The 57,671-nt window shown below is 46.1% G+C and carries 56 protein-coding genes, 2 tRNA genes and 1 pseudogene (1 of these 59 running past the window's edge); 8 read left to right on the top strand and 51 right to left on the bottom strand.

Annotated features, from left to right (window positions below):
- The 4 genes from LX24_RS00300 to LX24_RS00285 all read right to left on the bottom strand — a co-directional run.
- Window positions 1-114, bottom strand: the 5' end (the start) of a protein-coding gene (locus LX24_RS00300) for a UPF0182 family membrane protein (RefSeq protein ID WP_166510146.1). The gene continues 2,646 nt to the left of window position 1, outside the view; the window shows 114 of its 2,760 coding nt (coding positions 1-114); it begins with the start codon at window positions 112-114; the stop codon falls past the left edge of the window.
- A 68-nt stretch (window positions 115-182) separates the two neighbouring features.
- Window positions 183-368 carry a hypothetical protein gene (locus LX24_RS00295; protein ID WP_166510406.1) on the bottom strand — a complete coding sequence of 62 codons (186 nt, stop codon included), beginning with the start codon at window positions 366-368 and terminating at the stop codon, window positions 183-185.
- A 129-nt stretch (window positions 369-497) separates the two neighbouring features.
- Entirely contained in the window at window positions 498-1,523 is a 1,026-nt protein-coding gene (locus tag LX24_RS00290) for a hypothetical protein (protein WP_166510145.1), read from the bottom strand.
- 194 nt (window positions 1,524-1,717) lie between these two features.
- A complete protein-coding gene (locus LX24_RS00285) occupies window positions 1,718-2,653 on the bottom strand; it encodes a D-alanine--D-alanine ligase (protein WP_166510144.1) in 936 nt (311 codons plus the stop codon).
- A 136-nt stretch (window positions 2,654-2,789) separates the two neighbouring features.
- On the opposite strand from LX24_RS00285, the gene LX24_RS00280 reads away from it, so the two are divergent.
- Window positions 2,790-2,865 (top strand) — tRNA-Trp (locus LX24_RS00280).
- 244 nt (window positions 2,866-3,109) lie between these two features.
- Here LX24_RS00280 and panB read toward each other — a convergent pair.
- Window positions 3,110-3,973, bottom strand: a complete 864-nt coding sequence (panB, locus tag LX24_RS00275) for a 3-methyl-2-oxobutanoate hydroxymethyltransferase (protein WP_166510143.1) — start codon at window positions 3,971-3,973, stop codon at window positions 3,110-3,112.
- A 447-nt stretch (window positions 3,974-4,420) separates the two neighbouring features.
- Complete coding sequence (gene fusA / locus LX24_RS00270) at window positions 4,421-6,442, bottom strand: elongation factor G (protein WP_166510142.1); 2,022 nt, start codon at window positions 6,440-6,442, stop codon at window positions 4,421-4,423.
- Between the two features lie 302 nt (window positions 6,443-6,744).
- Between fusA and spoVB the strand changes: the two genes are divergently transcribed.
- Complete coding sequence (gene spoVB / locus LX24_RS00265) at window positions 6,745-8,313, top strand: stage V sporulation protein B (protein WP_166510141.1); 1,569 nt, start codon at window positions 6,745-6,747, stop codon at window positions 8,311-8,313.
- Here the strand turns inward: spoVB and surE are convergent.
- From surE to LX24_RS00245, 4 genes are all read right to left on the bottom strand, one after another.
- Window positions 8,310-9,095, bottom strand: coding sequence for a 5'/3'-nucleotidase SurE (surE, locus tag LX24_RS00260; RefSeq protein WP_166510140.1), 786 nt, complete (start codon window positions 9,093-9,095; stop codon window positions 8,310-8,312). The two genes, spoVB and surE, sit on opposite strands and share 4 nt — an antisense overlap.
- Before the next feature lie 16 nt (window positions 9,096-9,111).
- Window positions 9,112-9,297, bottom strand: a complete 186-nt coding sequence (locus tag LX24_RS00255) for a YpmA family protein (RefSeq protein ID WP_166510139.1) — start codon at window positions 9,295-9,297, stop codon at window positions 9,112-9,114.
- A 15-nt stretch (window positions 9,298-9,312) separates the two neighbouring features.
- The gene (folE, locus tag LX24_RS00250) at window positions 9,313-9,873 is read right to left on the bottom strand and encodes a GTP cyclohydrolase I FolE (protein WP_166510138.1); all 561 of its coding nucleotides are present in this window, start codon (window positions 9,871-9,873) and stop codon (window positions 9,313-9,315) included.
- 164 nt (window positions 9,874-10,037) lie between these two features.
- A complete protein-coding gene (locus LX24_RS00245) occupies window positions 10,038-11,084 on the bottom strand; it encodes a tetratricopeptide repeat protein (RefSeq protein ID WP_166510137.1) in 1,047 nt (348 codons plus the stop codon).
- Between the two features lie 164 nt (window positions 11,085-11,248).
- Here LX24_RS00245 and LX24_RS00240 point away from each other — a divergent pair, with 164 nt between their 5' ends.
- Together LX24_RS00240 and LX24_RS00235 are read left to right on the top strand one after the other, a co-directional pair.
- Window positions 11,249-11,389 carry a hypothetical protein gene (locus tag LX24_RS00240; RefSeq protein ID WP_166510095.1) on the top strand — a complete coding sequence of 47 codons (141 nt, stop codon included), beginning with the start codon at window positions 11,249-11,251 and terminating at the stop codon, window positions 11,387-11,389.
- 78 nt (window positions 11,390-11,467) lie between these two features.
- A complete protein-coding gene (locus LX24_RS00235) occupies window positions 11,468-11,866 on the top strand; it encodes a TIGR04086 family membrane protein (RefSeq protein ID WP_341473544.1) in 399 nt (132 codons plus the stop codon).
- A 252-nt stretch (window positions 11,867-12,118) separates the two neighbouring features.
- Here the strand turns inward: LX24_RS00235 and LX24_RS00230 are convergent, their stop codons facing one another.
- Complete coding sequence (locus LX24_RS00230) at window positions 12,119-14,914, bottom strand: helicase C-terminal domain-containing protein (protein WP_166510135.1); 2,796 nt, start codon at window positions 14,912-14,914, stop codon at window positions 12,119-12,121.
- A 101-nt stretch (window positions 14,915-15,015) separates the two neighbouring features.
- On the opposite strand from LX24_RS00230, the gene LX24_RS00225 reads away from it, so the two are divergent.
- Complete coding sequence (locus LX24_RS00225) at window positions 15,016-15,870, top strand: hypothetical protein (protein ID WP_166510134.1); 855 nt, start codon at window positions 15,016-15,018, stop codon at window positions 15,868-15,870.
- A 67-nt stretch (window positions 15,871-15,937) separates the two neighbouring features.
- Here LX24_RS00225 and LX24_RS00220 read toward each other — a convergent pair whose 3' ends face one another.
- The 10 genes from LX24_RS00220 to LX24_RS00175 all read right to left on the bottom strand — a co-directional run bounded on the left by LX24_RS00220 (window position 15,938) and on the right by LX24_RS00175 (window position 24,904).
- The gene (locus tag LX24_RS00220) at window positions 15,938-16,219 is read right to left on the bottom strand and encodes a hypothetical protein (protein ID WP_166510094.1); all 282 of its coding nucleotides are present in this window, start codon (window positions 16,217-16,219) and stop codon (window positions 15,938-15,940) included.
- Window positions 16,220-16,274: 55 nt separating this feature from the next.
- A complete protein-coding gene (gene meaB / locus LX24_RS00215) occupies window positions 16,275-17,249 on the bottom strand; it encodes a methylmalonyl Co-A mutase-associated GTPase MeaB (protein WP_166510133.1) in 975 nt (324 codons plus the stop codon).
- A gap of 300 nt (window positions 17,250-17,549) precedes the next feature.
- Window positions 17,550-18,476, bottom strand: coding sequence for a thioredoxin-disulfide reductase (trxB, locus tag LX24_RS00210; protein WP_166510132.1), 927 nt, complete (start codon window positions 18,474-18,476; stop codon window positions 17,550-17,552).
- Between the two features lie 238 nt (window positions 18,477-18,714).
- A complete protein-coding gene (locus LX24_RS00205; RefSeq protein WP_166510131.1) occupies window positions 18,715-19,419 on the bottom strand; it encodes an ABC transporter ATP-binding protein in 705 nt (234 codons plus the stop codon).
- Between the two features lie 4 nt (window positions 19,420-19,423).
- Window positions 19,424-20,191 (bottom strand): ABC transporter ATP-binding protein, encoded by a 768-nt coding sequence (locus LX24_RS00200; protein WP_423244307.1) that lies wholly within the window; start codon window positions 20,189-20,191, stop codon window positions 19,424-19,426.
- A gap of 27 nt (window positions 20,192-20,218) precedes the next feature.
- Entirely contained in the window at window positions 20,219-21,106 is an 888-nt protein-coding gene (locus LX24_RS00195) for a branched-chain amino acid ABC transporter permease (protein WP_166510130.1), read from the bottom strand.
- Window positions 21,107-21,114: 8 nt separating this feature from the next.
- Complete coding sequence (locus LX24_RS00190) at window positions 21,115-21,987, bottom strand: branched-chain amino acid ABC transporter permease (RefSeq protein ID WP_166510129.1); 873 nt, start codon at window positions 21,985-21,987, stop codon at window positions 21,115-21,117.
- A gap of 69 nt (window positions 21,988-22,056) precedes the next feature.
- A complete protein-coding gene (locus LX24_RS00185; RefSeq protein ID WP_166510128.1) occupies window positions 22,057-23,256 on the bottom strand; it encodes an ABC transporter substrate-binding protein in 1,200 nt (399 codons plus the stop codon).
- A 186-nt stretch (window positions 23,257-23,442) separates the two neighbouring features.
- Window positions 23,443-24,189 (bottom strand): class I SAM-dependent DNA methyltransferase, encoded by a 747-nt coding sequence (locus LX24_RS00180; RefSeq protein WP_166510127.1) that lies wholly within the window; start codon window positions 24,187-24,189, stop codon window positions 23,443-23,445.
- 70 nt (window positions 24,190-24,259) lie between these two features.
- Window positions 24,260-24,904, bottom strand: coding sequence for an adenylate kinase (locus tag LX24_RS00175; protein ID WP_166510126.1), 645 nt, complete (start codon window positions 24,902-24,904; stop codon window positions 24,260-24,262).
- 223 nt (window positions 24,905-25,127) lie between these two features.
- Between LX24_RS00175 and LX24_RS00170 the strand changes: the two genes are divergently transcribed.
- Together LX24_RS00170 and LX24_RS00165 are read left to right on the top strand one after the other, a co-directional pair.
- Window positions 25,128-25,204: transfer RNA gene (locus LX24_RS00170), tRNA-Pro, on the top strand.
- Between the two features lie 199 nt (window positions 25,205-25,403).
- The gene (locus LX24_RS00165) at window positions 25,404-25,724 is read left to right on the top strand and encodes a carbohydrate-binding protein (RefSeq protein ID WP_166510125.1); all 321 of its coding nucleotides are present in this window, start codon (window positions 25,404-25,406) and stop codon (window positions 25,722-25,724) included.
- Between the two features lie 35 nt (window positions 25,725-25,759).
- Here LX24_RS00165 and LX24_RS00160 read toward each other — a convergent pair whose 3' ends face one another.
- Together LX24_RS00160 and LX24_RS00155 are read right to left on the bottom strand one after the other, a co-directional pair.
- Window positions 25,760-26,356: a DUF3786 domain-containing protein gene (locus LX24_RS00160; protein ID WP_166510124.1), complete on the bottom strand. Its 597-nt coding sequence runs from the start codon at window positions 26,354-26,356 to the stop codon at window positions 25,760-25,762.
- 31 nt (window positions 26,357-26,387) lie between these two features.
- Window positions 26,388-26,819, bottom strand: a complete 432-nt coding sequence (locus tag LX24_RS00155; RefSeq protein ID WP_166510123.1) for a hypothetical protein — start codon at window positions 26,817-26,819, stop codon at window positions 26,388-26,390.
- A gap of 170 nt (window positions 26,820-26,989) precedes the next feature.
- On the opposite strand from LX24_RS00155, the gene LX24_RS00150 reads away from it, so the two are divergent.
- Entirely contained in the window at window positions 26,990-27,817 is an 828-nt protein-coding gene (locus LX24_RS00150; protein WP_166510122.1) for an Asp23/Gls24 family envelope stress response protein, read from the top strand.
- Between the two features lie 156 nt (window positions 27,818-27,973).
- Here the strand turns inward: LX24_RS00150 and LX24_RS00145 are convergent, their stop codons facing one another.
- From LX24_RS00145 to LX24_RS00005, 28 genes and pseudogenes are all read right to left on the bottom strand, one after another.
- The gene (locus LX24_RS00145) at window positions 27,974-28,651 is read right to left on the bottom strand and encodes a cell wall hydrolase (protein ID WP_166510121.1); all 678 of its coding nucleotides are present in this window, start codon (window positions 28,649-28,651) and stop codon (window positions 27,974-27,976) included.
- 193 nt (window positions 28,652-28,844) lie between these two features.
- Window positions 28,845-29,462, bottom strand: a complete 618-nt coding sequence (locus LX24_RS00140; protein ID WP_166510120.1) for a precorrin-8X methylmutase — start codon at window positions 29,460-29,462, stop codon at window positions 28,845-28,847.
- Window positions 29,459-29,830 (bottom strand): sirohydrochlorin chelatase, encoded by a 372-nt coding sequence (locus LX24_RS00135; RefSeq protein ID WP_166510119.1) that lies wholly within the window; start codon window positions 29,828-29,830, stop codon window positions 29,459-29,461. Before LX24_RS00135 ends, LX24_RS00140 begins: the two co-directional genes overlap by 4 nt.
- Before the next feature lie 47 nt (window positions 29,831-29,877).
- Complete coding sequence (gene cobK / locus LX24_RS00130) at window positions 29,878-30,648, bottom strand: precorrin-6A reductase (RefSeq protein WP_166510118.1); 771 nt, start codon at window positions 30,646-30,648, stop codon at window positions 29,878-29,880.
- Window positions 30,645-31,370, bottom strand: a complete 726-nt coding sequence (cobJ, locus tag LX24_RS00125; RefSeq protein WP_166510404.1) for a precorrin-3B C(17)-methyltransferase — start codon at window positions 31,368-31,370, stop codon at window positions 30,645-30,647. Before cobJ ends, cobK begins: the two co-directional genes overlap by 4 nt.
- On the bottom strand, window positions 31,364-32,437 hold the full coding sequence (locus LX24_RS00120) for a cobalt-precorrin 5A hydrolase (RefSeq protein ID WP_166510117.1): 1,074 nt from the start codon (window positions 32,435-32,437) through the stop codon (window positions 31,364-31,366). Before LX24_RS00120 ends, cobJ begins: the two co-directional genes overlap by 7 nt.
- Window positions 32,434-33,189, bottom strand: coding sequence for a precorrin-4 C(11)-methyltransferase (gene cobM, locus LX24_RS00115; protein WP_166510116.1), 756 nt, complete (start codon window positions 33,187-33,189; stop codon window positions 32,434-32,436). The genes LX24_RS00120 and cobM overlap by 4 nt, the downstream gene beginning before the upstream one ends.
- Entirely contained in the window at window positions 33,186-33,899 is a 714-nt protein-coding gene (gene cobI, locus LX24_RS00110; protein WP_166510115.1) for a precorrin-2 C(20)-methyltransferase, read from the bottom strand. The genes cobM and cobI overlap by 4 nt, the downstream gene beginning before the upstream one ends.
- Window positions 33,900-33,905: 6 nt before the next feature.
- Window positions 33,906-34,502, bottom strand: coding sequence for a precorrin-6Y C5,15-methyltransferase (decarboxylating) subunit CbiT (gene cbiT, locus LX24_RS00105; protein WP_166510114.1), 597 nt, complete (start codon window positions 34,500-34,502; stop codon window positions 33,906-33,908).
- Complete coding sequence (gene cbiE / locus LX24_RS00100) at window positions 34,495-35,127, bottom strand: precorrin-6y C5,15-methyltransferase (decarboxylating) subunit CbiE (protein ID WP_166510113.1); 633 nt, start codon at window positions 35,125-35,127, stop codon at window positions 34,495-34,497. Before cbiE ends, cbiT begins: the two co-directional genes overlap by 8 nt.
- The gene (gene cbiD / locus LX24_RS00095) at window positions 35,115-36,218 is read right to left on the bottom strand and encodes a cobalt-precorrin-5B (C(1))-methyltransferase CbiD (RefSeq protein WP_166510112.1); all 1,104 of its coding nucleotides are present in this window, start codon (window positions 36,216-36,218) and stop codon (window positions 35,115-35,117) included. Before cbiD ends, cbiE begins: the two co-directional genes overlap by 13 nt.
- A gap of 19 nt (window positions 36,219-36,237) precedes the next feature.
- Window positions 36,238-36,969: an ATP-binding protein gene (locus tag LX24_RS00090; protein WP_166510111.1), complete on the bottom strand. Its 732-nt coding sequence runs from the start codon at window positions 36,967-36,969 to the stop codon at window positions 36,238-36,240.
- A 15-nt stretch (window positions 36,970-36,984) separates the two neighbouring features.
- Window positions 36,985-37,782, bottom strand: coding sequence for a DnaD domain-containing protein (locus LX24_RS00085; RefSeq protein ID WP_166510110.1), 798 nt, complete (start codon window positions 37,780-37,782; stop codon window positions 36,985-36,987).
- A 406-nt stretch (window positions 37,783-38,188) separates the two neighbouring features.
- On the bottom strand, window positions 38,189-39,115 hold the full coding sequence (locus tag LX24_RS00080) for a methylenetetrahydrofolate reductase (protein ID WP_166510109.1): 927 nt from the start codon (window positions 39,113-39,115) through the stop codon (window positions 38,189-38,191).
- Window positions 39,112-39,783 carry a methylenetetrahydrofolate reductase C-terminal domain-containing protein gene (locus LX24_RS00075; RefSeq protein WP_166510108.1) on the bottom strand — a complete coding sequence of 224 codons (672 nt, stop codon included), beginning with the start codon at window positions 39,781-39,783 and terminating at the stop codon, window positions 39,112-39,114. The genes LX24_RS00080 and LX24_RS00075 overlap by 4 nt, the downstream gene beginning before the upstream one ends.
- Window positions 39,780-40,232, bottom strand: coding sequence for a hydrogenase iron-sulfur subunit (locus LX24_RS00070; protein ID WP_166510107.1), 453 nt, complete (start codon window positions 40,230-40,232; stop codon window positions 39,780-39,782). Before LX24_RS00070 ends, LX24_RS00075 begins: the two co-directional genes overlap by 4 nt.
- Before the next feature lies 1 nt (window position 40,233).
- Complete coding sequence (locus tag LX24_RS00065) at window positions 40,234-44,655, bottom strand: NAD(P)-binding protein (RefSeq protein WP_166510106.1); 4,422 nt, start codon at window positions 44,653-44,655, stop codon at window positions 40,234-40,236.
- Between the two features lie 100 nt (window positions 44,656-44,755).
- Entirely contained in the window at window positions 44,756-45,979 is a 1,224-nt protein-coding gene (locus LX24_RS00060; RefSeq protein ID WP_166510105.1) for a (Fe-S)-binding protein, read from the bottom strand.
- A gap of 121 nt (window positions 45,980-46,100) precedes the next feature.
- Window positions 46,101-46,940, bottom strand: coding sequence for an FAD/NAD(P)-binding protein (locus LX24_RS00055; protein ID WP_166510104.1), 840 nt, complete (start codon window positions 46,938-46,940; stop codon window positions 46,101-46,103).
- On the bottom strand, window positions 46,940-47,959 hold the full coding sequence (locus LX24_RS00050) for a 4Fe-4S dicluster domain-containing protein (protein WP_166510103.1): 1,020 nt from the start codon (window positions 47,957-47,959) through the stop codon (window positions 46,940-46,942). The genes LX24_RS00055 and LX24_RS00050 overlap by 1 nt, the downstream gene beginning before the upstream one ends.
- 10 nt (window positions 47,960-47,969) lie before the next feature.
- Window positions 47,970-48,926 (bottom strand): 4Fe-4S dicluster domain-containing protein, encoded by a 957-nt coding sequence (locus LX24_RS00045; protein WP_166510102.1) that lies wholly within the window; start codon window positions 48,924-48,926, stop codon window positions 47,970-47,972.
- The gene (locus tag LX24_RS14880) at window positions 48,914-49,354 is read right to left on the bottom strand and encodes a hydrogenase iron-sulfur subunit (protein ID WP_243131567.1); all 441 of its coding nucleotides are present in this window, start codon (window positions 49,352-49,354) and stop codon (window positions 48,914-48,916) included. The genes LX24_RS00045 and LX24_RS14880 overlap by 13 nt, the downstream gene beginning before the upstream one ends.
- Window positions 49,355-49,376: 22 nt before the next feature.
- Complete coding sequence (locus LX24_RS00030) at window positions 49,377-52,403, bottom strand: CoB--CoM heterodisulfide reductase iron-sulfur subunit A family protein (RefSeq protein ID WP_166510100.1); 3,027 nt, start codon at window positions 52,401-52,403, stop codon at window positions 49,377-49,379.
- A 438-nt stretch (window positions 52,404-52,841) separates the two neighbouring features.
- Window positions 52,842-53,636, bottom strand: a complete 795-nt coding sequence (locus LX24_RS00025) for a methyltetrahydrofolate cobalamin methyltransferase (RefSeq protein ID WP_166510099.1) — start codon at window positions 53,634-53,636, stop codon at window positions 52,842-52,844.
- Window positions 53,637-53,658: 22 nt separating this feature from the next.
- Window positions 53,659-54,606, bottom strand: coding sequence for an acetyl-CoA decarbonylase/synthase complex subunit delta (locus LX24_RS00020; protein ID WP_166510098.1), 948 nt, complete (start codon window positions 54,604-54,606; stop codon window positions 53,659-53,661).
- A 43-nt stretch (window positions 54,607-54,649) separates the two neighbouring features.
- Window positions 54,650-55,408: an ATP-binding protein gene (locus tag LX24_RS00015; RefSeq protein WP_166510097.1), complete on the bottom strand. Its 759-nt coding sequence runs from the start codon at window positions 55,406-55,408 to the stop codon at window positions 54,650-54,652.
- A 99-nt stretch (window positions 55,409-55,507) separates the two neighbouring features.
- Window positions 55,508-56,830: an acetyl-CoA decarbonylase/synthase complex subunit gamma gene (gene acsC, locus LX24_RS00010; protein ID WP_166510096.1), complete on the bottom strand. Its 1,323-nt coding sequence runs from the start codon at window positions 56,828-56,830 to the stop codon at window positions 55,508-55,510.
- Between the two features lie 155 nt (window positions 56,831-56,985).
- Window positions 56,986-57,671 (bottom strand): annotated as a pseudogene (locus LX24_RS00005) (acetyl-CoA decarbonylase/synthase complex subunit alpha/beta); the annotation flags it as partial.

Genomic DNA, 57,671 nt, shown 5'->3' with positions numbered 1-57,671 from the left:
GGATTGGTACCATAGCCAGTCAATATAAAGATGTGCGCCCCACCTGGCCACAAGCAAGAAAATTAATAAAGCTGCCACAACTATTGTTGTTAGCCACTTAAAGCCTTTTTGCAACTGATCTCCTCCTTATAAAATTTGGAACCTGACCGGGTGCAGGCCGTTAAGGCTAAGTTAATTGCATTTTACATTGGTTTTGCTGGTTTTTTTGTCTCATCTGCTTCGTGACGTATCTTTGCTTCGCATAGCTGGCAAAATGAAGGCACTTTTTTGGGCATATCTTCGTCATCGTCATCAAGAAAAGGATTTTTATTCTCTTCCACAATCTGATCCGGGTCAAACATTTTGCCACACATAATGCATCTTTTCATAGCCAATTGGACTCACCTCCGGTGATGTTTGTAATTATGATAATATTCTCCGTCGGAGGTGCGATTCCTGCAAACTTGAAAAGGCTATGTAAACAATACGAACAGCCGGTAGTTGGGCATCATTTTATATTAAAAGGCTTTCTTTAGCTCCTGGGCGATGGTTTCAGGTAGCAATACCGTCCAGGGGTCATCGTGCATTATTTGCATATGGGTAATATCACTGCCTACCAGGGGGAATATGGTGAACCTGCCCACGATCCTGACATGGATGGCAAAACCTTTATTCTCGTTGCTGGTAAAAAACAAGGCGGCGTTAAATGAAACGATGTTATTTTGGTTATAGTAACGTATTACTTTACATAGACCGGCGGCCAAGTCATTTAGGTCATCATCGGTGATATCAACGATGGTTTGTTTACCTGGCAGTATGCCCATTACATCGCCAATATGGCGTGGTGCAAAGGCGCATAGCCAGTGTACCTGCCCGGTTTGGCCAACATACCTGTCACCATTATTAATTTCACTGTTAATCAAATCTGTCCAATAATTGCTTTTGTGTTTAGTTAAGTAATTTTCCGATGCCCTGATTAACTGTTTGTCATAATTGCTGGGTTCCTTACCTGCCAACACTTGCAGGTGAGGGTGTATTAAGGATCCCCCGGCATAAGGCATATAATTCCATCCGATGGATAGGTAACGGGCTTCTTCCGGGTCGGTGGCAATGACTCTTTGTAAATAATTCAGACCGGCTCGGAAACTGTTTGCAATCAAATTCACATCAATTTCTTCCATGGGAATGTAATGTTGGGATGACATCACCACCAGTGAAGCATATTTTTCATAGGGGTTTAAATTAGGGATTACCGTAGCGTTACCCATTCTGATACGCCCCTCGGGGGCGATGTTCACGGGAAATTTGGGTGTTGCCTTATCCAATATTCCCGGACAAAACGGGCAAAATTTTTGTTTAGATTCTTCGACAAAGGGTGTCCAATCGTGCCTGTGTAATATAAATTTGCGAAAGGGAAAAATACGAGAGATTTGTCCCGTTAATGGGTCATATCGAATTTCACTTACTACTGTTTTAGGCGCAAAATTATTCATTGGATCCAAAAAGGTGGATTCATTCAAAGTTTTAATAAATTGTATTGACATTATTGGGCCCCCCGTTATTTGTTATCGGTATTGGTGAACTGTAGCATACTCCAATAGTGTTAAAGTTATTCTGGAATACCTGTGGAATATCTTATGTAAACTAAATAATGCTGTTTGTAAATACTTGTCCATTATATATATAACTATCCGCGTTGGATTGACTGTCTTAACAGCCAATCCAACGTTACATACGGTTATTTTTCCAAAGCTAACTGAACTAACTTGTTCACCAGTGTTTCAAATGATATGCCCGCTGCCCTGGCGGCATCGGGAAAAAGGCTGGTTTCCGTCATCCCCGGTATGGTATTGACTTCTAGAATATATGGTTGATCGTTGTTATCGACTATAAAATCAACCCTGGACAGTCCCCTGCAGCCAATAGCCAAATAAGTCTTAAGCGCAAGATCTTTAATTTTTTGCTGCACATTATCAGGCAATCGTGGTGGAATAATATGGTCACTTAGTCCAACAGTGTATTTCGCTGCATAATCATATACTCCTGTGGTCGAGAAAATCTCAATCAAAGGTAATACTTCCGGTTTCTCATTACCTAGAACCGAGGCGGTTACTTCCGTTCCATTCACCATTTTTTCCACCAGTATTTCATGGTCATACTGGAAAGCCTGGTCAATGGCGCTGCTAATACTGTCCTGGTGGTGCACGAATGAAATACCGATAGTGGAACCCTGGGTAGCAGCTTTAACCACAACAGGTAATCCCATGGCCAGTATTTTTTCTTTGAGTTTAACCTGTGCTTCCTGGTTGTACTCACTGCGTGTAATTGTGAAAAATTCCGGGGTTGGCAAACCCTCATACAATAAAATCTTCTTTGTGGCAATTTTATTTATGGCAGTGGCACTTGCTAATACACCAGGACCGGTATAAGGTATTTCCAATATTTCTAAAAGACCTTGAATGGTACCGTCTTCGCCATATTTGCCATGTAGGGCAATAAAAGCCAGCTCGATTTTTTTACTTTTTAAATTTTCCACAATGTTTTTATCCACATCAATTTTCACCGCATCATAACCATTGGATAGCAACGCCCGGTAGATTGCTTCTCCGGTGCGTAATGATACTTCCCTTTCCGCCGAGCGTCCGCCCAGTAAAACACCGATTTTGGGGCCCATTAAGCCACCTCCGAGATAAGTAGTTGTTTATATATATTCGGTTGGGTTTGTAAAAATCCTTTGTACACCACATATTTCCCTTGACTGTTCGGAAATATTATTTTATAATTACATTTGTCACAGTAATAAACGACATAGGGGAGTAGCTCAATTGGTAGAGCAACGGTCTCCAAAACCGTGGGCTGCGGGTTCGAGTCCTGTCTCCCCTGCCAGTAATAAAGTCCTTGAATTTCAAGGGCTTTTTTGTATGTTCGCCTGAAATGTCTGCCGAGCCGGTGGGTTGAAGGAAACCCTGTCAACTAACTAGCGGAAGACAACCCATAGGCAAGGGCTCGATTCGATATAAAAAACGCAGGAACATGCTGAAAAGCTTCCTGCGTTTTATGTTAATAGATTGAGTTGCATACCGTGTTTCGATCCGAGTCATATGTGTGGGACATAGTTTTGGGTTTCTGTTTATAGAATACCTTCGGTTTTTAATTCGTCCGTTAACTGCTCCACCAACTCCCGGGGCATACTGAAAGAGTGCTCATTGTCCGGGAACACACCTTCACGTACTTCGTTGGCATAGGTGTTTAATGCCTTTTGCATTTCTTCACCCAAATTGGCATAGCGTTTTACAAACTTGGGTGTATATCTATCAAACAGTCCCAACAAATCATGGATAACCAGTACCTGACCATCGCAGTAATTTCCGGCCCCAATGCCGATGGTGGGCACCTGAACACTTTCCGTGATTATTTTAGCCACCGGGCTGGGTATGGCCTCCAGAACGATAGCAAATACACCCGCTTTTTCCAGAGCCAGCGCATCTTTGACTATTTGTTTAGCATCCTTAAGGTTTTTACCCTGTACTTTAAAACCACCCAGTTGAGCAGCGCTCTGGGGTGTTAAACCAATATGACCCATTACCGGTATGCCGGCTCTGACCAAGGCGGCCACGGTATTTGCTATTCGTTCCCCACCTTCCAATTTAACGGCATCCATACGTCCTTCCCTAATAATCCGGCCTGCATTGGCCATAGCTTGCTCTGCATTTATTTCATAAGTCATGAAGGGCATGTCACCCACCAAGAAAGTGTGTTTACCTGCGTTGGCCACCGCCTTGCAAAACACAAGCATGGTATCCAGATCAATTTGTACTGTTTTTTCATAGCCCATCATGGTATTGGCTGCAGAATCGCCCACAAGTATCATATCTATATCGGATTTGTCCACCTGGGACATCATGGCAAAATCATAGGTTGTTACCATGGTGATTTTTTTACCCTGCTTTTTCATTTCCTTAAACTTTAGTATACTGGCTTTTTGTTTCTCCACTTCATTCACTCCTTATAGCAATTTGCACTATTGTTCCTATTGGGCCATATAATTATTAGCAGAGTCATTTTCAAAAATTTTTATAAGAGTTATTTTTAATCTGGTGACATATGTTCAATAAATGATTATGCTTGGACGACAAAAAAACCTCCGGACAAGTCCGAAGGATGTAACACTCCTTTTACAAACCCGTCTCGGTCCAACCGGCTCCAAGCGGAGATATATTAGATTAACCCATAAAAGCATCACCTACCCAACCAGCTGAGAAATTGGTACGGTTCCAGAACGGATACCGTCCAATATAAAATAAATTTTAACATATCATGCAATGTTGTGGCAATATTTTTATAATTTTTACTACAGCTGAAATTTTTAATCAGTGTATTCAACATGGTATAAAAAATAAGGCTGGCTTGTTACAACCAGCCTATTTTTATACTGCAATATCTATTTTTCCGCTTCGGCTTCCGCTTTAGCCTTTTGTATGATTTCCTCGGCCAACTTGGCGGGAACCTCTTCATAGCTATAAAACTCCATTTTGAATTGCCCGCGACCCTGGGTCATGGACTTGAGATCATTGGCATACTTGAACATTTCCGACATCGGCACATGGGCTTTTACTACGGTGCCATCTTCAACCTGGTCAGTACCCAGCACGCGACCGCGTTTGGTATTAAAGTCGCCGATAATGTCCCCCATAAATTCGTCCGGTACGGTTACCTCAACATACATTATGGGTTCTAAAAGGGCTGGCTTGGCCAAGGGAATCGCCTTTTTAAAAGCTAAAGAGGCGGCAATTTTAAAGGCCATTTCAGATGAGTCAACACTATGGTAAGAACCATCATACAATGTGGCTTTTAAGCCCACTGTGGGATAACCGGCCAGGGCACCTTCCAGCATAGCTTCCCTTAAGCCCTTTTCCACTGCGGGGAAGTAATTGCGAGGTACTGCACCGCCAAAGACTTCTTCATGGAATTCAAAGTCACCTTCAGCCAGAGGCTCGAACCTTATCCATACATGGCCGTACTGCCCGCGACCACCGGATTGTTTTTTGTGTTTACCTTCCACTTCCACTTTGGAACGGATGGTCTCCCTGTAGGGAACCTTGGGTTCTTCTGTAATCACGTCAACACCATAACGACGTTTTAGATTATGAATCATAATATTTACATGAGCCTCACCCATGCCGGTGAGAAGGGTCTGCTTGGTTTCAGCATTTTTTTCCACCCTGAGTGATGGATCTTCTTCCAAAAGTTTGTGCACTGCATCGCCCAATTTATCCTCGTCGTTCTTGCTTTTGGGAGCAATAGCCAGGGTGTAGTTGGGTACCGGGAAGTCAATTCCCTCCAATGCCTCTTTGTTATCTTTATCACACAAAGTATCGCCGGAACTGGTGTCGGTTAACTTGACCACCACCGCCAAATCCCCACAGGCTACCTGAGAAGTTTGTTCCGAATGTTTGCCGCGCACGAATAATACCTGGCCTATTTTTTCGTTTTTCTCTTTGGTAGCGTTATAAACTTGGGTGTCTGCTTTTAATGTGCCACGGAAAACCCGAATAAAATTCATACGACCTACGTAGGGGTCGGCCAGAGTTTTAAATACCAGTGCGGCCATCGGTCCTTCCTCGCATTTGGGGGCCGGCAGATATTGAGATAAAAAGTCGCTTAATTGTGTAATGGCCATATTTCTGGTTGCAGACCCGCAGAGCACCGGGACGGCCTTGGCTGTGGCGATACTATTATGCAGTCCCGATTTAATCTCTTCGGAGGTTAATTCCTCCCCTTCCAAATACTTCATGGTTAGGTCATCATCGCCCTCGGCCGCGGCTTCCACCAATTTTTCACGATACTCCGCCAGTTGATTCTGCAGTTCAGCAGGGATGTCAATTTCTTTAGGTTTGCCACCTTTATCGAACTCATATGCCCTTTGGTTAAGTACGTCCACGACGCCTTTGTAATCCAGTCCCTCCCCTATGGGAAAGTTTATGGGGACAAAATTTGCCTTGAATTTAGTGTTTAATTCATCCATTAACTTGGAAAAACTGGCGTTTTCCCGGTCCATTTTATTAATGAAGGCCACCCGGGGCAGTTCACTCTTTTGGGTTGACTTCCAGATAATCTCATGCTGGACCTGGACACCGTCCACGGCCGAGAATACAAACATTGCTGTATCGGCTACCCGCAAAGCACCTTTCACTTCGCCTATAAAATCGGAAAACCCTGGGGTATCCAGAAGGTTTAATTTAACATTGTTAACTTCAGCGGGCACCAAGCTGGTGTGTACCGTGGATTGGCGTTGTGCCTCTTCGGGATGATAATCCGACACGGTGGTGCCGTCTTCTACCCTGCCAATTCGATTTATCACTCCGGTGTTGAATAGCATTGCTTCCACCAGAGATGTTTTTCCCGCACCACCGTGACCTACAATGGCGATGTTGCGGAGTTGTTCGGTAGTATAGTTCTTCAAAACATGTGCCTCCTTTTGTAAATAATGGTTTCCTTTTAAGTGCTTTTCTATACTTACAGGCATCCAAAACCGGCCAAAATTGGTTACAAGCAAAAAATAGCCCGCCAGGGCTCCTTTGGATGCCAAGAAGTGAGAAACGAGATACGAACCTATTTTGCTCTTCATTATTTCTACAAGCTCGTCATAAATTCCTTGTTCAAAGTGATACACATAAAAATTTTTTTGCTTGTTTTTGCTGTGTTTTCATAGTCTTTCGATTAGTGACATAAATATATGTTAGCCTTTTGAAAGGATGGTAATATATGGCGGGTTATTCGTTTTTGCAAGGGGCTTTTATATTATTGTTGGCCGGTATAATTAACCGCTTTTTAGGTTTCGGGTATCAAATAGCCATGATGCGTTTAATCGGTCCAGAAGGTGTGGGACTGTTTAACATGGTATTCCCGGTATATATTATGATGCTTGTATTAGCCAGCGCCGGAATACCCCTGGCTATAGCCAAACTTGTGGCTGAAGAGGTAGCAAATAACAATATGCCCGGTGCCTACAGGGTTTTTAACATTTCTTTGTGCATATTAATAATCACCAGTGTTTTTTTTACTCTGGTTTTGATCCTGGGTGCTCCCATGCTAACAAAATACTATTTTCCCAATCCAAGTGTGTATTACTGTTTGATCAGCCTCGTGCCCGGGATTGTCGTGGTTACTTTGTGCTCAGCTTTTCGAGGGTTTTTTCAAGGTTTACAAAAAATGTCTCCCACGGCAATTACCCAGACAATTGAACAATTGGTAAGGGTATTGTCAGGTCTAGTATTCGCCTATTTTATGCTTCCTCTGGGTATTGAGTACGCTGCAGTCGGTCTTTCGGTGGGAGTTATACTGGGCGAATTAACGGGTTTCATCCTTATGTTGAGAATTTATATCCACCATAGACCCGTGACCTTACATTATGCACCGGGAGCATGGCGCAGGGTATTTCATTTGGGTGATAGTATAAAAAAAATCTTTACACTGGCTATACCGGTAACTCTTACCAGAATTGTTGCCACAGCACTGATGTCGATTCAGGCTGTATTAATACCTCAGCGATTGCAGGTGGCCGGCCTATCAATTCACCATGCCACCAGTGCATACGGGCAGTTTGTGGGGATAGCCGAGGCGCTTTTATTCATGCCCGGTGTTTTAACCATGGCCCTGGCTACGTCACTGGTACCGGCCATGTCCGATGCCGTAGCTGCTAGAAATATGACTTTAGCCAGGTCACGTATATGGGACGCTGTAAGATTAACATTACAGGTGGGTGTGCCTGCTGCATTTATTTTTCTTTTGTTGGCGGACGAGCTTTGTGGTGTCCTTTTTGGTTACGCCCAAGCAGGTAGTATTTTAAAAGTCTTAGCGTTAGCCGGCCCGTTTTTATACCTACAACAAACCACTACCGGTATTTTGCAAGGTGTTGGCAGAGCTGATGTACCATTTAAAAATCTTTTGATATCATCCCTGGTATGTATCATGGGAATTTACTACTTAACGGCAATGCCCCAGTTTGGCATAGGAGGTGCTGCTGCCGCGGTGGCCATTGGTTATATGATTATGCCTGTATTAAACATGCTTCAGCTTCATAGGATGAATTTGTTTTTCTTTTCTATTAAGGAAAATGTGTTTCTACCTTTACTGGCTTCACTGGGTATGTCCCTTGCAATTTTTTATCTGAAAAAGATTCTCTATGGCTATAATGTGAATGACGGTTTGGTATTATCTATTTCCCTGGCGACTGGTGGGTTCGTGTATTTAAGTTTGATGTTGTTAATTGGCGGCATTAATGACCAGGACAGGGAAAAATTTAGTTTACTGTTTAAATTAAAAAAGCGTTAAATATCTTTAGTGGGAGTTTGTCGTTGTAACATTTTATGAATATAGTCAATGGCTTTAAAATTTGTTAGGTTATAATGTAGCGGTGTTATTGATATATAATTATTTTTTACTGCTTCCACATCAACATCAACTTTAACTCCAGGGTCTTCGGGAACCGTATCTTCGGGCTCACCGGCCAGCCAGTAATAATCATTGCCCCTGGGGTCCGTTCTTTTATGGAAAACGTTAACATATTTACGTATAGCCAACCTGGTTACCTTTATACCCACGGGTTTACCAGGTGGCACGTTTATGTTAACTAAAATATCTTGGCTATCCCGGCCGGCGTTAACCAATAAAGGTACTACCTGTGCTGCAAATGCGGCGGTGGGGTTAAAATCATTGCTTTTGAAACTAGCCAGGGATATAGCTACTGAGGGAATGCCATTGATGATTCCTTCAATGGCGGCCGACACTGTTCCTGAATAAAGCACATCTGTGCCTAAATTGGCACCTAAATTTATACCTGAAACTACAATATCGGGTTTCTGAGGCAGTAATGCTTCAATGGCCAGTTTAACACAATCAGCCGGTGTGCCGTTTAATGACCAACCATGGCTACCATCCGGAAAGGTAACCTTTTTGGGCCGTAAAGGTTTGTGCGCCGTTATACCATGTCCGGCGCCGCTTCTTTCTCGATCCGGTGCCACCACCGTAACTTCCCCCAAAGTGGCCAGTGATTCCCTTAGTGCTTGTAATCCGGGGGCGTTGATGCCGTCATCATTGCTAATCAAAATGCGCATGGTATCCTCCGTAACCTTAAAACTCGTATATGGTAATGGTTAAGCTGTTTTCTTCATTATTTTTGGTAAGGCCGAACATGATTTTTTTATCCTTCAGGTTTTTGTTTAAAAAGTCTATTACTTTATACATATCTTCATACATGGAAAACGATTTAAAAGCAATCAGTTCCAACTTACCCTGCTCTATATCTGCATGATCCAATATGCTCTCCCCCTATTATTTCCTGATTAATGAAAAGGCTTCTGCTCTGGTGGCTTCATTGCGTTGGAATGACCCTCGCACTGCCGATGTAAGGGTTTTTGAACCGGGTTTGCGTACGCCGCGCAATGTCATACACATGTGTTCTGCTTCAATTACCACCAGTACCCCATGTGGATTTAATTTTTTCATGATGGAGTCCGCGATTTGAGAGGTTAACCTCTCCTGCAACTGAGGCCGTTTGGAATAACCCTCTACCACCCGAGCCAGTTTTGATAGACCGGTAATATTGCCCTTACGGGGTATATAAGCTACATGAGCTTTGCCGTAAAAGGGCAGTAAATGATGCTCACACATGGAGTAAATGGGAATGTCCTTGACCAGTACCATTTCCTCGTGCTCTTCAGAGAACATTTTCTGCAAATGCCTTTCCGGGTCATCCCAGAGCCCGCAAAAAATTTCATTATACATACGGGCTACCCGGGCCGGGGTTTCCTTTAAACCTTCCCTGTCCGGATCCTCGCCGATGGCTTCCAGCATCATGCGTACAGCTACTTCTATTTTTTCCATATCTATCATTATAATATCCCCTTTCCTGCGACATTTGTTGTAGATATTAGTGTTTCCCAGCAACTTTAGTATTTCGCCATTTTGCGAATTCGTCCTTCTTGTAAATAAAAAAAGACCCGGTGTAATAAACCGAAGTCTTTCCCAGTTAATCCTGTAATTATTATTTTAATAATTTATAATCCAAAAGCTTTACGGTAGCACTCCGCCGCTTCACTTATTTTGCCCAATTCATTTAACAACTCCCCTTTTATGCCCCACAATTCATAATCATCTTCCTCAGCCGGTAAGCTCTCACAAAGTGTTAACGCTTCTTGATATCTTTCCAGAGTGACCAAACATCTAATTTTATTTAGCGCTATAACCTTTTTATTTTTTTCATTTGTTTCCCATTGTAGTGCTTTATCATAGTATACTACAGCTTCATGGGTTTGGCCGGTGGCTTCCAAACACATAGCCAAATTATTCTGCAATGTAGCGTCCCCAGGATGATTTGTGGCCATCCTTTTTAAATATTCTACCGCTTTTCTTTGCTGGTTTGTTTTTATATAACAGGCTGCCAGGTTGTTTAGAATGTCATAATCATTGGGGTCCAGTCCACGGGCCAATTCATAACAGGTTTGCGCTTCTTCAAATCTATTCAGCATAAACAAGCTGTATCCCTTATTATTTAACAGCCCGGGGTTGTTAAGTCCCATACTCTGCGCTTTTTCGTAATACTCCACCGCTTCACTATGCCTGTCCAATTTACTAAGAACGCATCCTATATTAAAGTATAAAACAGCATCAGCTTTTTCTTGTCCCAGTAGCTGCATAAAAATTGTTAATGCATCATTGGCATAACCTTTATCCAGCAAGTCCAACCCAATTCTCTCTAAATTCCTTTCATCTGCTTGATCGAAACTTTGGACGGGTTTAATATGATATTTTTTTGCTGCTTGCTTTACTCCGCAGGTATTTAGCCAGTATAGAAAGCTGCCTATATTTTCCTGTCCAGCAGCTCTTTTCCAGTAATAAACTGCTTTATCTACCTGTCCCTTTTTTAAATATAACCGGCTGGCATGTAAATACAGTTTTTGGTCGCCTGGGTCCTCGTTAAAAGCTCGTTTTAAGATATTAAGTGCATTGGTTTGGGAGCCCAGTTTTTCCATCACCACGGCAAGACAACAGAGTATGAATACGCCAATGTTATTGCTTTTAAGATTCCTGATGATACCTCCCATTTTTACACCTCCATTTATGGTTTAGTGATACGTTCGATAATAAAACAACCATATCCTTCCATATAATCGTAAAAATATTGTAACTTATTGGAATCTATTAGGATGCATTATGTCCGCTTATCTATTGCATAATAAGATGAATGGAAAAATTGGGGGTTGATATCTTGGAAAAGAAAAAGGACAAGAGCAGTAAAAAAACGGGCCTGACCTTTGTGGAAGAGCCTACTGGATCAGCATCTTTAATTAACCTGGACGGGCAATGGGATCACGACTTCACCGACCATGATGAAAACGCCGGTAAATAAAACCGGCTATTTTTTTCTTTAAGCATATTAGTTTAATCTGTACATAGAATTTAAAATAAACAGGGAGGTACGGTTAAAATGGTATCCTTGAATAGTGAAAGAAATTACCCGCTGTTAAATTTACAGGCTATTATGAAGGGGGTACTGGCGGCGTTGATTATCACCGTGCTGGGCAGTGCCGTACTGGGTATTGCTTATCATGTTACAGGTCTTGCTGAAAAAACACTCCCCCAGGCTTCAAATGTACTTTATTATTTAAGTGTTTTCGTAGGTAGCCTATTAAGTGCCCGCTGGGCGGGCTGTAAGGGTTTAGTGCATGGTATTGGCGTTGCCGTTATATTTGTGTTATTTGGTTGGTTAATTGCTCATTTCCTTTTATATACTCAAAATGTATCAAGTGCTTTATGGCAAAAAGCTTTGTTTTCCTGCCTGATCGGTTCTGTTGGTGGAATATTGGGTGTTGGCGTGGCACGCTGATAGTGCCGGGGATTTAATGAAAGAAATTCTTTTATGACGTTTTGAGCCCAGGAAAGGCGTGAATATAAGGTTGAAAGGAGCAGGTTTAAGTACCTGCTCCTGTTTCATCATTTGATAATTTTCATTAGCCAGTTGCGCAAAAAAGAAGGAAGCCGCATATAATAAACCCGCAATACATTCACTCTCCTTCACCGGTTATTATTATCTATATTAATAATATTTGAAAGGTATCCCTGATGTGCAGTGCAATAATTAACAGTTTAATCCAAGCCAGTTGATTAATTTATGCTTGATTTCATCGATATCACCGCTCATATAAGATTTAACGGGTAAAGAATTTAAAAAAATTTGCCCGTATCTTTTTTTTATAATGCGCTTATCCAGGACGATTACCACTCCCCGGTCCTGTTCACTTCTAATTAACCTTCCGAATCCCTGTTTAAAACGAATAACAGCGTTGGGCAGACTTATGCTATAGAAACTATTGTGTCCTTGTGCAGCCACTTTTTCGTTTCGTGCTTCCAGTACCGGGTCATCAGGTGGGGCAAAGGGCAGTTTGACAATTATCACATTAACCAGAGCATCACCCGGTATGTCTATACCCTCCCAAAAACTGAGGGCTCCAAATAGAACGCTACGTTTGTTTTGATAGAATTCATTAACTAATTTGGAACGACTACCATCTAACCCCTGTCCCAAAACACATATATCCGCTTCGTCTAAAAGTGATTTAATTCTATGGTATGTTTCCCGTAATAGTTTATGTGAAGTAAACAGCACCAGCGTTCTGCCTTCCGTGGCAATGGTCAGTTTATAAATGGTATCTGTTAAAATTTTCATATAGTCCCGGGTATTGTTTTCGGGTAAATTGTCAGCTATGCAAAGCAAACATTGTTGTTCATAGTTAAACGGTGATTGGACAATGATCCGTTGCAGTGCATTATCGGGCATACGGTTTAATCCACATTGTTGTATAAAATGGTCAAAGCTATTATTAACTGCAAGAGTTGCGGAAGTAAGTACAACAGTTTTAGGTTTATTAAAAAAATGTTCATGAAGTATTGCACTGATATCTATGGGTGTAGCGTGTAATGTACAATGGTAGTTATTTTTATCTAGCGGTGCGCCGGAGTTGGGTGCTTCGACCCAACAAACATAATTTTCCTCCGGCGATTTTAAGATGAATTCAAGATCGGCCAAATACCCGTTGCCCGCCGTATAACTGATATTAATATCCTGCAGTTTCTCTTCCCAAGCATTGTTGGTCACTGCCCATATCTCCAACCAGTTGGCCAGTAATTTTAAACAGGACAAATAATTACGCATATGGAAAATCATGTTCTGATATTCGGCCTCGGTATCTGCAAGTATGCTATTTTCCTGGTGTAACCTTACCCTTATCTGGTAATAACCCTGGTTTGGATTATGCTTATGGATAGTTTTAATAAAAAGGTAAAAAAAAGTATTAATGCTGTGCTGTAATTGATATTTTGCCTCTTCTGCCTTTTTAACGGCTTCAAGCCAGCGGTGGCCATCCTGGGGCGGTGCCAGCTCATTAAACTTTTTAATGCTTTTACTTGTTATGGCCAGCCACTGCAATAAATCCGCCAGGGAAATATTTTTACCCATATGTTTGGCTGCGGTTTCCTCGATATTGTGTGCTTCGTCCATTATTACCGCTCCGTGCTCCGGTAATATGCTAATTTCGGAAACAATGTCGGCGAAAAGCAGTGAATGGTTTATAATAACCAGGTGGGCGTTTTCCGCGTTTCGCCGGGCTCTGGTAACAAAACAATAACGGGTAAACCAGCGACAGGAACCGCCCAGGCAGGTATCGCGCTCCGAGCATAGCTGCTGCCAGGTATCATTATCCTGACCGAACAGGTTTAATTCAGATTTATCGCCAGTATCAGTATACTGCAACCAGGTAAAAATACGGGCCAATAGTGTAGCCTCATTGGCGGTCACATTTGCCGGGTGGGTTATTAAATTTATAAAACGGCGCAAACAGATATAATTAGATCGTCCTTTCAGTAGTGCTGCTTGAAAGGGTAGTTTAAGCATATTTTTTAACAACGGAATATCTTTATGCCAAATTTGTTCTTGCAGGGTAATGGTGTTGGTGGCAATCACTGCCCGCTGGTCATGCTTTATCGCCCAGAGTAATGTTGGCAGGAGGTAAGCAATGGATTTACCGGTACCAGTACCTGCCTCCACCAATAAAATCTTCTGCTCCTCCAGGGACCGGGCGACGGCTCGAGCCATTTTAACTTGTTCATTGCGATGTTGATAGTTGGGTAAGAGCTGTACCAGTGGGCTTTGGGGACCTAGCAAGTGCTCGATCTGAAAATGGTTTTGATTATGTATTTCTGGAGTAATGTGCCCGGTGTTCTGTTCAATAATAACCGGTTCTTTAAAGGGTATACCTTTAGTGATTTTCCCATCTGGGATTATTTTTATTTTATCCTTTATAATAGATTCAAAGATGTGTGCCAATGTGGAGTGGCCGTACTGTAACAGTGGTAACAATTGCAGCAATACGTCACGTGGCAAGGCCTCGGTTTTCTTCTTGAGTGCAAAGAACAGGTCAGTGGCCGCCAGCGCATCATCAAGTGCCCGGTGTAGGGGTTTTTGCTGCAGTTGAAGGAATTGTACCAGATTAGCCAGACTGTAACTGGGTAAACCGGGCAGTATTAGCCGGGCAAATTCCAAAGTGTCCACGTTTTGGGTAAATGGTAGTTGGCCCAGGTTGGCCGTTAAAAAGGAACGGTCAAAATCGATATTATGTCCCACCAGCGGGCATTGTTCCATAAAATTGTACACACTGGGAGCCACTTGTTCCATGGTTGGACTGGTTGCTAAATGTTTATCCTCTATACCGGTTAATCTCTTTATTTTTAGCGGTATTTTACACTGGGGATTCACCAGCGTGTTAAAGGTGTCTACAATTTTTCCGTTAACCACTTTTACCATGGCTATTTCAATTATCTTATCATTTGCAGGGTCGAGCCCTGTGGTTTCCAGGTCACAGGCTATAAAATTCAACAATGTTTCACATCCCACAACAACGAGTATCTTGCATTACAAGTATTCTTGCCGCACTTGTTTTATCCTGCACAATAACTTATAAAAACCGGGGAGATGATTATGTGTCAAGTCAAAAAATAAATCTATTAGAAGCCCTTGATTTATTGGAATTAGTACTGGGGAAAGATTGGCTTGAGGAGAATTTAAAAATAATAAAAGATGGCAGTTATAGCCACGGGGGGTTCGGGAGAAATATCGATTTTAAAGCACTTGGGATTGCCCATGTTGGAAAAACGTGGTATAAAGCCAGAGAGGAAACCATTGGCATGGAGATAGCAGGGGGGGGCTTGCCCGGGCCGTACTCGTTATCAGCAGCAGCCATGGCAGCTGATATTAAGGTATTAAAAGATAATATTGGCTTTGATGGCATAATCGATGCCTTAAAGGACCCCAAGCTCTCGCTGATAGCCATGCAACAAATGGCTATAGCATCCGGTTATGCTCTAAAAGGGTATAACATTGATTTTACCGGGCTAAATGGGTTGGACGGTCTGCCTTTTCATGGTAGTGCAGCTCCAGTGAACGCCTTTATAGCCCGGGGCGGGGATAACGAAGTAATGATTATGTGCATCGATGTAAATATGCAAGGTGTATCCAGCGAGGCGGTTTCATCTATCGCGAATTATTTATATAAACAAGAGGGGCAAGTGGAAGGAACGATAAAGCAAAGGGTGTTATATTTACATGTGGGGGATACATTAAAAGAGGCCGTAAACCTGCTGCAGCATTGGACAGACCATGCCAAAATTACGCGGTTGACCGGGGATTACGGTGTTCCGGTGCTGGTATATACTACCGGCCTGAAAATAATAACCAACCTCCCCGTTTACGTTCGGTGGGGCAGGTTGGTTAAAGGAAGTAACGAAACATTTATACAGTATGTTTATATCCCCGATGAGGTAATTCTCCCGGTTTAGCTATAAAAAATAAAATCCTCCGCTGTAATGTGTAGATGTGTATTTTCACAGGTTTGGCTGCCTGCTTTTACTGGCAATCGCAACGATGTTCGGTAAGTACCGGTCTGATAAGCAGGGCAGCCTTTTCTCCCCAGTTGCCCGGCCCCGGGTATAGTAAACGAAGGGTTAAGGCAATACCATAAATCTGGCCGTGCAAATAGGCCGCATAATTATTACCGGTGGAATTTAGTTCCATATTTTTTTGTAGTTGAACTACCAGTTGCTGTAAATGGGCGTATACGGTTTCCGCTTGCGAATATTTATCTCCGGTAGACTTAATTTCTACCGTGTGTATTTTATTATCATTCATAGTTTTCTCCATGTTATATATAAAAAAATTATCCAGATGATGTTTGGCGCAAAATTTATTTATCGGTATTAGTTACAACTTGGTTTGCGGCCATGTATTCTAAAATAGCATAGGCTGCGGTATAATGGTCCATTTCTTTATGGGCCACTTTATCCAGCAGTTCATTGACTCGACCCGGCAAATGCAGTTGTTGCAAAACCCTTTGCTGCCATTTGTAATTGACAATATCAAGGGTTTCCGACCGCCTGCGCTCCTGACGTTTTAACTCCAGTGAATTATTCGTACCATGCAATTGGTTCTGGCGGTGCTTTTCTATTGCTTGCACCAATTCAGCAATACCTGTACCGGTAAGGCTTGAGCATAATTTAACAGGTGGCCGCCAAGTGATACCGGCACGCTGTTGGTCAAGCATAATTTCAACCTCGGTGGCAATTTTGTCAGCGCCGGGCAGGTCACTTTTGTTTATGGCGAACACATCAGCAATTTCCATAATACCGGCTTTGATGGTTTGGATGGCATCCCCCGCTCCTGGGGTTAATACCACAACTGTGCTATCTGCCACATGCATGATATCCAGTTCCGCCTGCCCTACTCCCACTGTTTCAATAATGATCCAGTCAAAACCGAAGGCGTCCATGGCTTTAACCACATCTTTGGTTGTTTTGGATAACCCGCCGAGGCTGCCCCTAGTGCCCATACTCCGGATAAAAACACCTTTATCCAGCGCGTGCTGTTGCATTCTAATCCGATCACCCAGCAAGGCGCCACCGGTAAAGGGACTGGTGGGGTCGACGGCGATAATACCCACAGTGTTTCCTTTCTTGCGCAGTTCTTTGACCACCTGGTCCACCAATGAACTTTTACCTGCCCCCGGCGAACCGGTGAAGCCTATAACGTAAGCCTGTCCGGTGCGCGGGAAAAGCTCCTTTAAAATCAATTCATGTTCGTCAGACTCGTTTTCCAGTAATGAGATGAGACGGGCCAGTGCACGGGTTTCTCCAGCGTTAAATCTATCTATCAACTCTTGCATAGATTAGTACCTCCTTGATTTGCGTAACATGTTTTTATATATATCTTATTGCAATTTTCTCCGGCAAATGGTCAAAATCCTGTTTGAATTATCTAAATTTTTAATTGAAAAGCCCCCCTGAAACCCGGGAGGGCTTAATCACCTGATTTATATTGTATTTTTCCGTTTGCGCCTTAATTTTAACCATTAAAGAAATAATCATTTTCCTTTCTGGTATTTATAAATAAAATATTTTTAATCAAATTAATATCGTTAATAACCTAATCTCCTCTCCCTTTCTCCGCTGTATCATGGATACAGCTATCTTTTTTTAGAACCTTCAATATATTTTTCCGCTGCTACCGCTGCTATGGCCCCATCGGCCACAGCGGTGACCACCTGGCGAAGCAGTTTTTGTCTAACATCCCCGGCAGCAAAAATACCCGGGTGGGAGGTGTGCATATTTTCATCCGTGATAATATAGCCACGTTCATCAACTTTAATCAACCCGGATACCAAATCAGATACAGGACGGTTACCTACATACATAAAAATACCGTCCACCGCCAATGGCCTGGTCTCTCCATTGCGAACATCTTTGATGATGATCTCCTGGACAGTTGCCTCACCTGAAATTTTCTCCACTACACTATGCCAGTGAAATATAATTTTTTCATTTTCCATAGCCCGTTTTTGGAGGATTTTTGTAGCTCTCAGTTCGCCCCGGCGATGTATAATGTGTACTTTGTTGACAAATTTAGTTAGATAGATGGCTTCTTCCACCGCAGCGTCACCGCCGCCAACCACGGCTACCTGCTTGTCCCTGAAGAAAGCGCCATCGCAGGTGGCGCAATAGGAAACACCGCGGCCATGAAACTCTTCTTCTCCTGGAATATTTAACTTTTGCGGCTGGGCACCTGTAGCCAGGATAATAGTTTTTGTATTAATAACTTCTTCGTCCGTTTTAACTGAAAAATAATCTTCAACGGTTTTTATGGCTTCGGCTGTGGCTGATTTTACCTCAAGACCGACGCGGCGTGCTTGGGCATCCATTTGCATCATTAGTTCCGGGCCACTTATGCCTTCGGCAAATCCCGGGTAATTTTCAATAAACTCGGTGCTGGCGGCCAAGCCACCGGGCATACCTTTCTCCAGTAACACTGTTTTTAAAGCCGCTCTCGCAGCATATATCCCTGCAGCCAATCCGGCCGGACCGCCGCCGATGATGGTTACATCATATAAATTCATTTTATTGCCTCCGTAATGGTAAATTACCTAAGTATAATATCTTAATTTTACAATAATGTCAAACCGTTGTGGCAATATTGTAAAATTAAGACCGGTTATACAAGTTTATACTAAGATAATTTTTGTTCTAGTCAAAAAAAGCTGCGTATGACAGCAGCTGCTTAATTTCATTAGCTATATTGATTTGATATAAACTTGACGGCAATTGCATTTACATTAAATTAATCTCTGGATTGGTTTATTCGCCAAGGTAGGCCTTTTTTACGGCAGGGTTATTAGCCATTTCTTCGGCTGTCCCACTTAGAGCAATGGCCCCGGTTTCCAAAACATAAGCATGCTGGGCTACGGACAAAGCCATATAAGCATTTTGCTCAACCAGTAAAATTGTAGTTCCGGAATCATTTATTTCTTTTATAATGGAAAAAATTTCCTGGACAAGCATGGGAGCTAGCCCCATGGAAGGTTCGTCCATAAGCAGCAATTTAGGCTTAGACATCAAAGCCCGACCAATGGCCAGCATTTGCTGCTCTCCACCGCTCAGCGTGCCGGCCAGTTGGTTTCTTCTTTCTTTTAACCTTTCGAATCGAGTAAAAACGTTCTCTATTGATTCATTAACTTCCGCCTTGCTTTTTCTAATATAAGCACCCATTTCCAGGTTTTCTAAAACAGTCATGCGGGAAAAAACCCGCCTTCCTTCGGGCACTAATGAAATTCCCGCTTCCACCACCTTGTGCGGGGGTAGTTTACTAATATCGGTGCCCCGGTATTTGATAGATCCTTGTTGGGGGTGTAAAATACCGGAAATATTGCTCAATGTTGTACTTTTTCCCGCTCCGTTGGCACCAATTAAAGCGACGATCTCTCCTTCATCTACCTTAAAGGAAATACCATTTAATGCCTTGATGGCACCATAAGAATAATGTAAATTTTCTACGCTGAGCATGTCTTTATCCGACTTCCTTTCCCAGGTAGGCTTTAATTACTGCCGGGTCACGCTGTACCTCCGCCGGTGTGCCGCTGGTGATTTTTTTACCGTAATCCAGCACAGTGACCCTTTCCGCCAAGTTCATGACAAATTTCATGTCATGTTCCACCAAGAAAATGGTGATACCCATTTTTTTTATTTTTTTTATCATTTTGGCCAGTGTTTCTTTCTCTATTGGGTTCATACCGGCTGCCGGTTCGTCAAGGCACAGTAAAGATGGATTTGATGCCAGTGCCCGGGCAATTTCTAGCCTGCGCTGTTCACCGTAAGAAAGATTGCCGGCCATTTCATCAGCCTTGTCTGCCAATTCCATTAAAGTTATACAATCCATGGCCTGCCTTTGAATATCTGCCTCTTCTTTTTTAGTGGAGGGGCTGCGCAACAGGGCGTCGATGAAACTCGCTTTGGAGCGGCAATGATGGCCAATTTTGACGTTGTCAATAACTGATAAATTAGTAAAAAGGCGTATATTTTGAAATGTTCTGGCAATGCCCAGCCCGGTGATTTTATGGGGCGGAAGTTTGTTGATTAAGCGTCCCCGAAAAAAAATCTGCCCTTTGGATGGAGTGTATATACCCGTGATTAAATTAAAAACGGTACTTTTACCGGCACCGTTGGGACCAATTAAAGCCCTTATACTACCTTCCGCAAGTGTCATGTTAAGACTGTCCACTGCGGTAAGGCCGCCAAAACTAATGGTTACGTTATCAATTTTCAACAACCCAGACAATATTAACACTCCCTGTTTTTCAATACATTACCCGGCATGCTTTTGGGAAGTTTTCTTGCTAAAGGCACGGAACTTTTTGCCCAAATCTACCCCGCCCAGTAATCCCCTTGGTCTAAAAATCATCATTATCACCATCAGGGCACCGTAGATCATCATGCGATATTCCGCCACAAAACGCAAAAATTCCGGTGCCAGCGTCAGTATGGTGGTACCCAGTATGGTGCCCGGGATGCTGCCCAATCCACCCAGCACCACAAAGGTAAGATATTCAAATGAACGGGAAAACCCAAAATCGGTGGGATTTAAGTACTGGATCATGTGTGCGTATAAACCGCCGCCAATACCGGCAAAAAAGGTGCCGATACCAAAGGCCTGGATTTTATATGACGTAGTATTAATACCCATGACATGGGCGGCTATCTCATCTTCCCGGATAGCCATCAACGCCCTGCCAAAACGGGAGTTTTGCAACCTGTACATAGCCCAAATTGTAAAAATAACAAGTGCAAAAACCAGGGTCATGTTGGTTTCTTTGGCTATGCCCGATAGTCCGATGGTGCCGCCTGTGATTTCAAGGTTTTGAAAGACAACAATGACTATTTCACCAAAGCCCAGGGTGGCAATGCCCAGGTAGTCTCCGGTGAGACGTAAAATGGGAAAGCCCAATAATATTCCCACCATAGCGGCTAATAAACCACCCACCAGTAGCGAGGGTAAAAAAGGTAGCTGCAACCGTGCGGTTAGTATGGCTGCCGTATAGGCGCCGATGCTGACAAATGCTGCGTGGCCGAAGGAGAGTTGTCCGGTAACGCCCGTGATAAAGTTTAGACCTAGTGCGATGATGATATAAATGCCGACCAGTGTAAAAATCTTTATATAATACGGGCTTATAAAGTTGGTTAATAAACTGTCCACTTTTGGTGTTACACCTTCCTTTGAATGGGCCGCCCGAGTATCCCGGTGGGTTTAAACAGTAATACCAGTATTAGTAAAGTGAATGCTATGGCATCGCGGTACCCACCGTATCCGATAGCTACCCCGGTTACCTCTGCTATGCCTAGAAACAGGCCGCCCAGCATGGCACCAGGGATACTTCCGATGCCGCCCAACACCGCCGCGCAAAATGCTTTTAGTCCTGCCATGACTCCCATGAGTGGATGTATACTGTTGAAATACATACCTACCATTACGCCACCGGCTGCCGCCAGAGCGGATCCAATGGCAAAAGTAAATGATATAACCCTGTTTACGTTAATTCCCATCAGGCTGGCTGTGTCGTAATCCTCCGAGGCAGCTCGCATGGCTTTTCCAATCTTGACGTATTTGACGATAAGCTGTAATCCTATCATCATAGTGCTGGCTAGAACTAAAATAATGAGCTGTACTTTGGAAATCGTAACTGAACCTAGATGATAAAGCTGATCATCAATCACCTGGGGAAATCCTATAGCCTGGGGTCCAGCCATTACAGTCATTAGAGTTTGCAAAAAAATTGATACACCGATGGCTGAAATAAGCGGCGCCAGCCGGGTAGAACGGCGCAAAGGCCTGTATGCGATGCGCTCTACTGTGACACCGATAAAAATACATACAGCCATGGCCATGAAAAGAGCAATAAAAATGTTTAACTTGAAAACGGCCACCGCAATTACGCCCACAAAAGCTCCGATCATATAAATTTCACCGTGGGCAAAATTAATCAATTGAATAATACCATAAACCATGGTATAGCCCAGGGCAATCAGTGCATAGGTGGAACCAAGGGTGATCCCGTTAATCAGTTGCTGCCAAAACATAGCATTTCCTCCTGTAACAATGGGACAGCCATCGCGTAGCGATGGCCGTCGCCAGTTATGGGATCATTATTATTCCGCGGTAACAGGTATAGCCGCTTTAATCTTCCATTCCCTTCCGCTACCGTCAGCGGTGGGCGCTACTTCCAGCAGGTAAACTGGGCTCTTGATGGGTTCACGGTTTTCTCTGATGGTTATGGTACCGGTAACACCATGCCAGTCCTTGGTTTGGGCCAAGCTATCCCTGAAAACTTTGGGATCTGCGCTTTCAGAATTTTTAATGGCGTCTGCAATCAGCATGACGGCGTCATAACCCTGAGCCGAGAACATATCAGGCAATTTGTTGTCATTGTTGGCTTTATACTTTTCAATGAAATCCTTGGTTTTGGGGTTGTCAGTGTTGGGGTCGGGGGCAAATCCGGTATAAACCATACTGCCTTCCACAGCCGATTCACCCATTTCCCATAATACCGGGGACAGCAGTCCATCGCCGCCAACTAGTACCTGATCCATGCCCTGTTTGCGCACCTCTTTCATAAAGAGGCCGCCCTCGGTATAGTAACCGGTGAATACAATGCCATCAAATTCCTTGCTGGCTAAGTTGGTTACCTGAGCGCTGAAGTTGGTATCGCCGTCCTTGATTTGCTGCTCGGTAACAATTTCCACACCGTATTTATCCAACGCGTTTTTAAAAATTTTGCTCAGGCCAACACTATAATCATTATTTATTGATGTAACCAGGGCAACCTTTTTCCAGCCCAATTCTTCAGCACAGTACTTGGTAACGGCGGGGGCTGCCAGGGCGTCCAGCAGGGTATCCCGGAAAATATAGTCACCTATCTCTACTACGCCCGTGCCTACTGCACCGGCCGAAAGAAGAACAACCTGGTTTTGTTGGGCAATGGGCGCAGCAATCTTGGTTAATCCGGTTGTAGGATCACCAACGATGGCCACAACTTTATTGTTATTGATTAATTTATCGGTAACAGTGGAAGCTTCCGAGTTTTTACTACCGTGGTCATCTTCAATAATAACCACTTCTTTACCCAACAGGCCGCCGGCGGCGTTAATGTCTTCCACGGCCATCTGCATGCCCTTAAGGGTTTCAATGCCGTAGCTGGCATGGCTACCAGTTTTAGCACCTAAAAAACCGATTTTTATGGTGTCCTCGGATGCACCCTGCTGGCCTTTGGTGTCTGAAGAGCCACATCCGGTCAGAACAACCAGCGAAAAAATTAAAATAGTTATTAAGCTGATTAATTTTTTGTTCATTTTTTATGTATCCTCCTCATCGACTAATTGTAACCAATTTCTTTGAAAAGCTCACCTCCGTGCCATAACATAAAATAAAATTCTTTCTTCGTCAAAAATAATTGATATTCCTGCATATAAGTAAAAATAATTAGAGAAAATGTTGCAATCGTTTGGCAATTTAATACCTGTAACTATATTCCTTAATTAATCGCAATTTTTTTGCGCCACATAAAAATGCCGGATACTGTTGGAATGGATTGGTTCAAAGGAGAAGGCGTTAAAACTGCCCAGCAAAGTAAACCCTGTTTGCTTCAGGTAAGAAATAATATCCTCAGGATGATAAGCCTTTTCCCGGTGACACTCTGTGAATTTGTGATATATATCGTCTTCCCGTATAAAGCCGGTCAAGTTGATTTGCCAGGTATTTTGTGCGCTGTCATAATTAGTTTCCCAGATTAAAGTCATGTCCGGTTCGTCCACCATGGTAACGCTGTTATCCGTATCTGATAACCAGTGCACTGCGTTGAGGTCAAAGATAAAGGCCCCTTTATCCACTAAGTGCCGGTGTACCTGTTGGAAGGTTTGTTTAATGTCCTCGATATCCAGTAAATAATTTAAGCCGTCGTGAAAACAGGTCACCAACTGGACCTTTTCAGGTAGCTTAAAGCTGCGCATGTCTTGCTCAAGAAAATTGATAGCGAGATTTAAAGAAGCTGCTTTGGTACGGGCCAAATCCAGCATTTCTCCCGACAGGTCTATGCCGGTAGCTTTATAACCGCGGCGGGCAAAGGGAATCACGGTGTTGCCCGTGCCGCAGGCCAGGTCGACAACGCTTTTGGCTTGTAATTTAAAGCGTTTGAGTAAAGCTTCTACGTAATCAACCCAGCCTTCAAAATCCACCCCGGAGACCAGGTAATCATATATGTAAGATAAACCCTTGTATTGGTGCATTTTATAATCACGTCCAGTATTGTTAAATTGGCAACCCCCGGTTTGTACACCGGGGGTTAGTAGTTATTTATTATTTCTTTAAACTGGCCAGGATATCATCAAGAACCTTTTTGATTTCCTGGTCTCCGTTGATATTCAAAAGTAATCCCTGGGCAGCGTAGTAATCAATCAGCGGCTGGGTCTGGGCTTCATAAACATCCAGGCGGTTGCCCACCGCTTCCTCGTTGTCGTCACTGCGCTGGTACAACTCACCGCCGCAACTGTTGCACTTGCCCTCCACCTCGGGCTTGTTAAACAGTACGTGATAACTGGCACCGCAACTGCGACATACCCGGCGACCGGTTAAACGGGCCATCAATTTTTCCCTGGGCACCGCGATATTAATTACGCCGTCAAGTTTTATGCCCATCTCCTGCAGTGTGGCATCCAGTGCCTTGGCCTGTTCAAGGGTACGGGGGAAACCGTCCAGCAAGAAACCATCGGCACAATCCGGCTTGGATAGGCGATCCTTGACCATGCCCACCACTACTTCGTCAGGTACTAGGGCTCCTTTATCCATGTATTCCTGGGCCTTTTTACCCATTTCGGTGCCTTCTTTGATGGCGGCCCGGAACATGTCACCGGTGGAAATATGAGTGATATTCAATTCCTTGACCAGCACTTCGGCCTGAGTACCTTTACCGGCTCCCGGAGGCCCCATGATTAAAAGTTTCAAAACTATTCCCCTCCTCCATATAATACAAAAGTGATCAACTTGTACACATTATAGCATTAATATTAAATACAGAAAATATTAAAATAGAAACGCATTAAGAGAAACCTGATTTACATAGCCAAAGTGGCTGGTGTATTATCCTGTTTTTTACTATATACAAATCATCATTGACAATCGGGTCAAGTTAAGTTAATATAATGTTTGTTGGAAAAATAATCGCCTTCGGGGCGTAGCGCAGTTTGGTAGCGCGTACGGTTCGGGACCGTAAGGCCGCAGGTTCAAGTCCTGTCGCCCCGACCACCAAGCGAACTCCTTTTTCTTATATAGGGGTTCGCTTTTTTGCATCAACAAGTATTACTGCTTTTCCGAAGATTGATTAATATAGTTTTTATTAAAGCACTTATTAAAAATATCAACCTTCAGTGACAATAAATATAAGTTAATAAATAGATTTTTTCTGTGCAAACTATACCATGAAATGAAAATAGGAGGTGTTATAATGAGTACCTTAAGCCCTTTTACCTTTTCCTCACCTATCCAGGGGGTTCAGGTTAAACCACTTACCCAGGATGGAAAGGAAATTCGCATTAGGTATAGCGGCATATTAAATCAAAAAGGGGCCCGTCAGGTTTGGATGCATGCTGGTAATGGCGAAGGCGGGGATTGGGAGGAGCCCAAAGATTATCTTATGGAAAAAACAAATGATGGTTGGGAGCAAACCGTTGACATTAAAGGTAAACAGTTTAATTTTTGCTTCAGGGATGATGCCCATAATTGGGATAATAATAATGGTGCCAATTGGATCTACAGAATCACATAAAAGCCGGGCTAAGCACCGGCTTTTTTTGTAAAATGTTAGAAATCGGTCATTTTACGGGCCATCTCACAACCCAGTACCCACAGGGCTGCTGTGGTTAAATGATGGGGGGCGATACTGTCGAATAAAATATTAGCCTTGGCCGGGAATTCATCGTCCCCCTGCCATATGGCAACGGCCAGTGGCAATTTAGGGAATGCGGGTATAAGCGCTGCGGCATCGCCCATTTTTATAGGTCGGCCGCCCAGTGAAGCAGCACGCTGCATGAACAGGTTCGGGTCATCGCTTAGGATGTTACTGATTGGTTGACAAGCGTCCTTTAGAAAAGGTACATAATGGTGAATGCCCTGGGGTAGTTCTAAAAAAGAAATCCATGTACCCCTGGGTGGCAGCCCATTACATTGTGTTAAATACTGCAGTATTAGAGTGGCATCTTTGGGGGATACCGGTTGTTGGTTTTCGGCAGTTACTTCACCGTTACTCAGTGATACGGTAAAGTTTCGGGCAAAGTATTTAACAATAATACTTTCTTGATTCTTGGAAAAAATAGCTCCGCTTTTTAAAATCATTTCCTCCGGATTTGAGGCCAGGAAATCCTTAATTGCTGCAGTGTGTGCAGTTAGTTCGTGGCACAAAATAAACACTCCTGTCTTTTGATTGTTAAATTTAACGGCTAAATAAGTACATTACCAGTGCGGTAATGGCACCGAAAAGGATAATTACAGTGCCTAATCCGCCGAAATTGACCAGTATATTTAACTTTATGCCATCCGTTTCTGACTTAATGCGTAATTGGTTATATACTGTTAACGGGCCGATTATTTTCATTACCAGTGCATCGCTTATATCCGGATCGCCGCCCCGGTCCAGCATGCTTTGCACCACTGTGTCCAGCCATTGTTTTTGCCCCTCGGGCTCGAGGGATTGGTAAATTTCCTGGAGATAGTGTATAAAATCTTTTTCTTTAGTTTTTAAATTTTGGTAATAGTAACGGCGTTCGGTACGACTTTGCTTTCGCATGGTTTTTTGTAATAAATTAATATCCTCTTCTGTCAGGTTAAATTCATATTGTAACAATTCAATAAAAAATTTGGCCATGCCTATCCCCCTGAAAAATATTCGGGTATGTAATTATTGTATATTGATAATATATAATATAGATAGCATTACCTTTACGCTATTACAAAGAATTTTATAAAAGCCGGTATAAAAAGTATATAATTTTTGCCCATTATTAGCAAATTAAAACTGAGGAATGAGGGATTTAGTTGGAAGTCTATGCACTGGTAGGGCCCAGCGGGACGGGTAAAAGTCACCGGGCAGTTATGCTGGCCGGTCAACTGGGTTGTGAAATCATAATAGATGATGGATTAATTATTAAAGGAAACAGAATTGTAGCTGGAGAATCGGCTAAAAAACAACCTACCCGGATCGGAGCTATAAAGACGGCCCTTTTCATTAATACAGAGCACAGAAGAGCCGCCGTTGAAGCCATTTCATTACTGTCACCCGAAAAGGTTCTAATTTTGGGCACATCCAGGGGTATGGCGGAAAGGATCGCCAGCGGATTGAGTTTGCCTGATATAAAAAAATATATCTCCATCGAGCAGATTGCCTCGGCCAAGGAAATGAGGAAAGCACGGATAATGCGTACTCAGCACAGTAAACATGTCATCCCGGCGCCAATTATGGAAGTTAAAAAAAGCTTTCCCGAAAGTATGATCGATCCTTTGCAAGTTTTTTTACGACGAAAAGGACCAAGGGGGCGGACCAGTTGGACCGAGCAATCGGTGGTTAGACCCACCTTTACTTTATATGGAAGGTTTTCTATATCCCGGGGCGCAATAGGTTCCATTGCCTCGTATGCTGCTGCGGGCATTGACGGGGTGATGTCGGTAAGGCACACTAATATTATCAGGGAGGGGCAGGATGTTACCATTGAGCTTTCCGTGGTAGCGAATATAAACTATAAACTGGATAACATTAGCCGGGAAGTACAGAAAATGGTCAAGAGGCAGGTGGAGTACATGACTGGATTGACCGTGAAGTATATAAATGTGACTATAGTTGATATCAAAGTGAGTGAAATCAGCTGACTTAAGAAAGGCAGTTATTGAGCCAATTAAAATTTGGCTCTGAACTGCCTTCTTACCCATAGTCTTCATTTACCAGGTTATATTATTTTTATAATAAAAGCTGGATTTTTAAAAGCTTGATTTGTTTTTTAAAGCAGCACTTTGCCTTGTTTTTTGTTACGTTTTGGTGGCAAAAACATGGCTGCCTATTTTCGTTAACACTGGCAGGGTCTTGATCCACTGGTCAGAAGCAATTCGGGGATTATAGAAAAACAATGCCCCGTTGGTTGGATCTTCACCCTCCAGTGCTCTTGTGGCGGCTTTAATGGCTTTTTCGTCAGGGCTTAAGTTAATAGTGCCGTCGGATACAGGGGTAAACTGGTACAGGTTACGGTTTCTTTGATATATAACTTCTCTAATGCTATTGGGAAAGTGTGGGCTGCGCGTACGGTTTAATATAACGGCTCCCACGGCCACCTGACCTTCAAAACTCTCCCCCCTGGCCTCGGCGTAAATGGCCCTGGCTAAAAGCAGCAAATCCTCCCGGTCAATATCTCCCCGGCTGATATTGTTCGAATCTGCCTTATTCGCCGGAGGGATTGTTAATTCCTGGTAAGGTCTTATGACCGAGGTCTCCAGGTTGTTGGCACGCATTAACTGGCTTACATCAATACCAAAAGACTTGGCTATTTTAGACAGAGTGTCCCCCGGCTGAACGGTGTATTTAACCGTTATGCCGTTTGACCTTTGGGCCACTTCTTTTTCCGCACCGGCCATTGCACCATGCACATTAAACAGGGAAAGACATAGCGCAAATAATATAATACCGGTGAGCTTGGAAAAATTAGTGTTCATTTTTTCCTCCTTTCACAATTATTTTGTACAATATATATATATTCCATACTGGAAAATATATCCATAAAAATAAAGACAGGCTATCAAAGCCTATCCTTTTAAAATATGAATGAAGTTAACCCGTGTGTTTGTATTTAAGATAATTGATGGTTTGGTGGCAATAGCCAGCTATATTATTTATGAGCTGATTATTTTACATGTATAATAATGCATTTACTATAGAGGCGGCGATGGTACTGCCTCCCCTGGTACCTTGCAATGTTATATATGGCACTTTACCCAGATTTACCAGCATTTCCTTGGACTCACTGGCACCTACAAATCCCACCGGGGTGCCGATAACCAGGGCCGGGTCGGCCTCTCCCTGTTTAATCATATCGCAGAGAGTGAACAGGGCGGTGGGTGCGTTGCCGATTACCACTATATCACCCTGAAGTGAACCGGCCCGGCGCATGGCCACCATGGCCCGGGTTTGACCTGTACGCCGGGCCTGCTCGGCCACGGCCGGATCGGCGATGTGGCACAAAGCTTGGATACCGTATGCCGCAAGCCTTTTACTATTCAGACCGGCCAGTACCATATTCACATCGGTGTATATGTTGCAACCGCGGCGGATGGCGTCTAAGCCGCGGTCTATAGCCTGGGGGTGTATTTTTACCAGGGGGGCTATGTTAAAATCACCGGTGGTATGGATAATTCTTTTAACGATGGATTGTTCTTTCTTGGGCAGTGAGGCTAATAAAGGAACGTTTTTTTCAATAATGGCCATGCTCTCCTGCTCAATGGCCCCTGGATCAATAATGAAATTCAAATCACTGCCCCCCTGACCCGGTCCATAATAATTTCCTGCAAGCGGGGATCCGCGCCAATATGTTCGGACATGGATATACTAATGTTTGGGTAAAGATTTCTTTGGGCTGCCAGAATTTCCGGGATATCCCGCTGCATGTGCAGGCCCAGGTAAAGAAAGAGAGGTACCACAACCACTCGCTCTGCACCCCGGTCTATAATGCGGGCAATGGCTGTGGGTAAATCGGGCTGATTAAACTGCAGGGCTGCGCCTTCGATTAAAAAATCTTCGTTTGCTGATGATTCAACCATGGCAGTGATTTTCTGCAAAGTAGCCTGGGCTTCAGGCAACCGGCTGCCGTGACTTAGTATGATAACCCCAGTTTTCAATTGGCTTCCGTCCTTTCATAATTATCAATTTTTAAAAATATTTTTTTCTACCCCGTGTGCTTGATAATCATATCAATCAGTTCATCTGGATTTGACGTAGCCCCGGCCGGAGGAGGGGGTCTTTTTATTACTATCGCCGGTATGGAAAGCTCCAGGGCGGCATTTATTTTGGTATCGGAGCCGCCGGTTGTACCGCTTTCCTTGGTAACCAGAACATCGGCGTTATAATGATTCAGTAGTGCTTTGTTCATATCCACTGAAAAGGGACCCTGCATAGCTATGATGTCACCCGGTGTAATCCCCAGGTTCAGGCAATGGCTTAGCCCGGATGGGTCGGGTAGAATGCGGGCTACTACCCTCAGCCCGGCAGCCCTGGCGGCGCCGGTAAACAAAGACAGCGTTTTGGTACCCGTGGTGATGAAAATAGTTTTCTTTGCCAGCGCCACCGCCCGGCCGGCCGCTTCCCGGTAACTTTCCACCGGTATCACCAGCGGGTGACGGGGTAGTGGTAATGATGCTCTCTCAAAACGCAGGTATAAGATTCCTGTACGGTTACAGGCTTTTTGGGCTGTATCCGTGGCCAGTTCTGCAAAGGGGTGCGTTGCGTCAACCAGAACCGACACTTTATGGGTGGTTATTAAACCGGCCAGGTCATCTTCATTTAAACGGCCCGTAACTATTTTTGCTGTACCGCCGGAGGTTTCGAGCAGTTGTCCACCATAGGCGGTGGCAGTACAGACAATCATTGGCTTGCCAAGTTCAGCCAGTATAGTGACCAGTTCCCGGCTTTCCGAAGTACCCCCCAGCACCAAAATCATAGGACATATCCCCGGGGGGTAATGATGAATCCTTCCACCCGCCTGGTGGACCGGTTACCCACAATAACGGTGGTGAGCATGTCTATGGGGTAATCCAGCATACCCGACAAATCGGTGATATATATTTCTTCGTCTTCCCTGGCGGCGTTTTTAACTATACCCACCGGGGTGGTTGGGGCTTTATAATAAAGACATATTTCCCTGGCTTTTTTAATTTGCCAGTCTCTTTTTTTACTGGCCGGGTTGTACAATACAATAACAAAGTCGGCTCTGGCTGCTGCCACCAGTCTTTTTTCAATGGTTTCCCAGGGTGTTAACAAATCGCTGAGGCTGATCACTGCGAAATCATGCATCAGCGGTGCGCCCAACCGGGCCGCAGATGCGGTGGCCGAGGTAATACCGGGAATAATTTTTACCGGTGTGGTTTTTAATTGGTCTCTTGCCTCCAGCATCTCCAGTATTAACCCTGCCATGCCATACACACCCGGGTCGCCGCTGCTGACCACTGCTACCCGGTGCCCGGCTGCGGCTTGTTCTATAGCCGCTGCACAGCGCTCTTTTTCCCTGGTCATACCGGTGCTGATCACTTTTCTGTCCTGAATTAAATCTTTTATTAAATCTATATACGTTTTATAACCAACTATAACATCGGCGGATTGCAGGGCCTCCAGTGCCCGGGCGCTCAAGTCGGCCGTTGCTCCTGGTCCGGTACCGATTACCAGTATCGATCCTCCGCCAGTGCCACCGTTATGCCCTGAAATTTCTGCTTGGCTAATATTAATTCACCCTTTCTTGTTGCAAGGAGTGCCGCCGGTTCACATACTCCCGGCACTCCCATATTCTTTAGAACAAATTCAGAACGCTTAAGCGTTGGGTTTGCATTTGATATAAATGAGTTAATTTGCTCCCGGGAAAAGCTGACCAGCGGGAGTTTTAGCGTGGCAGCCGCCTGTTGCAGTCCCTTTTCACCTGCCTTTTGGTCTATGGTGGCAATGGCCCGCAGGCTTAATAGAGATAGCCGGCAAATATCCAAAGCTTGTTGAAGAGCGGCCAGTATTTTTTCCCCCGTTGTTCCGGACCGGCAGCCCACACCAGCCACCAGATTGCGGGGCCGTAAAAACATGGTGTTGGCCAAAGGCTGGGCGGGGCGCCCGTTTGTGATAACTACATGATAAGCCGTTTGATTGCCTGGAACCGGGTAGTCACCGACGGAATATATTTTAATTTGATCAGTAGGCTCAATGGGTATATTGATATCGGTATAAATATACACCCTTTCCCCGTTTACGATGGCGCTGTTAACCCGGCGTACCGCCGCCAGGGGATCAATAGCCATGTTGTATTCCCGTGCCAAATCATCCAGAGCGGGCAAACCGTGTACATCGGTGGCTGTAGTGATTACAGGCCGGGCACCGGTGTCCCTGGCTATCTGGCGTGCCAGTTGGTTGGCACCACCCAAATGTCCCGAGAGAACACTGATGGCGTGCTGGCCTGCCTCATCCAGCACCACCACCGCGGGATCCGTTGTTTTACTGCGGATATGCGGGGCCAGCATGCGCACAACGATACCAAGGGCCATAATAAATATAATTTGGTGGTAGCTGCTGAAAACAATTTGCACCAGCGGAGCCAGCTCTCTGTAAATAATGGCCTTAGCCGGGTCGGCAAACGACCGGTTTGGAGCGTATAATACAACGTTGCCAGGGTCAACAGTGGTGGTCAATGTGTTTTTTATTTTTTGGCCCAGTTGGTATCCCCGGGCAGTGATACAGATAATAGCGGTGTTCACTGGTTGCCCCTGCGAAAACCGTGACTGAAATTCCGGTCGTAGAGTTTTGAGGGTGTGTAATCGGCTTTAAAAGATGCTCCCACCAGAATCATGGCCGTACGGGTAATATCGGCCTGCTGTACCCGGGCACTGATATCGGATATGGTCCCGTGTATAATACGTTCATCGGGCCAGGAAGCTTTCTCAACCACCACCACCGGGGTATCCTCGGGATAACCGCCGGCCAGCAGCTCACTGGTCAATTGATCGATTAAATGTACGCTTAAAAAGATACACATGGTGGCCTGATGGGCGGCCAGGCTCGCCATGGACTCCGTAGCAGGCACTTCAGTGCGACCCTTGAACCTGGTTAATATCACAGTTTGGGTTACACCGGGCAGGGTAAGCTCGTGGGGAATTGCCGCCGCAGCCGCCACAAAGGAGCTTACGCCGGGCACCACGGCAAAGGGCACCTCTGCCTCCCGCAGAATATCCATTTGTTCTTGAATGGCACCATAAAGGGACGGGTCACCGGTATGCAGCCGCACCACATCTCTCCCGGCACGGTGAGCTTCGATCATGATACCGGTGATTTGCTGCAGGGTCATATTGGCGCTGTTGTATATTTCGGTCCCCGGTGCGCACCTGCTCAGTAATTCTTTATTTACCAGCGAACCCGCGTAAATAACCACCTGGGACCGGGCCAGCAACTCCGCCCCTTTGACTGTAATTAAATCCGGGTCTCCCGGACCTGCGCCGACGAAATAAATCATTGGCTATCCCTCCGCTTTTTCACAATCATCAGTGACATATAATGTAGTTTTTGGTCTAGTATGGTTTCTGGTTCTCGGGTGGCGAATTGGTCCGGGTACCCGCAGCGATGCACAAAATGCGTTGTAAAATTGCCGCAGTTCTTTAAAAATTGCAAAAGCTTGGGCAATTGCCGGTTTACCTTCATTAATACCACGGTATCAAAAATATCTAATATTTGGTGTAAATCCTGCAAATCATAAGCGGCCGGGATTATCGCCAGCTTTTCATCACCCTCCACCAGCGGTTCCTGGATATAGGCCGGGCAAGCGGTAATTGAGGAAACCCCGGGCACGGTTTCTGTGGGCACATCCGGGTACAGGTTACGCAAATAACGTAGCAGGTAACCGTAAGTGCTGTACAGGGTGGGGTCGCCTATGGTAATGAAAGCAACATCCCGGCCGGCGAGCAATTCTCCGGCCACCCGGGCGCCGGCCTGTTGCCAGCTCTGTTCCAAGATTGCTTGATCTCTGGACATGGGAAACTGCAGTTCCAATAAAGTGTGTTCTTTTGGCACGGCCTTCCGGACAACGGAGAGGGCCAAGCTGTCCTTCTCCATTTTTGATTTGGGCACGCACAGTACGTCCACAGCCGATAAAATCCGTTGCGCTTTCAAGGTGAGTAGTTCCGGATCGCCGGGTCCCACGCCAATGCCATAAAATGTGCCAGTCAAAGTTATTTACACTTCCTCCCTGTCTTTTTCCGCAGTAAAAATATAAACCGGGTTCAAAGCGCGCCACAGGTGTACTCTGCCCGTGGGCACCGACCGGGATATGTTTATTTGGGTAATGCCTGTACACCAACCTTCAAGCAATTTGGTGCACATGCTAAATGTTTCCACGGTGACGGCGTTGATTACCAGCCGGCCTCCGGGGAGCAGCCTTTCCTTAACCAGCGCCAGTATTTGGGGTAATTGCCCGCCGCTGCCTCCAACCAGTACACGGTGCGGTGCTGGTAAACCTTGCAGCGCGGTTGGTGCTTCTCCCGGCACCAGTACTACGTTTTTTACCCCAAATCGTTCGGAGTTGGCCGCTGTCATTTCCAACCCCCGGGGGTTTTTTTCCACCGCATATACTGTCCCGCCGGGCACCGCCAAGGCTGCTTCCACCGATAGCGAACCAGTACCGGAGCCGATGTCCCAGACAATTTGCTTTGGAGCCAGCCGGGCTTTGGCCAGGGTCAGCACCCTGATTTCCTCTTTGGTCATGGGCACTTCGTTGCGGTTAAACATTTCATCCGGAATGCCCAGGGTGGTATAGGGCCAGTACTTATTCATCGACAATCACCATCACACAATTATTTAACCGCCATTGGGGAACGGCAGCCAGCTGTTCCAGGGTGGTGGCGGTGATCTGTTCGTCGGGATACGATAAATTACAAGCTACGAACACTTTCTTGGCGGTAACCCCTTCCTTTACCAAGGCCCTGGCCAGTTCGGCGGGATTGTGACGCGGGTCGGTAAGGGTGATCACTTTGCGGTGTTTTTTGACCGCCCCGGCCAGATGTGCATAGTCACGACCATGGCAGCTGGTCAAAAAGGCATCGTGCCAGGCCAGTCCAAGTTTGGCACAGGCCAGCTGTATTGAAGAAACCCCCGGTAGTACATTAATATTAAAGCCGGGCAGGTGTTCGTTTAATGTGGATAATATCCCGTAAAAACCCGGGTCTCCCGAGGCCAGCACGACAATTTTTTTACCTGCCCGAACATTACCGGCCAAGTACTTAACCAGTTCGTCCATATCGGCCGTAATAACGTATTTTTCCGCGGTTAGGTGATTGAACAGTTCCAGTTGTCGCCTGCCGCCCACCAGTATATCAGCATGCTCGGCTGCCTCTATGCAGGCTTGGGTTAAATATTCTTTACCACCCGGTCCCACCCCGGCCACAGTTATACCTGCCATCCCAGTTCCCTCCCGATGTCCAATGCAGGCCGGTCGTAAGCAAGCACTTCGCCCCGCATATTCAGCAGCGCCGTGCCCACGACAAGTTTCCCTTTGCTATGGGCCGTGGCTCTGGCGCTGGCCCGCTGGGCCACCAGGTCAAGCACGCGAGTCAGATTTTCTCGGTTTAGAATATCCACAATTGCTTCGGTGGTGGTGCAGTCCAGTATTTGAGCAGTAATATCGGACCCTGCACCCAGTAAGGCGGCTAAAGCGGCCAGGGTTTCCTGCCGGGCATCCGCCACTTTGCTATGGGTGTGAAAAATGCCTGCGGCCACCTTTACCAGTTTGCCGTGGTGGCCCCACAGCAGCACTTTTTTTATTCCCCTGGCTACGCAGGCCCCCAGCATAAAACCTACAAAGTTGCTCATTTCAACCACTGCCTTCTCCGGAAATCCCCGGTTTGTGGCCCATCTGGCTCCCATACGCCCCGGAGTGAGGACCACCTGGGTATAACCGTGAGCAACAGCCATATCGATCAGAGGCAACAGGGAATTCTTAAAGGCTTCTTCGGACATGGGGCGTACGATGCCGGTGGTACCTAAAATAGAAATGCCGCCCACAATGCCCAACCTTGGGTTGAGGGTGCGCCGGGCAACTTTCTCACCGCCCGGTACGCTTATTGTGACTATGCACCCTGCGTGGGGAGGAAGCACTTCGGCCAGGGCTGTTTTGATCATCCACCGGGGTACGGGATTGATGGCACTTTGGCCCACGGTGACCTGCAGGCCTGGCTTGGTTACAGTGCCAACTCCTTCCCCGCCCAGTATTTTGATAATACCGTCCTTTGCCCGCTTAATGGTAACGATAATTTCCATGCCGTGGGTGACATCGGGGTCGTCTCCTCCATCTTTAATGACCACGGCACCCTGTCCGTCCGGTATACTTATGTACCGGTTTATGCTAACCGGAATTTTTTTCCCTTCCGGGTTGGTTACTGTTAATTGTGCAGGAAATTGATTTTGAAAAAGGGCTGTTGCCGCGGCTTTAGCCGCTGCGGCGGCACAGGTTCCGGTGCTAATACCTGTTTTGAGCTCATGATTACCTGTCATGTTGATTCTCCTTAATGAACTACCTACCCTTTTTAACCATTTGCACCCGTATGTCCACATCTACCAGCAGGCGATAGGGACGGCACATTTGGAAGATACGTGAGGTTGTCCTTTCGCCCAAGAATTGTTCCAAATCTTCCAGATTAATATTGGTCGTGATAACCGTGGGCAGCAGATAATTAAGCCGGTGGTTAATAATGTTGTAAATTTTATTACGCGTCCAGTCGGTATAGGTATGGGCACCCAGGTCATCCAGTATTAGGAGAGGCACTTCCCGGGCGGTATCCAGCAGTTCCAATTCAGTAACATTGGTGTGATTTTTAGCATCATAGGTGGCCCTGATTTGATCAAGTAAATCCGGTACTACAATAAAAAGTAAGGTTTTGCCGTGGGCCAAAAGCGTATTGGCAATGCAGCAAGCTAGAAAAGTTTTGCCGCTGCCCACCGGGCCGGTTAGCAGTAAACCACGGGTATGAGGATTATTCATGTAACTGCGGGTAAAATCCCTAGCTGCCTTTAGGGTGACCGAAGCTGAATCGCGATAGGAAATATTCTTTACCGGATCAATGTGAGTACCGGAGTAAAAGTCCAATTTAAAATGGTTAAATGTAAAACCACTTAGCCCGGGCGGTATTCGTGCTACCCTTATTTTATTATTAATGATTCGTTGTTTCACACAGCTACAGGGTTCGGCAACGCCATCACGAATCACAAGCCCCCGGTCCGCACATTTACTACATAAGTAAACCAAATGCCAAAAACCCCTTTAACTCATATAAAGTGACTGAATTATGTTCTTTTTTTCATCTTCATTTTTTTGGTTGTTATTAGCCTTGTTAAAGCCTGTTTTTCTTTTGTTTTCCACGTGTTTCATCTTAAACAGCCGGTCATAGTCTTCCAGTTTTTCCAGGCTGTTTAAATTGTTTTTTTCCCATTCCAACAAAATACTGTCTATATACTTAAAATTATGCTTGCCCAACAGTACAGCCCGGCGCAGTGCCTCCAGTACCATTTGAGGGGGCATCTTTTGCGTCCAGGTATCTATTTGTTCTATTTCCATAGGTGATAGGAACCGGCCAAATTCATTTTCAAAACTTTTATATAAGTTAACGGTCTTTCTTGATTTATTATCAGATATTTTCTTAATAGCCTCATTCTGCTTAACTCTGGCGCAGGCCCATATTTCCGAAAGTTTTTCAAACAAAGGCTCAAAATCATAGCCCTTAATAAAAATTTCCCTTTGGGAGTCGTAGAACTCGGTTATTTTAAGCATGCCGTTATTGATTAAATTTTCCAGGTCCCGGTTTACTTGTTCTTCATCCCCTGATAGTTGATCAATAAGTACATCCGTACTGGGCAAGTAGTTATTTTCTTCGTTAAATAACCTGAACAGCTGAATAAGTAACATCATTTCAGTATCCGTAATGCCCATGTGTTTATACAGTCTTAAAAGTAAATTGGGGATGGCTGTTGAGCCATGAATAAAAAGGTCTACGCCGAAGGCGGCGGTGATGTTACCTTTTTTGTATTCTTTAACAGTGCTGCCTGTGCTTGTTGGGACCATAGGGTAATCTCTCCTTATCCTTAGACCTTTAAATATTGTATGGCGAAGTGATGGGTTTGTCCACCATTTTAGTTATACCGGCTTCAAAAGCATGGTATGAATAGTTGAGACTTATAATATAATAGGCATATCGCATTGCAGCTGACGTTACCGGTGATAGCCGTTAAATTACTTACACAAATATTTCCTCCCCTGATAAAGTTCTTCTTAGTATTTTACGGCAAAAATAGCAGCATTCCTTTATTTTAAAATTGACAAAAAAAAACAACCCTGCCCCAGGCATAATAATAGTTTACATTTAAGTTTTTAAAGTGACAATAAGCTTGGAAAGTGAAACCAAATTATACACGTTAAAAAAGACCCTCCGGGGAGGGTCTTTTTCAGGAAACAATATTAACCTGGTAGCTTAACCGACCTTAGGCCTGGGGTACAGCCCGGATCTTTCTACAATTTCGGGTACAACCTCTTCCCAGGCAATGGCCATTACGTGCACGCCGTGTACGCCTCTAACATTTTCTTTGATATATTTAATTTGCTCGATGCAAATGTCCACGCCTTCGCGTTTGGGGTCCTCGGCATTTTTCAGGCGTTCCACCAGTTCGTCCGGTACAATCATACCGCTGACGTTATTTTGGATATACTTGGCCGCCCGCCAGCTCTTCATGGGGGTTACACCGGCCAGAATGTGTACCCTCTCATCAATGCCACGTTCCCGTACCATTTCCATGAACCGTTCAAAACGTTCCATATCAAATATGCACTGGGTTTGGATGAACTGTGCGCCCGCCTCTACCTTTTTCTCCAGGCGATCCACCCGGAATTCAAAGGGGTCGGCAAAGGGGTTAGCCACTGCCCCGATGAAGAAACGGGGCTCGTGCTCTTTAATCTCTTCGCCCGAGAAAAACAGTTTTTCGTCCCGCATGCGGCGCAGGTAATAAATGAGCTGCATGGAGTCTATATCGTACACGTTTTTACTCGTGGGATGGTTGCCGAATTTCTGGTGGTCGCCGGAAAGACAGAGTACGTTGCGCATACCCAGGCTGTAGGCGCCCATCAAATCGGACTGCATGGCAATGCGGTTACGGTCCCGGCAGGTCATCTGCACGATGGGCTCTATGCCACAGTTCAACACGTGAACACCGGCCGCTATACTGGATAACCGCACAATGGCTGTCTGGTTATCGGTTATGTTGGTGGCGTCCACGTAATCGCGCATCATTTCGGCGTGATGGCGAATACCTTCGGCGGAAGAATGCTTGGGCGGCCCTATTTCCGCGGTTACCGCAAATTGACCGCTGTCCAGTATTTGTTGAAGTTTACTTAGATTCTTCAATCGATCATCACATCCTCCCTGATGGCCTTACGCGGCCCGCCGTCTCGTGATTTGGACCAGTCTTTGGGCGGCTGGAATTCCATTAGTTTGTCAAGCTTGCCCAGCGCTTTCATGCGGTCGTAAATCAGCTGCCAGGCGCAGTCCACGTCTTTGCTCACTTCGCATTTGCCGTATTGTGAGCCACCGCATGGCCCGTTTAAAATGCTCTTGGAACAGCGGATAATGGGGCAGATACCGCCGGTGCGGTGTAGTATGCAGTCACCGCACAATCCGCACTTTTCCTCCCAGTTGCCGTGGGTTACTGAGCCGCCGATGAACTTGGTATCAAGGGCGGGCACCACCCACTTATCCTTAAACCGCTCGGCCAGGTACTGTACGCCCACGCCGCAGGCCAGGGATACAATGGCGTCCACATCCTTCACCAGGTTATCCAGGGGTACGATGTACTCGGGGTCGCACTGCCTGGTGCAGGTAAAAGTGGTAGCTTCCAGGGGGTTGTTCTCCAGGTTGCGTTTAATGCGCATGGCCGAGGCCAGCACTTCGGTTTCCTTCTCGCCACCGGCCAGGCAAACCGTCACGCAGCCGGCACAGCCAACGAATAACACTTTTTTGCAGTCGGCAATCATTTGGGCGATATCTTCAACAGGTTTTTGTTGTGCTACGATCATGCTGTTTGGCCACCTTCTTTCTGTGGGTTAGCGGCCCCGTTTTTGTTCAAGGGGCTGGGGCCGAGCTGGCGGATGCGTTCCGTCATTTCATTGGCAATCTGGGCAAACCGGCCTCCGTCGGAAGCGGGCAGGTTGAAGAAATCCAACCGTTCGCTGCCGAAACCGATTTCATCCAGTATTTTTTTCACCGCCTGCACCCGTTTTTTAGCGCGGATGTTGCCCTTTAAAAAGTGGCAATCACCTTCCATGCAGCCGGCCACGTAAACACCGTCGGCACCGTTTTCAAAGGTCTCCAAAAGCACCCGGTGTTCAATTGTGCCCGAGCAGGGCATTTCCACCACCCGGATGTTGGGTGAATACTGCAACCTCATCGAACCTGCCAGGTCCGCAGCTGAGTATGCTCAGTAGTGGCAGCAAAAGGCTACGATTTTGGGTTCAAATTCGGCCACTTTAACGCACCTCCCTTAATAAACCATTCATCATATTCATATACATGCGGTCACTGTAACCCTGCAGTGTAATGGCCTTGTTGGGGCATTCACCGGCACAGGTACCACAGCCTTGACACAGTACGGGCTCAATTTCAGCGGCGTAGTTTTTCACGCGGGGTACGTTAAACGGACACAACCGTACACAAGTAAGGCAAGCTGCGCACTTACTGGCATCCACCTTGGCTATGACACCCTGGGACTCAAGATGATCTTTACTTAAAATGGTGGCGGCCCGTCCAGCGGCGGCCTTGGCTTGGGCAATATTCTCCTCCATGTTCTTGGGTCCGTGGGCAATACCGGCCATAAACAGACCCTCCGACGCAAAGTCCACGGGGCGGAGTTTCATGTGGGCTTCCAGGAAGAAGCCGTCTGCATTCAAGGGTACCTTGAACAGTTGGTTTAGTTTGGTATTGTCCTCGGGGGGCAGTATTGCTGCTGCCAGGCCAACCAAATCGGCTTCAATAATTACCGGTACTCCAAGCACATGGTCGGTCACCGTGACCTTTATGGTGTCGCCGTTCTTTTCCACCAGCGGTTTGTTGTCGGTATTATATCTTATGAATATGACGCCTTTTCTACGGGCTTGTTCGTAGATTTCTTCCAGGAACCCATAGGTTCGGATATCCCGGTACAGGACAAACACATTGGCGTTTGGATTTATCTCCTTGGCTTTAAGGGCCAAACTAATGGACTTGGAACAGCATACCCGGCTGCAGTACGGCCGTTCGGGTTCTCTGGAACCTACACAGTTAATCAACACTATGTTTTTGACATTCTCGGTTTTTCCTTCGGCCATTGCCTCTTCCAGTTCCAGGTGGGTCATTACTTTGTCGCTCTGACCGTACAGGTATTCACTGGGTTTGTATTCTTGCCCGCCTATGGCAATCACCGTGACACCGTGTTTAATGACCCGGCTGTCAGTCAATTCGGTGCTGAAATTACCCACGTATCCAGATACTTCTTTAACTTCAACGGATGTATAAACATTAATTAACGGGTTTGCTTTTACTTGTTTGATTAAATCAGTTACAAATGTACTGATGTCTTCGCCCTTAAATCCTTTTTTAATGCGCCTGCCCATGCCACCCAGCTCGGCGGTTTTTTCCACCAAATGCACTGCATAGCCTTGTTCGGCCAGGCTTAAAGCGTTGGTCATACCTGAAACGCCGCCTCCAATAACCAGTGCGGACTTTGTAACTCCTACTTGACCTTGCTTAATGGGTTTTAAAAGGGCTGACTTGGATACAATCATGCGTACCAGGTCTTTGGCCTTTTCGGTGACTTTGTCCCGTTCATGCATATGCACCCAGGAGCATTGGTCCCGGATGTTGGCCATTTCGAACAGGTAGCGGTTTAAACCGGCTTCCCTCAGTGTTTCTTGGAATAGCGGTTTATGGGTTCTGGGGCTGCAAGAAGCCACAACCACCCGGTTGAGGTTGTTTTCTTCTATGATTTTCTTCATTTCAGCCTGGCTGTCCTGGGAACAGGCGTATAAGTATTCACCGGCGTAAGCAACATTGGGCAGTTTTTTAGCCATTTCAACAACTTCGGGAACACTGATGACACCGCCAATGTTAATACCGCAATTACATACAAATACCCCTATCCTGGGTTCTTCTCCGGATACATCCCGCTCAGGTGGGAAAACCCTTTCCTTCACCAGTGTACCCCGTACATCTCCCAGCAGGCTTTCCGCAGCGGAAGCGGCGGCGCTGGCTTGCATTACCGTCTCGGGGATATCTTTGGGACCTGAGAAGGTGCCGGCCACGTAAATACCGGGCTGGGAAGTACCTACGCCAGTAAGGGGTGCCAGTTCGGCAAAGCCATACTGGTTTAGGGTAACATCCAGTTTTTGCCCCAGTTCCATAGCCTTTTGGGGTGCTTTAAAACCTATGGACAGAACCACCATATCAAATTCCTCGGTGGTAATGGTACCATCCTCGTTGGCATATCGGATCACCGGATTTTTGCTCTCACCCGGTGCTTCAGCTATTTCAAAAATACGCGAGCGTTTAAATTTAACACCATGCTCGTTTTTAGCCCGTTCATAATATTTTTCAAAGTCTTTGCCGTAGGAACGCATATCCATCATAAAAATGGTGGTGTCCAAAGGCTCTGCGCTATGCTCTTTGGCAATAACCGCTTCTTTAATGGCATACATACAGCATACCGAGGAGCAGTAGTTATGCTTAATGCGGATATTCCTTGAACCTACGCATTGAATCCAGGCAATTTTGCGCGGTTCCCGGTGGTCATAGGGCCGCACAAGATGCCCGCCAAAGGGCCCTGAAGCGCTTAATATACGCTCGAATTCAATACTGGTGACAACATTGGGGTACTTTTTATACCCGAAATAGTAAAGATCTGTTGGGTCGCACAATTCGGCGCCGCTGCTTAAAATAATGGAACCTACCTGTATTTCAATTTCCTCATCTTGCATGTCGTGATTGACTGCTTCGCGCATACAAGTTTTTACGCATTCACCGCATTCTGAACACACGGCACAATTCAAGCAACGCTCGGCCTCCTGGCGGGCCTCCTTTTCGCTGATACCAAGAGCCACTTCTTCAAAATTAGTGATGCGCTTTTCGGGCTCTATAAAATGCCCCTCTACCCGGGGTGTATCGGTCATGACTGCCCGGGCATGTTTGGGAAAGTCTGCAATAGGCCTGTCTGCGGCGGTATTAAAATCGCCGGCAGCTTGTTCCCCTCTCAAGTATAAATCGATGGACCATGCAGCCCTTTTACCTGCCCCTATGGCATCCACTACGGTGGCCGGTCCGGTAACTACATCGCCGGCGGCAAAAACACCCGGTTTATTAGTGGCCAGTGTTTTGGGGTCAACAACTATGGTATTCTTTTTGGATAATGTTATATCGTTTAATCCGGATACCTCCGGAGTCTGGCCAATGGCAATAATCACATTATCCACGTCAATGAAAAATTCACTGCCTATAACCGGCACTGGGCGGCGACGGCCGCTTTCGTCCGGTTCACCCAGTTCATTCTCGATGCATTCCAGTTTAACGGCCCTGCCATTTTGGCCGCGGACAGCTATGGGACTGGTCATCATCTTAAAGATAATGCCTTCTTCCTTGGCTTCCTCTATTTCTTCTTTTGCCGCGGTTATTTCGGCTTCGGAACGACGGTAGATGATGGTAACTTCCTGAGCTCCACAGCGCAGGGCGGTACGGGCAGCATCCATGGCCGTGTTACCACCGCCTATAACTGCTACTTTGGGTCCCAGGCTAACTTGCTCGCCTAAATTAACTTTTCGCAATAAATCTACCCCGGGTATTACTCCATCAAGTTCTTCACCCGGTATGTTGAGAACCGCACCTTTATGGGCACCAATGGCTAAAAATACAGCCTTGTAACCCTGGTTCATCAAATCATCTATGGTTAACTGCTGGCCCAGAGGGGTGTTGGTTTTAATCTCCACCCCCATTCTTTCCAGCAGGTTTATTTCCAGTTCAACTAGTTTTTTAGGCAGTCGATATTCCGGTATTCCAACCCTGAGCATGCCTCCTGCCACCGGTAAAGCTTCAAAAATCGTTACTGCATAGCCTTTTTTAGTTAATTGATAAGCTGTTGAAAGACCTGCCGGTCCCGAGCCGATTACCGCTACTTTTATGCCGTTGGCTGGTGCCGTTTCCGGCAACGGTAAAGCATCCAGATCGCGATAGGCAACGGAGGCGGCTACTCTTTTTAATTCCCTTATACTTACTGCTTTATCAACACTTTTTCGATGGCACTGGCTTTCGCAAGGGTGGGTGCATACCCGGCCGCAAATGGCGGGTAGCGGGTTGTCATTATAAATTAATTGCCACGATTCAATGAATTTACCTTCTTTTATAAGCTGTACATACCCCTGGGCGTTAACTCCTGCCGGGCATGCAGCCTTACAGGGGGAAACACCGCGTTTTTCAATGGAAAAACCGGCCGGCATGGCCTGGGGATACATTTTATAAATGGCTTTCCTTCTACCCAGGTCGGCGTCAAATTCGCTGGGCATTTCCACCGGGCAGGCGCTGGCGCATTCGCCGCAACCAGTACACTTGTCCAGATCAATATAACGTGCCTTTTTACGTAGTTTTACCTTATAATTGCCCGGCTCACCTTGAACATCAACTATATCTGTTAGCATGTATTTCTCAATGTTCAGGTGTCTCCCACATTCCACCAGCTTGGGAGAAAGGATACACATGGAGCAATCGTTGGTGGGGAATGTTTTATCCAGCCTGGGCATTGTGCCACCAATGGCCGGTGACTGCTCCACGAGATATACATAATAGCCGGACTCTGCAAGGTCAAGTGATGCTTGGATGCCGGAAATGCCGGCGCCTACCACCATTACGGCTCCTACTTTATCTTTATTCATGCATTTCACCCGTCCTTCTCGGTTTAGAGTCCATCCTGGCAAAACACAGCAAAAGCAAAACAAAGCAAAAACTTTCCACCGAGCATTTTACCGGGTTATATTATTCTTTCTCCGGCATAATGAGAGCTCTTTCCATCAATGAGCACATGTGGATGTTTGGAGACTTGGCTTTCTCAGGATACCATTTGTTTAAATCGTTAAACTGGTCCATGCAGTTATGACAGGGTACGACGACGATCTCTGCTCCGGTGGCCACCACTTGATCTACTTTGCGCTTACCTTTGGCTTTACGAATTTCATTAAACTCCGGCATGGCCATACCGCCGCCACCGGCACCACAGCAATAATTCATTTTGCCATTGGGGTTCATGTCCACGAAATTCTTTACAAAACTCCTGAGCAATTCGCGGGGTGCTTCATACACGCCTTCTTTGCGGGCAGTGTTGCACGGGTCATGGTAGGTAACCACTTCGGTAATGGCATCAGGATCAAGCTTGATTTTACCTTCCTTGACCAGCTCGTTAAGCAACTCAAGAATGTGACGGATGGGGTACTGCTTGCCCTTCCAATAGGTTCTGTAACCCCAGCGCATGGAGCGGAAGGCGTGCCCACACTCGGTGACTATCAATTCTTCGCATTCCAGATCCGCAACTTCCTGCCACAGGGGCATGGAAATAGCCAAGAAGTCATCTGTTTGTCCCGTAAACAGGGCAATGTTGGTGGCGTCCCAACGCTTGGTGCTGATGGTGTAGTCAATGCCCGCCACGTAAAACAGCTTTAAAGTAGTCTGCAGCTCATTGGGATAGTACTTGATATCCCGGGCGTTAAAACCGTAGAAATACTTGGCCCCTTTTTTGTTAAGCGGAATCTTGTAATTGGGGTCGCCCAATTCTTCCTGCAATTCTTCTTCAATCCATTCCAGGGTTTCTTCGTAATCTTCCTGGCTGACGTTCATTTGGTTGCCGGACTCAATATGTTCGTTGGCAATGGTTTGCAAGTAACCGGGGATTTTGTCCTTGTCCCACGTGCCGCGCAATGACCGTACCAAGGCCGCTATGTTTACGTTCATGGGGCATTCGATGGTGCAACGCTCACACATGGTGCAATACCAGATGTACGGGTCGGCATATACTGCATCCTTCATGCCCAGCAGCACTTTGCGTAAAAATTTACGGGGATCCTGGTTTTCGTGAATGTCGGAATAAGGGCAGCCCGCTGTGCACATACCGCAGGCCAGGCAGTTGCTAAAGTCGTATCCCTTTAGCAGTTCGGCAACTTCGTCCCTGAACTTGGGGTTGAAATCGGCAGCTTTAATAGCTTCCATTAGTGGTCCTCCCCTCTTGGTCTTGGCATACAATTGTTTTGAAGTTTTAATTTGTTATAGCGCCTCTTTAATAGCAGTAAAGAGGCGCTATATTTTAATGCTTATCCGGATTTAATGCCTCTTAATATTCATTCGGTAGTTCGTTAAGCTGAGCTCTGGTAAATACCGGACCGTCCTTGCAGACGTATTTGCCTCCTACATTACACCTGCCACACATACCAATACCGCACTTCATACGGTTTTCAAGAGACATGATAATTCTTTCCGCAGGAAAACCAAGTTTTTCTAGAACCGGCATAGTAAATTTAATCATTACCGGAGGCCCGCAAATAATGGCATAGGTATTTTCCGCGCTGGGTGCTACCTCTTCGGTCACAGCGGGGATAAAGCCTACCCGGCCATTCCAGCCTTCAACAGGGCGGTCAATGGTGGTGATTAAATTGATATCCGGGCTTTGTTCCCACGCGGCCAACTCTTCCTTATAAAGCAACAGGCCGGGGTTTCTGGCACCGTAAATTACGGTTATATCACCGTAATCACCGCGGCGGTCGGGGTGCAGCATATAGGTAGCCAGTGAGCGCAAAGTAGTAAACGCGAAACCACCGCCAATGATGACCACGTTTTTACCCTTGAATTCTTCCACCGGGTAATAATTGCCCAGCGGTCCGCGTACGCCGACCATGGTTCCCTCTTCCATAAGGTGCAGTGCTGTAGATACGACACCCACTTTAGCCACTGAGAACTTAAGGAAACCTGGTTCAGTGGGCGAAGAGGCTATACCAAAAGGCGCTTCACCTTTGCCGAACACACACAGTTCAGCAAACTGCCCCGGCATGTAAGGAAAACTCTTTTCGTCTTCCTCACTTAAAAATTGTAGAGTAAAGGTGTGGATTAGCTTATCTTCTGTTTCAGTAAAGTTCTTCACCAGTTTCACAGGCAGCGGTAGATATGGATTTTTCATTAACTATCCAACCTCGCTTCCGAACCCCTAACATCCTCCAGTACCACCCGGATGTCCATATTAACGGGGCAGTTTTTAATGCACCTACCGCAACCGACGCAAGCTATTTCGCCAAAGTTATCAACGAAATACTTGAATTTGTGCATGATCCTGTTGCGATAGCGTTCTTTATTGCTGGTACGCGGGTTGTGGCCGGAGCCATGCAAAGTGAATAGCGGGAATGCGCAGGAATCCCAATTGCGCACCCGGCAACCATTGCAGTCTACGGCGTCGTCTACTATGTCAAAGCAATGGCAGGTGGGGCATAAATAAGTGCAAGCTCCGCAGCCCAAACATTTTTCATGGATTTTTTCCCAGATGGGATCATAAAAGTTGACATCAAGTTTCTCTTTTAAACCATCGGTATTTACCTGGCAGGTGACTTGCGCCTCATCCTTTGCCTTGGCCGCGGCGGCTTTATCTGCTTCCGAGGCAGAGGCAAAACCTGCATTATCAATAAGTGTTTTACCTTTTTCAGTTACCACTTCCACTACATATGCGTCACCGATATCCACCAGCAGCAAATCCAGACCCTTGGTGTCAAAGGGACCACCCTTCACCGAAGTGCAAAAGCAAGTGCTGGCGGGGCTGTTGCAGCCAATACCAACTAAAATGGTGTTGGCGCGTCTAGTCAGGTAATAGGGGTCCTGGTATTTATCGTTATTAAAAACGTTATCCAGCAAAGTAAGGCTTTTGGCATCACAGGGACGTACGCCGAAAACCACCTTTTTCCGGTCGTCTATGATTGATTCCAGTTTAGCACCTTCTGCGGTAACATTATAGCTGAACAGTTTTTCAGACTGCGGGAAAATAATTTCTTTTGCCGGAAGTTTGGTATTGCCGTCCGTAAGTGCAGCATCCGCACCGGAACAAATTTGCTTAAATAATGTGTAAGAGCCTTCTTGCACAGGGGCAAAAACTTGATATTCACCAATTAATTTATCCAGGAAGCTGGGTATGTCATTTTTGCTTACTATCATCAGTTTCACCTCATTCCTTCACCAAGAAAGGTTCTGGGTCGTCGGCTGTGAATGTAGCAAGGGCAGCCTTATCATCCATGTTAACCCCGGCTTCGGCGTTGTACAATTCTTTGACGTCTTTAACCAGTTTACGGGTTAACAGGCGCAAGTTGATGCCCATTGGACAGGCTCTTTCGCAAGCTCCGCAGTCGGTACAACGCCCGGCACTGTGGAATACCCTGACTACCTGGAAGAGAATATTATCCTCCGTGTTTAAGGCACTCTTACCGATCCATTCCGGCTGGTTGCAGTCTACAAAACACTCCTCGCAGTAACACACGGGGCAAGCGTTCCGGCAAGCGTAGCAACGGATACACTTGCTAAATTCACTGTTCATAAACGCACGGCGTTGTGCGGTTGTTTTGGATTCAAATTTCTTTATTTCAGCAAAATCGTCGGTTTCTTTTTCCGGCAGCAATTCGCCCACCAGTTCATCGTATATAACTGGGTTGCCATAACGGCAGTCCTTGCAGGAGTTGTGCAGCAAGTCGGCAACTTTGGCTGTTTCACTGCAATTGTTGCCTTTTAAAGTAGCGGTATCACCGTTCACTTCAATTTCCAGCAACTCTTTACCGCCCAGTATGGCATTTACTTTTTTACGGTCAATCATACCGCTGCAGGGAACACCAATAATATAAAGGTTGTCACGGTTAATTTGATTCTCCTTAATTAAAGCCACGATGGAACGAACGTCACAACCTTTGGCTACCACAGCCACTTTACCTTCTCTCTTGCGCAGGTAATTGGCCAGGTTGTTTTCACAGCCCAAATTCCAGGTCAGTTTATCTGCTTCCTCGGGAGTCCTGGCGAAAAGCGGTGTGCCGCGAAGCGGGAGACTGCCTTCCGCAAAGCCGATAACCAGGTCAACCTTTTGTTCGGCCAGTAACTTTTTGGCTGCGTCTTTGATTTGATCTGCTAGCTTTTGCATCCGCAACACCCCGATTCGCTATCAATTAAGCCCTTGTTGGGGCCAATTTGTTTGGTTTTTTCAGTAACATTTTTGACAATCTCAGCAAAACGACCACCTTCGGCCGCAGATACCCATGAGAAGTTAACTCTTCCTTCATCATAGCCGACGTATTCCAGTAAATCCTTTAATAAGGCAAATTTCCTGCGGGCTACCATGTTGCCACTAACATAGTGGCAGTCACCGGGGTGTCACCCGGAGGTTAACACGGCATCCGCACCGTGCCGGAGAGCCTTGATAATAAATAAGGGGTTTATCCTTCCGGAACAGGGTATGCGTATCACCCGGATATTGGGCGGGTACTGGATACGACCTATACCGGCCAGGTCTGCACCGGCATAACTACACCAGTTGCATAAGAATGCCACAATTTTAGGTTCATATTCCATGATATCCATTTCCCTCCCCCATCTATAGCGCGTTTAACATAGCTACTAATTGTTGGTTGGTGCAACCCTTGACGTTTATTGCTCCACAACGGCAAGAGGAGGCACAGGCACCGCACCCTTTACACAGAGCTTCGTTAACAACAGCGACTTTCTCTGCCTGATCAACTTGCACAGCCTTGGCCGGGCAAACTGATTCGCACTCACCACAACCGGCGCATTTTTTCTTATTGACAAAGGCACATTTACCTTCCACGGAAATGGAGTTCTTGGCCAGTACGGTACAGGCACGTCCAACGGCAGCTTTGGCCTGGCTGATATTTTCTTCCAGGTTTTTGGGCCCGTGGGCCAAGCCGCACATAAATACGCCGTCGGTACCGAAATCCACAGGGCGTAGTTTCATATGTGCTTCAAGGAAGAAACCTTCCTGGTTAAGGGGCACTTTATAGAACTGGCTTAATTTGCTGTTTGTATCCTTGGCTGATACAATGGCAGCAGCCAGGCCTACTAAGTCAGCGTCAATTTCCACCGGTACGCCCAGCACGTGGTCGGTTACGGTAACTTTTATGCTGTTGTCAACTGCTTCAACAACCGGTTTGTTATCCGCCGAGTAACGGATAAAGATAACGCCCTTGTTGCGAGCTTCACGGTACATTTCCTCATAAAAACCATATGTTCTGATGTCACGGTATAAAATGAAAACATTGGCTTCAGGATTTACTTCCTTTACTTTAAGTGCCTGTTTAATGGATTTGGTGCAGCAAATCCTGCTGCAGTACGGGCGCTCGGCGTCTCTGCTGCCAACACACTGGATGAACACAATATTCTTTGCGTCTTTCACCTTGCTGTCGCCATCAGCCAGTAAGCCTTCCAGTTCCAAAAGTGTCATAACACGGTCATTTTGCCCGTACAGGTATTCATTGGGTTTATATTCTTCAGCACCGGTGGCGATGATGGTAACACCATGCTTAATTACCTCACCGCTGCTGATGGTGGTTTCAAAATTACCTACAAAACCCTGAACATTGGTAATTTCAGCACCGGTATAAACGGTAATTTTTTCGTCAGCCTGTACCTGGTTGATTAATTCACTGACAAATACAGATATATCTTCACCGGTCATTCCGTAGCGGATGCGGTTGGCTATACCGCCCAGTACATCAGCCTTTTCTACCAGGTATACTTTGTATCCCTGTTTGGAAAGGTTAATAGCGCTGGTCATACCGGATACGCCGCCACCGATAACTAGTGCGTCATGATTCATGTCCAGACTTACAGAGCTGATGGGTTCCAGTAATGCAGCTTTAGCTACAGCCATTTTAACCAGGTCTTTGGCTTTGGCGGTAGCTTTTTCGGGTTCATGCATATGCACCCAAGAACACTGGTCACGAATATTGGCCATTTCGAACAGGTTGGGGTTAAGGCCGGCCTCTTTTAGTGTTTCCTGGAACATAGGTTCGTGAGTCCGGGGACTACAGGAAGCAACTACTATTCTGTTCAGACCATACTCGGCGATGGCTTCTTTTATTTGAGCCGATGTATCTTGCGAGCAAGCATAAAGTTTTTCAGCGGCAAAAGCCACTCCCGGTAGGGTTTTGGCGTATTTCACCACTTCAGGTACATTAACTACACTGCCGATATTGATACCACAATGGCACACGAATACACCGGTACGAATTATTTCACCGGCGACATCCTTTTCAGCCGGGTATTCCTTAACCTTGGTCAATGTGCCGCGCGCTTGGGCTAGATCTGCAGCCGAATCCGCAGCCGCTGCGCTGGCCTGCATTACAGTTTCCGGAATATCCCGCGGGCCGCTGAAGGCTCCGGCTACAAATATTCCGGGCTTGTTAGTGCCAACGCCGGTTAATGCAGTGGGTTGACAGAAATTAAAATTATTTAATTCCACACCCAGTTTTCCGGCCAGTTCCACCATATCGGAGGCTGGTTCCAAGCCGAGGGACAGTACCACCAGGTCGAAATCTTCATAAGAAATGGTGCCGTCCTCGTTGGCATAACGGATACGACAGTTGCCGGTGCCATCATTGGCATCAACAATCTCGTATATCCTGGAACGGATAAACCGCACGCCGTTTTCCAATTTGGCTTTATCATAATACTTTTCAAAATCTTTGCCGTAAGTACGCATATCCATATAGAAAATAGCCGTATCCAGCGGGTAATGAGAGTGTTCTTTGGCAATCACGGCTTCCTTAATGGCGTACATGCAGCATACTGAAGAGCAGTAACCGTGCTCAATGCGGCAGTTACGGGAACCAACGCACTGAATCCAGGCAATCTTTTGGGGTTCTTTGCCGTCCGAAGGCCGCTGCAGGTGGCCGCCGAATGGCCCGGATGCGCTCAAAATACGCTCAAATTCCAAGCTGCTCACTACGTTGGGAAGCTTGCCATAGCCGTAGTATTCCAGTTTTCCCACATCGAATTTTTCAAAGCCGGGACAAAGAATGATTGAACCGACTTCAATTTCCATAGTTTTGTCGGTCATGGTGTGGTCAATAGCTTGGGCCTGGCAAACTTCCAAACATTTACCACATGCTTTAGGCTTCTTAATTTTTAAACACCTGGTGGGGTCAATGGCGTAAGCATTGGGATAGGCTTGGGCATAAAGCTTGTAAATGGCTTTGCGTTTGTTCAGCCCCTGGTTGAATTCATCCGGTACTTTAACCGGGCATTCTTCGGCACATGACCCGCAACCGGTACATTTCTCCGGGTCTACAAAACGTGCCTTTTGGTTGATGGTAACTTTAAAATTACCTGGCTCGCCTTGAATATCCATTACTTCAGCATTGGTAATGGTGTTAACATTCAAGTGTCTCCCACAGTCAACCAGCTTGGGAGACAGGATGCACATAGAGCAATCGTTGGTGGGGAAGGTTTTGTCCAGCATAGGCATAGTACCGCCTATGGCGGGGCTTTTCTCAACCAGGTACACATAGTACCCTGACTCCGCCAAATCAAGCGATGCCTGTATACCTGCGATACCTGAGCCAACTACCAGTACAGCACCAACTTTATCAGGTTTCGTACTCATCTAAGCATCACATCCGTCCTCCTAGATTAGGCGTCACAGCAAAATATAATAAACTTGCGCCGGGGCCAATAAGTTAATACGAATAAACCGAGTGCCCAGTCCGGTTATCCAGGGCACACTTAATCCCGGTAAGTTTGGCTAAGTTACATAGGTATTATGATTTTACTTGCTTTGATCAGGGTTACATAAAATAACTGTAGATATTAGGATATATACTTGTATACTCTTATTTTTATCAATTTGTTTGAATAATCTCTGAATTAGTTAATATACCGGGATTATGCACGCCTTGTCCATAGTATAATATCTACTTCTTGGGCTGTCAAACCGTTTAAAAACGCCAGACCGTGTCAATTGCAGTAATCGTTATGAAAAGGCGGTTGCAATTAACCGCCTTTTCTATAACAAATCCGGCTTTATTTTGACGGTCTGTTTTGGCTACCGGGCGCGGAATGTTTTCAAGAATGAATCGCAGTAGATTTCTTTATTTAGCAGTATATTGGCTGCTGCAACAGCATCCAAAAGCTCGTCGTCGTCCACATCGGCTATGGCTGAATCAAGACCACATGCCATGCTCATGATGAGGAAGGTGCGGTTGATCAGGTGCCGGTTGGTGCAACGTTGGGATGAGTTACTAAGACCCATGGTAGTGCGTGGCGCCGGGTCGGCCAGAGTTTTAATTTGCCTCAATGTTTCCAACACTTCCACACCATGTTCCTGAGCTACGTTGCAGGGCAGCATGAGCGGGTCAATATATAAATCTTCCATGGGCACACCGTTCATATCACAGTTGACAACTATTTCCATGGCCAGGGCAATTCTGTCAGCAGCGCTCTTGGGCACACCCTTTTCATTCATGGCCAGACCGATAATGGCGGCGTTATATTTAGCGGCCATGGGAATATAGATGTCCATTTTCCATTGATCCGCAGTCGTAGAGTTGATCATGGCTTTGCCCTGGTGCACCTTAAGTCCTGCTTCGATGGCATCGGGGTTTGTGGAATCAATGCAGCACGGTAGCGGAGCAGCTTCCTGGGCGGTTTTGACCAACCATTCCATAACGGCAGGCTGATCATCTTTCTCTACGGTCGGGCCGGTGTTGATATCAAGATAAGCGGCACACTTTTCATACTGGCGCCTAGCCCAGTAGCGGACCGGTTCCGGGTCCTTGTTCTGAATAGCTTCCCGGATGTCCTTAAACATGCCATTGATCCGTTCACCAATAAGGATCATGCTCTTAGCCTCCTCTTATATATTAATAAACATTGCTCTCCATCATTTTGTCTATATGCACTTTAACTTGCTTTACTGTTTCAGGGTGACGCACTACAAATATGGACCCGCCGGCTTGGGCAAAGGTGGTGGTGGTAAGAACTTCCCACAGGATGGCCCTGCGTTCCTGGGCACCCCATTCGGGAGATTCGTCATCCGGGCTTTTGGCTTCTTTAGCTTTCCAGGCTTCCTGACCAACAAAGCAGATAACCGGCATGGCCAGCATTTTGTCGCCCATCAGTGCGCCAAGCCTTGCTCTTTCCATGATGGAGTAAGCATATTCGATACCGTAGCCCAACGCACCAACCAGCGGGTCAATGGCGATACGATTGGCCGGCAGGTTCATTTCAGTCATTAAAATATTGAGCTGTTTGGCCAGGTTAATGTCCAGCGGGCTGGAAGCTATTACGCTATGGCCGTTGACCATGGCAGTGGCTGTGATTGTCTTGTAGTTTTTCTCAGTTGCGCAGCCAATCAGGCAATTTTTACCGGCCAGGGCTTCGCCTACTTTTTCCAATACTTCGGCGTCTTTTTCTTCCACACCGCAGCCAATGATGATCAGAGGCACGTTTACAGCTTCGGCAACGGCTTTAGCTGTGGCGGCACAATCTTCCGGCGATGCGTCTTTATAATCGGGGTGCGCGCTCATTAAACGTAAGGCGATGGCATCTGCTCCATATTCGACGTTCTTTTTGGCCCAGGCCACGGGGTCGGCCAGCACACCTTCAAAGGGTGTTTTTAAAATTTCCGGCCAATCTACCGGTTCCAGATCCCAAACTTCCAGAGCTAGAATTGGTTTATTAGGGATGGTACCTTCAAAATGCAGGAAGGGCAGTGTGCTTTCTCCGCCGACCTTAACAGAAGAATCGGCTCCCAGCACCATTTCGCCCACCTTGCTAGTCCATTTTTCCTTAGCTATAGTAACAGCCATTGGTTCCGCTCCTTTCTGCGTTAGAAAGCATTATATTGCGGTGTTACAGTATGGCGGCTTTTTTTAATATGTCATTAACAACCGCCACCACCGGTGAGTCATCGGGCAAATCAATTAGAGGTTTACTTAACAGGTCGAATTCCATAACTTGTTCATCCATCGGTATGGTGCCGATCAATTCAAGACCTGTTTTTTCTATTTCAGTTTTAAGTGCATCGAAATTACTTGTGTTTACCCGTGAAACCACCAAGTACATTTTTTTTATGTCCAGTTTTAAATTTTCAACCAAATCTTTTACCCTGCCTGCGGACCTGATACCGCGCGCGGAAGAGTCGCTGGTAATAAATAAAACATCAATGTTCTGGGTGGTACGCCGGCTTAAATGTTCCATGCCGGCCTCGTTGTCCATTACCATATAGGGGTAATTCTTACTCAATTCAGCCACAAATCCGCGCAACAAGTTGTTGGCGTAACAATAACAACCTGCTCCTTCCGGGCCTCCCATCACCAGCAAGTCTACATTGTCACCTTCGGAAAGGGATTGGTGTACTTTGTATTCCACGTACTGGTCTTTGGTCATTCCCGCCGGCAGGGGATCCAAGTTGTTATTAATCCGAACCAAAACATCTGCAATGGAACCTTCAATTTCCATGCCCAGAGCTTCGTTTAAATTGGCGTTGGCATCCGCGTCCACTGCAAGAACAGGTTTTTTACCTGCTTTTATTAATTGTCTTATGATAAGAGAGCATAATGTGGTTTTACCTGTACCACCTTTTCCAGCTACTGCTATGTTAAATGACATATCGCGCATCCCCCTTTTTGTTATATAAGCTATTATAACTCATTACAGGATAATCATGGCCACATTGCTCAAATAAAGTTAAATTATCAGCAATATTAATTAGGCATTCCAGCGTTGTTTGATAAATGAAGGAATACCTGCTGATTCACGCGGGCCTACCAGTACTTCCCAACCGCTCAGTTCTTGCAACTTACCGCTCAGCACGGCCACGCCACCGGGGATGATCAGTTTCTTATGGGAAACTTTATCTGCGACACCGCAGCTGTTAAGCATTTCGGTAATTTTCTCCGGTGTGAACTTGCCTGCCGCCCAACCGGTCAGTACGGAGATACCGTCAGTGTCTACAGGCATAATGTAAGCGGAAATACGACCGGCTTCCACGTCACCTTGTACACAGAAATAAGTCAGTGAGAAGTTGGTGGTTACAAACACCGGTGCATCCGGTCCGGGGGTGCCAACTTCATACAATTTGGATTCCACAGCAATCGGTTTTTGTGGGTCGGTGTAAATGTTCAGGCGCAGGGTGATCAAAGGCAGTACATCGGCGGGATCGGCGGTGTTTAGCACCACGATACCGGCGTATTTAGCAATGTAAACGCCTGCATCAACAATCGCCTGGATGGGATCGGGATTATCCGCAAAAGTGATGGTGGGATAACCAAACGGGCGGAACTTTTTAAGGGCCTGGCGGCGAATCTGGGTTTGATCGGCCAGCACCTTGTTTACTTCCCGGGCACCGGAATCCAGAATAAGCTTCTTGTAACCGGCCTTTTCCACCAGTGCGGCCAGTTCATTGAGATCTGCACCTTTTACCACCAGCGGTGCATCGTATTTTTTCGCCAGGGCAAGCATGGCATCAAAATTGGCAGCGTTGGCACCACAAATAAGCGGTGCATTTTCCCCGGCTACTTCCAATGCTTTTTCCATGGCAGTGGCATCTTCAGTCATTAGTACCAGCGCAAAATCTGCACTGTCTTGCACTGTTTTAACTGCTTCGGCAAATTTTGCGGCATCACCGGAAGCGTTATTGACGGCTACCAGGTTGACTTTATGAATTTGTCCTACGCGGTCAAAAACCAGTTTGTTAATGGCCGCAACCTTGCCGGCAATATCGCTGTCATTGTCATTAACAGTGATGGCAATGCCGGTGGGATGTTCAAAACGCTTGTCGTGACGGAAGAGCACAGTTTCATTACCCAGCTGTAGTTCCTTATCGCCTTTGCCAATTTTAACCAGTGCTACCGGGGGAGCGGAAGCAGAATCAAGTGCCTCCTTGGCAGCGTCACTTACGTGCGGGCACTGATCCAGACTTGCTTTACCACTGGCCAGCTGCATGGCAAAAGCCAAGCAAGTCGGTTGTCCGCAATCTTTACAGTTGGTTTTAGGTAGTTGTTTAAAAATCTCTAAACCTGTTAAACCCATTACTCCAAACTCCTTTCTACAATTGCTTGTCATATATACGGTCACAATCCGGTGGAACTTCTTTTGTTGGGGACATACCTCCGCTGGAGGTATGTCCCCTTTCTTTAGATGTCCACCATCAATGCGCCGGTAACTCGAAAGGAAATGCTATATTGTTACATTAGCGGATCCATAGTCAGGGCGGGGTGTCCTTTCTCTTCCAGGAAGGACATGATTTCCTCACCGCTGGTGCCTATGGTCTCGTCAGCTATTTTATCCACAAATTCTTTGCCTAAACCGGCGTTTTCAGCAGCTTCCTCCAAGGCGGTCCGCAACTCTTCCTTCAGTGCCTTGGGCATCCAGACCAGCCTGCCCAGGCCGCCGTCGGCGGGTACAAACTTGGGTGAAGCCAGGTATGATTTACCGATACCCATGAAGCCGGGCATCTGGGCACCGCCGCCGATGGTACCGGCCAGGGTGGAGAAGGTCATACCGGACGGGGTCATGCCGCCATGCTCCCGGTTAACCACCATGAAGCCGTTGCACTCGGGCACCATGGCCAGGATACATTCGAAGCAGCCGCAGGAGGTCATCGGGTATTCCATGATGGTGTAGAAGTTAACAGCTTCAATGTTGCGTTGCGAGTTGTTATAGGTAAATTCGTTGAAGGACTTCCACTGGCCCTTGACATCGTCAATGACGCCTTCCTTGGGAATGGGCTGGTTAGCACCGTGCGGGTTAATTTCATAAGCCGCCTTGGCATCCAGCCAGCTCACCGCGCCGCACAGGCCGACCCGCTCGGGGGCGATGACGCACACGTGGGTGGGCGCAAAGCTCTGGCACAGGGTGCAGGAATAGAAGG

Origin of the sequence: Desulfallas thermosapovorans DSM 6562, from assembly GCF_008124625.1 — a bacterium.
GTDB lineage: Bacteria > Bacillota > Desulfotomaculia > Desulfotomaculales > Desulfallaceae > Sporotomaculum > Sporotomaculum thermosapovorans.
This window is presented reverse-complemented; position numbering and strand designations above follow the sequence as displayed.

Bases quoted from the DNA above. Each gene is read 5' to 3' on its own strand.
- LX24_RS00145 (WP_166510121.1), bottom strand. From the start codon at position 28,651: ATGAACACTAATTTTTCCAAGCTCACCGGTATTATATTATTTGCGCTA.
- acsC (WP_166510096.1), bottom strand. From the start codon at position 56,830: ATGGGTTTAACAGGTTTAGAGATTTTTAAACAACTACCTAAAACCAAC.
- LX24_RS00030 (WP_166510100.1), bottom strand. From the start codon at position 52,403: ATGAGTACGAAACCTGATAAAGTTGGTGCTGTACTGGTAGTTGGCTCA.
- cobM (WP_166510116.1), bottom strand. From the start codon at position 33,189: ATGATTTATTTCGTCGGCGCAGGTCCGGGAGACCCGGATTTAATTACA.
- LX24_RS00050 (WP_166510103.1), bottom strand. From the start codon at position 47,959: ATGATAGTAAGCAAAAATGACATACCCAGCTTCCTGGATAAATTAATT.
- folE (WP_166510138.1), bottom strand. From the start codon at position 9,873: ATGATAGATATGGAAAAAATAGAAGTAGCTGTACGCATGATGCTGGAA.
- LX24_RS00015 (WP_166510097.1), bottom strand. From the start codon at position 55,408: ATGTCATTTAACATAGCAGTAGCTGGAAAAGGTGGTACAGGTAAAACC.
- LX24_RS00055 (WP_166510104.1), bottom strand. From the start codon at position 46,940: ATGAAAAATCCATATCTACCGCTGCCTGTGAAACTGGTGAAGAACTTT.
- LX24_RS00205 (WP_166510131.1), bottom strand. From the start codon at position 19,419: ATGCTCAGCGTAGAAAATTTACATTATTCTTATGGTGCCATCAAGGCA.
- LX24_RS00155 (WP_166510123.1), bottom strand. From the start codon at position 26,819: ATGGCCAAATTTTTTATTGAATTGTTACAATATGAATTTAACCTGACA.
- surE (WP_166510140.1), bottom strand. From the start codon at position 9,095: ATGCGCATTTTGATTAGCAATGATGACGGCATCAACGCCCCCGGATTA.
- LX24_RS00295 (WP_166510406.1), bottom strand. From the start codon at position 368: ATGAAAAGATGCATTATGTGTGGCAAAATGTTTGACCCGGATCAGATT.
- LX24_RS00235 (WP_341473544.1), top strand. From the start codon at position 11,468: ATGGTATCCTTGAATAGTGAAAGAAATTACCCGCTGTTAAATTTACAG.
- LX24_RS00245 (WP_166510137.1), bottom strand. From the start codon at position 11,084: ATGGGAGGTATCATCAGGAATCTTAAAAGCAATAACATTGGCGTATTC.
- LX24_RS00285 (WP_166510144.1), bottom strand. From the start codon at position 2,653: ATGGGCCCCAAAATCGGTGTTTTACTGGGCGGACGCTCGGCGGAAAGG.
- cbiE (WP_166510113.1), bottom strand. From the start codon at position 35,127: ATGGCAGGTATAACTGTGGCCGGGGTGGGACCGGGTGGTAAAGAATAT.
- LX24_RS00190 (WP_166510129.1), bottom strand. From the start codon at position 21,987: ATGTTTTGGCAGCAACTGATTAACGGGATCACCCTTGGTTCCACCTAT.
- cobK (WP_166510118.1), bottom strand. From the start codon at position 30,648: ATGATTTTGGTGCTGGGGGGTACTTCGGAAAGCCGGGAACTGGTCACT.
- LX24_RS00045 (WP_166510102.1), bottom strand. From the start codon at position 48,926: ATGCAAAAGCTAGCAGATCAAATCAAAGACGCAGCCAAAAAGTTACTG.
- spoVB (WP_166510141.1), top strand. From the start codon at position 6,745: ATGGCGGGTTATTCGTTTTTGCAAGGGGCTTTTATATTATTGTTGGCC.
- LX24_RS00065 (WP_166510106.1), bottom strand. From the start codon at position 44,655: ATGAATAAAGATAAAGTAGGAGCCGTAATGGTGGTAGGCGCCGGCATT.
- LX24_RS00220 (WP_166510094.1), bottom strand. From the start codon at position 16,219: ATGAATGATAATAAAATACACACGGTAGAAATTAAGTCTACCGGAGAT.
- LX24_RS00290 (WP_166510145.1), bottom strand. From the start codon at position 1,523: ATGTCAATACAATTTATTAAAACTTTGAATGAATCCACCTTTTTGGAT.
- LX24_RS00020 (WP_166510098.1), bottom strand. From the start codon at position 54,606: ATGGCTGTTACTATAGCTAAGGAAAAATGGACTAGCAAGGTGGGCGAA.
- LX24_RS00060 (WP_166510105.1), bottom strand. From the start codon at position 45,979: ATGGAAGCTATTAAAGCTGCCGATTTCAACCCCAAGTTCAGGGACGAA.
- LX24_RS00085 (WP_166510110.1), bottom strand. From the start codon at position 37,782: ATGGTCCCAACAAGCACAGGCAGCACTGTTAAAGAATACAAAAAAGGT.
- LX24_RS00185 (WP_166510128.1), bottom strand. From the start codon at position 23,256: ATGAACAAAAAATTAATCAGCTTAATAACTATTTTAATTTTTTCGCTG.
- LX24_RS00180 (WP_166510127.1), bottom strand. From the start codon at position 24,189: ATGCACCAATACAAGGGTTTATCTTACATATATGATTACCTGGTCTCC.
- LX24_RS00025 (WP_166510099.1), bottom strand. From the start codon at position 53,636: ATGATCCTTATTGGTGAACGGATCAATGGCATGTTTAAGGACATCCGG.
- LX24_RS00165 (WP_166510125.1), top strand. From the start codon at position 25,404: ATGAGTACCTTAAGCCCTTTTACCTTTTCCTCACCTATCCAGGGGGTT.
- cbiT (WP_166510114.1), bottom strand. From the start codon at position 34,502: ATGAATAAGTACTGGCCCTATACCACCCTGGGCATTCCGGATGAAATG.
- cbiD (WP_166510112.1), bottom strand. From the start codon at position 36,218: ATGACAGGTAATCATGAGCTCAAAACAGGTATTAGCACCGGAACCTGT.
- LX24_RS00075 (WP_166510108.1), bottom strand. From the start codon at position 39,783: ATGATCGTAGCACAACAAAAACCTGTTGAAGATATCGCCCAAATGATT.
- trxB (WP_166510132.1), bottom strand. From the start codon at position 18,476: ATGAATTTATATGATGTAACCATCATCGGCGGCGGTCCGGCCGGATTG.
- meaB (WP_166510133.1), bottom strand. From the start codon at position 17,249: ATGCAAGAGTTGATAGATAGATTTAACGCTGGAGAAACCCGTGCACTG.